This is a genomic window from Rhizobium rhizogenes NBRC 13257 (genome assembly GCF_000696095.1).
Taxonomy (GTDB): Bacteria; Pseudomonadota; Alphaproteobacteria; order Rhizobiales; family Rhizobiaceae; genus Rhizobium; species Rhizobium rhizogenes.
This window is the reverse complement of record NZ_BAYX01000030.1, coordinates 1-45,454: the sequence shown is the minus strand read 5'-3', so window position 1 is coordinate 45,454 and position 45,454 is coordinate 1. Positions and strand designations below refer to the sequence as shown.

Here is a 45,454-nt window from a genome sequence, read left to right as displayed (position 1 = left end):
CCGTCGTTTGCAAGCGCCGCATTTGCGGGTGGGCTTGATCGCGGCGGTTACGATATCGATCTGCTCTTCGACAAGGGTCGTTACGCTTTCGAATCCGGTGTGACTTATGTCATGCCCGGTCGCAAGTTCAAGAATGCCAAGGATACCAATGCGGCTGACGGCAATCTCAACGGGCGCAGTAGTTCCACGGATGTCACCGAGAATTATGCCATCCCGTATATCGGCTTCAAGGTCGGCATCACCGATGACCTCGGTTGCATGGCCGACTATTCCGAACCGTTCGGCGGTCATAGCAATCCGGGCCTGAACTGGGCCGGCGCCAACAATGAAATCGAGACCAAGCTGCGCACGCATAATTATGCGGCGACCTGCTCCTACAAGTTCGATGCGGGTCCGGGCCAATTGCGTTTGATCGGCGGCGGTTTCTATCAGGAGGTCACCGGCTACAAGTCCCGCCTGGTCTCGGCCATTCCCGCTCCGCTTTCCGCCGTCTATGACGGTGTCGGTTCGCTGGACGTCGACGGTCACGGTTGGGGCTGGCGCGCTGGTCTTGCCTACGAGATCGAGGAATACGCTTTCCGCACCAGCCTCGTCTATAACAGCCGCGTTAAGTACGACAACCTCAAGGGCACGGTCGATCTGACGGAGCTGCCGCCGATCCGTGCATTCTTTGGCAAGACCACGTCCGTCTTTGGTTCGGCAGATGCGCCGGACTCGCTGGAATGGAAAGTGCAGACCGGCATCGCTCCGGACTGGCTGGCCTTCGGTTCGGTCAAGTGGACCAACTGGAGCCTCCTGCAGAGCATCGCGCTTTGCCCGACCTCCACGCGCGGCATATCCTGCCGTCCGGGTGGAGCAACCGAGCTCACCTCGCTGGATCTGCTCTATCGAGACGGCTGGACGATCTCTGGCGGTATCGGTCATAAGTTCAATGACAAATGGAGCGGCGCGCTCAGCTTGACCTGGGATCGCGGCACCAGCCAGGGTTATGGCATGAACTCGGATACTTGGACGCTCGGCGCCGGCGTCAACTACAAGGCAACCGAACATGTCGAATTCACCTTCGGCGGTGCGCTTGGCTTGCTGACCAGCGGCAAATCCGGCCAGGCCACTTATAACGGCCTTACGTTCGGCAACGACGCCAGCTACAGCTACGGCAATGATCTCGTAGCTGCCCTGTCGACCTCGATGAAGGTGAGATTCTGAACCTAACCCATTGAATTGAAGTAACTTCCGAAAATCATCGTCGTTACCTCAAGTGATTCCCGCGCCGCGAGCCCCATTCGGTCTCGCGGCGCTTTAGTATCAAGTTCAGGCCAAGATTATTTGCGGATGCAGCGTGCAAAACAGTCATGCATAGCCGCTTTATGGTTAACAAAACCTCAAGATTGGCAATCATCCTTGTGATGAATCGGCAACACTTTATTTCAACCGGTTACAGGTGCGTGTCCGCCGCCCAATTTGTCCATTTCCCGCCACAAATGAGGAGCAGCGATTATACGGGCACAGGGGCAGGCCTAATAGAGAGTGCGTAAACGGTTGATGGTTCAGTTTCCACTTTGGCAGAAAGAGCAATCCGGGATCGGAACGGCGACGTTTCCGATGGGGTCGGAAAGGCTTTATTTCTTGCGGGAATCCAGAAATCTCCCGATCTCAAGTCTCTCCTTTGGGGCAGTTGAATGGTGTGCTGTTTCGGCAGCGACGTGCGAACGCGGCGGCAGGAATGCTCGTTTGGACATAATTTCGAACTATGCTCGGAAATGTGGCAAACGGCCTCTGGCAGGTGCCATGCGAACCTTCTTGACGGGAGGTTTCGCTGGTTCGCGCGCGGGTAGGGAATACATTCGCAAACCTTGCGGCGCAGATGGGGTTGCCGTGACGAATGCGGATGGAGCGAGAGTAGTCGACTGTTATGTTTAAGTCCGAGTTCATATCAGCGAGAGTCATGATACTGAGCCTGTCGCTTGCCACCTTGGTGGTGCTTACAGGCCAGTGCCGGGCATTCGATATCAATGCCGGCGTCACCAAGGAATCCGGTCCTTTCGATCTCTTCAAATTCGGCTTTCGAGCCTATAAGAACGGCCAGAAGGAAGAGGCTGTCGAAGCCTATCGTTACGCAGCCGAAAAGGGCCATACCGGTTCACGCTGGGCGCTGGCCAATATGTATGCCGACGGCGATGGCGTGACGCAGGACGATTTCGAAGCATTCAAGATCTATAGCGAGATCGCCCAGCAGGGTGTGGAGCCCGGCTCGGAAGATACCGGCTTCTTCATCAATGCGCTGCTTGCGCTTGCGAATTATTACAAGAGCGGCATTCAAAACAGCCCGGTCAAGATCGACCTTAATCAGGCACGCCAGCTTTATTTCCAGGTCGCCTCGACCTTCGGCGTTCCCGAGGCCCAGTTCCAGCTCGCGCAGATGATGCTGACGGGCGAGGGCGGTGCACCCAACGTTCAGCAGGCAAAGAAGTGGCTGAACCAGGCCCGCAAGAGCGGCCATCCCGGTGCCATGGCTGTCTTCGGCAATATTCTATTCCAGGAAGGCCAGACCGTCCGTGGCCTCGCCTTCATGACGGCGGCGCTCGACAAGTGTAAGCCGAAGGATTGCGGCTGGATGGAGGACCTGCAGGAGCAGGCCTTCTCGGTCGCCAATGAGAACGACCGCCGCGTCGCGGTCTCCATGTCGCATCAACTGGATGTCGCCGGCGCCGAGTGACGGTCTTTCAACGAGACCGATTCTCTCTGAGTGTGCGATATTGACCGCGCGCTAATTCTGAAAATCGAGATGCGCGATGACTGGAACGTGGTCTGACGGCTTTTCCCAGGCGCGCATATGTTTCTCGATAGCCGTGGAAGTCAGGCGATCGGCCGCCTCCGGTGACAGCATCAAATGGTCGATGCGGATGCCGTTGTTCTTCGGCCAGGCGCCGGCCTGATAATCCCAGAACGAATATAATTTGACCGCGTCCGTCGTGGCGCGCACCGCATCGGTGAAGCCGAGATTTTCGAGCTGACGGAATGCCTGACGGGTCTGCGGCAGGAACAGCGCGTCATTTTCCCAGACCTTCGGATCGAAGCAGTCATGCGGCTCGGGGATGACATTATAGTCGCCGGCAAGAATGATCGGCTCTTCCAGAGCGAGCCTGTCGGCCGCGAATTTCCGCAGGCGCTCCATCCAGGCAAGCTTGTAGGGATATTTTTCAGTGTCGACGGGATTGCCGTTCGGCAGGTAAAGGCAGCAGACACGCAGTGCGCCATGGTCCGGCACGGAGAACACCGCTTCGATGAAGCGGGCCTGTTCGTCGCTGTCGTCGCCGGGAAGGCCGCGTGTCACTTCGTCGGGCTTCGCTTTGGAGAGGATCGCCACGCCGTTGAAACCCTTCTGCCCGTGCGTCTCGACGTGATAGCCGAGCGCCTCGATCTCCAGGCGCGGAAAGCCTTCATCGACCGTCTTGATTTCCTGCAGGCAGGCGATATCGGGATCGGAGTCCTTCAGCCACTGGCAGAGGTTTTCGATACGCGCTTTGACGCCGTTGATGTTCCAGGTGGCGATCTTCATGACGGGGCGGCTCCTCTGCTTCGCCTTCTTTTATCCGCAGCAATCGGCCTTGACCACGCCCAAATGAAAACCGGCCGGGAGCGAGGGCTTCCGGTCGGTGATCAATCTGTGGAAAAACGGGAGCGTCAGATCGAAAAACTTGTTCCGCATCCGCAGCTTGCGACTGCATTCGGATTCTTTATCTGAAAGGACTGGCCGAGCAGATTGTCGACGAAATCGATCTCGGAGCCGGCCATATAGACCAGCGACAATTGATCGATCAACACGGTGGCATTGCCTTTTTCGACAATGATATCATCGTCTTGCGGTCCTTCGGCCAGATCGAATTTATAGGAAAACCCGGAACATCCACCGCCTTCGACCGCAACGCGAAGCGCTCGCTTGCCGGCTTCGGCGCTGACGATCGCGGCGATTCGCTTTGCCGCTGCGTCCGATAGGGTTACACTCGTCTCTGTCATGCTTTCCTCCTGCCGGGGTCAAGATCCGGAGAGAACCAATGGGCCGTCCGACTTTCAAACGGCTGATATCAATAGCCTTTATCATGAAAGCACGGCGGGTGACAGCTATGGTTTCATGGTTGAGCCATGTGCCATTTTGCTGTTTGTATTCGGTATAGGTATGAAGGCCGCGAGGCGGCGTCAATGGGCTGGCGCCTGAATGGATGGATGATGACGATCGATAGGCATGCATTGGGTTTCGGTTATGGTGAGAAGGCCGTCTATGCGAGCGACCCATGGACATCGCGTGGACGGCTCTATGACGAGGGGTCGAGCCCGACGCGCTCCGATTTCCAGCGCGACCGTGACCGCATCGTGCATACGACCGCTTTCCGGCGTCTGAAGCATAAGACGCAGGTTTTCATCGCCCAGGACGGCGATCACTACCGCACACGCCTGACGCATACGATCGAAGTGGCGCAGGTCGCCCGTGCCCTGGCGCGCGCCTTGAAGCTGGACGAGGATCTGGCCGAAGGCGTAGCGCTCGTTCACGATTTCGGCCACACCCCATTCGGTCACACCGGCGAGGACGCGCTGCACGAGATGCTGCAGCCCTATGGCGGCTTCGACCACAATGCGCAGTCCCTGCGCATCGTCACAAAACTCGAGCGGCGCTATGCCGAATTCGATGGCTTGAACCTTACCTGGGAAACATTGGAGGGTCTGGTCAAGCACAATGGCCCGCTGCTGACGCCGGATGGCAAGGACACGCGCGGCCCGGTGCCGCAGCCGATCCTCGATTATTGCGAAATCCACGATCTCGAGATTGCCACCTATGCCAGCCTGGAGGCGCAGGTCGCGGCGATAGCTGACGATATCGCCTACAATACCCATGACATCGATGACGGCCTGCGTTCGGGCTATCTGACCTTCGACATGCTGGAGGAAATACCGTTTCTCTCGGAGTTGATGGCCGAGGTGAGGGCGCGCTATCCGCATCTGGAGGCAAGCCGCTTCACGCACGAGATCATGCGCCGGCAGATTACCCGCATGGTGGAGGACGTGATCTCCGTTGCGCAGCAGGCACTGAGCGAGGTCAAGCCGGGTAGCGTTGCCGACATTCGCGCTGCCGGCCGCGTCATCGCCGCCTTTTCTCCCGAGATGGCGGAAACGGATAAGCGGATCAAGCAGATGCTGTTCAAGCGCATCTACCGTCACCCTGATATCATGCGTATCCGCACCGGCGCGGCACAGATCGTCACCGATCTGTTCCGGGCCTATATGGACAATCCCAAAGAGATGCAGAGCCATTATTGGGTTGACCATATCGCCGGCCTTGCCGTCGCCGCCAAGGCGCGCCATGTGGGGGATTATCTGGCCGGCATGACCGATACCTATGCCATCAGCGCCCATAGGCGTCTGTTTGACCAGACTCCCGATTTGCGGTAGGCAGCGGCGGCGCGGGTCGACAGGGCCCGCACAAGCTATGCGTGGACAATATGATGAACCTTTTCACCGACTTCGAAGTAAGAATTAAGAACGCTCTCGAGCAAATTGATATTGTGCGGGAAAAGCGATCCGAACTCGACTTCGGCCGCATCGGCGTAGAGCCGCCGCGCGACGCCAGCCACGGCGATGTCGCCACCAATGCGGCTATGGTGCTGTCAAAGCCGCTGGGCATGAACCCGCGCGCTCTTGCCGAGATCATCATCGCGAAATTGCAGGAAGATGCCGACGTCGCCGATGTCTCGGCGGCCGGTCCGGGCTTCATCAATATTCGGCTGTCTGTCGGCTACTGGCAGCGCCTGCTGGCGACGATGATCTCCGAAGGCGAGAAATTCGGTCGCTCGACGGTCGGCGCCGGTCAGAAGGTCAATGTCGAATATGTCTCCGCCAATCCGACGGGGCCGATGCATGTCGGCCATTGCCGCGGCGCCGTCGTCGGCGACGCGCTGGCGAACCTGCTCGGCTTTGCCGGTTACGACGTCACCAAGGAATATTATATCAACGACGCCGGCTCGCAGATCGACGTGCTGGCGCGGTCAGTCTTCATTCGCTACCGCGAAGCGCTCGGCGAACAGGTCGGTGAAATCCCGGCCGGCCTCTATCCCGGCGACTATCTGGTTCCGGTCGGAGAGTCGCTGGCCAAGGAATTCGGCACCAAGCTTCGCGGCATGCCGGAAGAGCAGTGGCTGCCGATCATCAGGGAACGCGCCATCGACGCGATGATGGTGATGATCCGCGCCGATCTGGAGGCGCTGAACGTCCATCACGACGTCTTCTTCTCGGAGCGGACCCTGCACGCCAATGGCGCCGCCCTGATCCGCACCGCCATCAACGACCTGACCTTCAAGGGCTATGTCTACAAGGGCGCGTTGCCGCCGCCGAAGGGACAGTTGCCTGAGGACTGGGAGGATCGCGAGCAGACACTCTTCCGTTCAACGGAAGTCGGAGATGATATCGACCGTCCGCTGATCAAGTCGGACGGTTCCTATACCTACTTCGCCGCCGACGTCGCCTACTTCAAGAACAAGTTCGACCGTGGCTTCAACGAGATGATCTATATTCTCGGCGCCGACCATGGCGGCTACGTCAAGCGTCTGGAAGCCGTTGCGCGCGGCGTCTCGGAAGGCAAGGCGAAGCTCACGGTGCTGCTGTGCCAGCTGGTCAAGCTGTTCCGCAATGGCGAACCGGTGAAGATGTCGAAGCGTTCCGGCGACTTCGTCACGCTGCGCGAAGTGGTCGACGAGGTCGGCCGTGATTCCGTCCGGTTCATGATGCTCTATCGTAAGAGCTCCGAGCCGCTTGATTTCGATTTTGCCAAGGTGACGGAGCAGTCCAAGGACAATCCGGTTTTCTACGTGCAGTATGCACATGCGCGCTGCATGTCGATCTTCCGGCAGGCCCAGGAAGCCTTTCCGGATCTCGATATCGCCTCGCTCGATCTGGCGAAGGCGGTGGGCGGCGTGATCTCGGATCCGGCCGAGTTGCAGCTCGTCGCGAAGATTGCGGAATTCCCGCGAATCATTGAAGCTGCGGCGCAGGCTCAGGAGCCTCATCGCATCGCCTTTTATCTTTACGATCTGGCAAGTTCGTTCCACGGACATTGGAACAAAGGTAAAGATTTACCTGAATTACGATTTGTTAACGATAAGAACCGAGAATTGAGCATTGCCAGACTTGGGCTGGTGCACGCTGTCGCGTCGGTTTTGAAGTCGGGTCTTGGTATAACCGGGACCGCCGCACCGGATGAAATGCGATAAACGTCACCGTTTGCCCACATTGCACTGGCATTTAACTGTAGCGTTTGCGAGTGGATTGGGTGATGGCAGAAAAACAGTTGGCGTATCGCGCAAGCGGAAACGACGGGTTCTTTGCGGATGATGATCCGCTCGCCGAACTCGCCCGCATCGTCGGTTTCGAGCCGCGGCCTGCCGCCCAGGCGGCACCTGCGGCTCAACGGCAAGAGCCGGCCTTCGATCTCGAAGACGAGCTCCTGCGGGAATTCGAGCGCTATGATGCGCCTCGTTTGAGTCCTGCGAATGACATTCCGGTCTTGCCGGAAGATCAGCCCTTCGCTGGTGAGGCCGAACTGTCGCGTCCCGCCGAGCCGGCAATCGCTGAACCTCAGCCTGTCGAATTGCAGCAGCAACCTGCGCCGGCGATTAAGCCGACCGTCGGTGCGCGCGATCTGATCGACGAACTTGAGATGTCGATCGCGCCGGCATTGCAGGCCGCCCCGGCTCCACAGCCAACCCCAGTCCCGCAACCTGTTGCTCCGCCGGTCGTCAAGCCGACGCCGCAGCACGCTGCGGCCACTGTACGTTTGCCAATTGCCAATTTCACCGTGGCGCCTCCGTCCACACAGGCAACGCCCGTCGTCCCGGCTCCCGTGGCTGCGCCGGTCGCTCAAGCACAGCCAATCGTCGATGCGCTCGATTTTGAATTGCCGACGATGGGGGATGCTCGGAGCGTCGAGCCCGTCGCGGTTCAGCCGGTCGCCAAGGCGCCGGAACCAGTCAAGCCGGCAAGCTTTGATGCGGCGGCTCTTTCTGCCGAGATCGACGACCTGTTGGCCGATGTCGACCGCTATCCCGTTCCTGCCAGAGGCAATGAGCCGGCGGCAAGGGTCGAGCCGGATTTCGATATTTTTGCCTCGCAGCCCACAACACCGGCAGTTTCTACCGTAGAAGCTTTTGTCGCTCCGGTGGCCTCCGTCGCCCCGCAACGCGAAGAGCCGAAGCCGATCTTGCTGGAGGATGAAGACCCCTTCGCCGGAGAGGACTTCGAATTCGATCTCGCTGATATCGAGATGGAGCTTGCCGAACTTGATTTGGCGGAAGCGAATAAGTCAGTTCCCGTCACGCCGCCGACGCCCGCACCGGCCGTTGCGTCGCAGCCTGCGCCGATCGTTTCGAGAGCCACACCTGTAGTGCCGGCTCCGGTGGCTGCTGTTGCCGCGCCGTTCGTCGCGGAAACCCCGCGGCCGGAGCCGGTCCAGCCTCCCGTTGTTGCAGCCGCGCCAATTGTTGCAAAGGCAGCGCCGACGCTCGATATCGATCAGGCTTTGCCTTTCGACCCGTCGGAGATCTCCGATACGGAAGACCGTGTCGAGACCTTCGAAGGCTCGCATGTTCCGAACCTGCCGCCTGTCGAACCGGAAGCGCCGATCGCGGTTCCCTCGGAATATGATTTCGATATCGATGCCGAGATGGCGAGCCTGTTCGGCACGCCCGCCAAGGAAGCTGCTCCCGAGCCGATCAAGCAGGCTGCAGCCGCTCTCGGCGGTGCAATGGCTGCTGCCTCCTGGTCGAAGAATGCGGCGGCACAGCCTGTTGCCGCAGCCACCAAACAGCCTGTCGAAGAGTTCGACGAGTTCGAGCGGGCGTTGGAAGAAGATTTCCGCCGCAGCTACCGCGAGGCATCCAGTCCAGTCGAGAATGTCGCCCGCATGACGCTGAACCCGGCCGTGCAGGCCATCCGGCGTCCGGCGCGTTCGTTCCGCGGCATGGCAACTGCTGCCGCGCTCATTGCGGTTCTCGGCCTCGGCGCCTATGGCGTTTATGGCTGGGTTCGTCATGGCTCGCCGATTTCGAGCTTCTCCGGTGAGCCGCGTGTGATCACGGCCGATGCCGAACCGATCAAGGTCGCTCCGGAAAATCCGGGCGGAACCGTTGTGCCGAATCAGGACAAGGCCGTGTACGACCGCGTCGCCGGTGATGGTGCCGCCGCGCCGAAGCAGAAGCAGCTTGTGTCCTCCAACGAGCAGCCGGTGGACGTCGTCCAGAAGACGTTGATCCCTGAAGCTGTTTCGCCCGATGATGGCAGTGCCGATCAGGTCACGCCAACGCCGGTTGGTGACACTCAGGATCCGCGGCTGTTGCCGAGCCAGAGCGGCGATAATGCTGACATGGCCGCCAACGATGACGGACAGGTTCCGTCGGTCTCGCCGCGCAAGGTTCGCACGATGATCGTCAAGCCTGACGGCTCGCTGGTTGCTCGCGAAGAGCCGGCCGTCGACAAGACCACGACGGCAGCAGCTCCGGCTTTGGCGCCGAAGGCGGCAGCGGCCAAGCCGGCCACCGACAATCAGGTAGCCTCCGCCGATCTTCGTCCGGCCAGCACGGATACGCAGGTATCGCAACCGGCTGATGCCAATGATGCTGCCAGTGCCGAGAGCACGCCGATCCGCGTCGTCAAGACCACTCCGCTTCCGACCGCGCGCCCGGCACAGCAGCCGGCCAAGACGGCGGCTGTGGCTACCCAGAACGTCGCTCCCCATCCGACACAGGCCCAGCCGAAGCCGCAGCAGGTTGCTTCGGCAAGCCCGGCCGCAACGCAGGCAGCTCCGGTCGCCTCGGCAAGTGCCGGCGGCGCCTATGGCGTGCAGATTGCCTCGCTGCCTTCCGAGGCCGAAGCACAGCGGTCGCAGGCGAACCTGAAGACGAAGTTCGCCAGTGTCATCGGCGGCCACCCGCTTGAAATCCGCAAGGCCGACATTGCCGGCAAGGGCACCTACTATCGCGTCCGTGTCGTCGCCGGTTCCAAGGATGATGCTGCCGACCTCTGCGTACGCTTACGCGCCGCAGGCGGCACCTGCCTGATCTCGAAATAAAAGATCAGAGCACGGGATATCAGCTGAAAACGGCGGGCGAGAGCCCGCCGTTTTCCTTTGAACCGGCTTCTTTTTATGTATCTCGCCTTGACGTGCTTCGCATTTCACGAAGCGGCCGCTATGATTCGGACATGACCGAATCAAAATCCATGATCCTCGGCTGTAGCGGCCATTCCATCACACCCGAAGAGCGTTCCTTCTATCAGGCGGAACAGCCATGGGGCTTCATCCTTTTCGGACGCAATATTTCCGAGCCGGCGCAGATCGCCGATCTCGTCGCGTCCCTGCGCGATAGCGTCGGTCGCGATGCGCCTGTTTTCATCGACCAGGAAGGGGGCAGGGTGCAGCGTATCCGTCCGCCGATCCTGCCGCATTATCCCTCCGGCCAGGCGCTGGGCGATATCTATCGCCAGAACCGCGAGCAGGGCCTGCGCGCTGCCTGGCTGATGTCGCGGCTCCATGCCTTCGACCTTCTGAAATTCGGCATCAATGCCGATTGCCTGCCGGTGCTCGACGTGCCGGTTGAAGGGTCGAGCAATGTTATCGGCAACCGCGCCTATGGTGGTGATCCTGTCACAGTGACCGAGATGGGCCGCGCTGCTGCCGATGGTCTTAAGGCCGGCGGCGTCCTGCCGGTGATGAAGCATATGCCGGGCCACGGTCGCGGCTTTGCCGATTCGCACCATGAATTGCCGGTCGTCACGGTGTCCCGCGCCGAGCTGGAAGCCCATGATTTCCCGCCCTTCGTCGCGCTCAAGGACGAACTGATGGCGATGACCTGCCATGTCGTCTTTACCGACATCGATCCCGCCAATCCGGCGACGACCTCGCGCAAGGTCATCGAGGAGATCATCCGCGGCCATATCGGCTTCAAGGGCTTGCTTCTCTCCGATGATAGCTCGATGAATGCGCTGGCCGGTACGATCGGCGAGCGGGCGGCGAATATTGTTGCCGGCGGATGCGATATCGTGCTGCATTGCAATGGTATCATGGACGAGATGCAGCAGGTGGTGCGCAACGTGCCGGTCCTGAGCGGCGGCGCGCTTGAGCGGGCCAAAGCGGTGGAAGCAGCTTTCGGTTATGATGACGGTGCGGACGAAGCGTCGATTCGCGCTGAATTCGATGCGATGTTTGCGGTGGCTTAGACCGAACTCCGGGGATCTGACGGGTGAACAAGGTGAGCGGCACGGAAAAGAGCCAACAGGCGGCAGCGCCGATGGACAAGCTGTGGCAGGACGGCAATGGCGAGCGCGGCATGCATGAGCCAACCATGCTCGTCGATATCGCCGGCTTTGAAGGCCCGCTCGACCTGTTGCTGCATCTTGCCCGCACCCAGAAGGTCGATCTGTCGCGCATCTCCGTGCTGGCACTGGTCGAGCAATATTTGTTGTTCATCGATACCGCCCGGCGAATCCGCATCGAGCTTGCCGCCGATTATCTCGTCATGGCCGCTTGGCTTGCCTACCTCAAGTCGAAGCTGCTCATTCCGCAGCAGAGCAAGGAAGACGGCCCGAGCGGCGAGGAAATGGCCGCAACGCTCGCCTTCCGCCTGAAGCGCCTTGAAGCCATGCGCGATGCGGCGACGGGTCTCGTCAACCGCAACCGTCTCGGCCGGGACATCTTCGTGCGCGGTGCGCCGGAACACATTCCGGATCGGCGCCGGTCCGCCTATGACGCCAGCCTCTACGATCTTCTGACCGCCTATGCCGGCCTGCGCCAACGCCAGGCCGTCACACAGGTGACGATCGAGCGACGCCAGGTCTGGTCGTTGGGTGATGCCCGTACAATCCTCAACCGGATGATCGGCGAGATCACCGACTGGACGGCTCTGGAGCATTATCTGCTGCGCTATATGACCAGTCCCAGCGAGCGCGTCACCGCCATCGCCAGCGCTTTCGCCGCCTCGCTGGAGCTTGCGCGCGAAGGCAAGCTGGAAATTCGCCAGGAGGGCGCATTCCAACCGCTTTACATGCGGCGCGGGCCGAAGCATGACGTCGATGAACTCGAGGCTGCGGAATAGGTGCGGGTGTGAGCGGTCCTGATAACGATCAGCACATGGATGACGATGCGGTCGCGCCGGCGATCGATGAGCGCGCTCTGCGTGAAGCCGAACGTATCGCCGAGGCGCTGGTCTTTGCCTCCGCCCAGCCGGTTTCGGAAGGTTTTATAGCCGAGCGGGTGGCGCAGGGCGTCAATATCAGCTCCATCATGCAGCGTCTGAAGGCCGATTATGCGATGCGCGGCGTCAATCTGATCCAGGTCGACGGTGCCTGGGCCTTTCGCACGGCCGCCGATCTTTCCTTCGTCATCCGCCGCGATGATAACGAGGCGCGGAAACTGTCGCGCGCCGCGCTCGAAGTCCTGGCGATCATCGCCTATCACCAGCCAGTGACGCGCGCCGAGATCGAGGACATCAGAGGCGTGCAGACCTCCAAGGGTACGCTGGATGTGCTGATGGAGTCCGGCTGGGTTCGTTTTCGCGGTCGTCGGCGCACGCCCGGCCGGCCGGTGACGCTCGGTACAACAAGGGATTTCCTTGATCATTTCGGCCTGGAAGAGTTGCGCGACTTGCCCGGCCTTGAGGAGTTGAAGGGGGCAGGCCTGCTTTCCGGCCGGATCCCCGCCAATTTCAACGTGCCGTCGCCGCTGATGAGCGATGAATTGACCGAGGACGAAGATCCGATCACGCAGATGGATCTGGAGGAGCTCGGCCTCCTGGCGCCGGGCGGTGCTTCGGACGATTGAGCCCAAAATCGGCGCTCTCGAGACGTTTTGGCCCGCTTTCTGGCCCATAAAGCTTTTTTCCAAACAATACCCAGGCCTCTGTTTCGCCATTAGCTCATGCGAATATGGAGTTCATTCTCCGAGTTGGAGACGTTTGGCTATTGCATTGTCGCTCGCTATCCCCATAAGCGTCGATGCAGTACATTTTGGTGTTTGAAAAACATTCACAAACGTCTTACATCGGGAAGACACTGAAATCGGAGTTATCGCAATGGGTTCTCTAAGCATTTGGCACTGGCTGATCGTCCTGGCCATCGCGCTGTTGTTGTTCGGCCGTGGAAAGATCCCGGAGCTGATGGGTGACGTCGCCAAGGGCATCAAGAGCTTCAAAAAAGGCATGAACGACGACGAAGAGACGCCGCCGCCGGCGCAGTCGACAACGTCCCGTACCGTCGAACACAAGGCCGACGAGTCGAAGTAATCATGTCGGGCGCGTCAGGGGCTGAAATGCTCGCTGTCGGCCCAGGAGCCTTTTTATGTTCGATATAGGCTGGTCCGAGCTGCTGATTATCGCCGTGGTTGCGCTTGTGGTCATTGGCCCGAAGGAACTGCCGGCGACGTTACGAACGATTGGCAAGATGACAGCGCGGGCTCGAAAAATGGCGGGCGAATTTCGCTCGCAGTTCGACGAGGCCATGCGTGAGGCCGAGCTGGACGACGTACGCCAGACGATTTCTGATGCCCAGAAACTCAATCCGGTCAATTCATTGCGTGAAGCAATGAACCCGTTGCGGCAGATGGGCAACGATATCAAGGCGGATCTGCAGCGTTCGACGACGTCGGACAGCCCTGCCGCCACATCGACCCCCGCTGAACCGGTTTCCGAACCATCCATGGGACTGCCGGAAACGCCGCCGGCCGCCCCCGCGATAAGCGGAGCGCCTCCGGTGGTCGCGCCTACACCTGTTGCCGCCGCGCAGGAAACGCCTGCAAAGCCGAAGGCCGTGCGCAAGCCGCGGGCAAAGGCACCTGCCAAGACGGAAGAGGTCGCTGTCGCGGTGGTCGATACGCCGATCGTCGCGGAAAAGCCGAAGCGTGCACCGCGCAAGGTCGCCGTGGTTGCCCCTGAGGCTCCCGTTGTCGCGGCTCCAAAAAAGCGTGTAGCGGCCGCCAAGACCACGCCGGTCGCCAAAGCAACGCCTAAAAAGAAGGACAAGGCATGACGGGCGACATTGACGATAAGCCGCAGCCGCTTATCGAACACCTCATGGAGCTGCGCACGCGGCTGATCTGGTCGCTGGTGACGTTTTTCATCGCCTTCATCGCTTGCTTCGCCGTTGCCAAGCATCTCTTCAACTATCTGGTCTATCCCTATAAATGGGCCGTCGTCTGGGCGCATCTCGATGTTTCCAAGGCCGAGTTGATCTACACCGCGCCGCAGGAATTCTTCTTCACGCAGGTGAAGGTCGCCATGTTCGGCGCCTTGGTCATCGCCTTTCCGGTCATCGCCGCGCAGATCTACAAATTTGTGGCGCCGGGCCTCTACAAGAACGAGCGTGGCGCCTTCCTGCCGTTCCTGATAGCATCGCCGATCTTGTTTATCATGGGCGCGGCGCTGGTTTATTTCTTCTTTGCTCCCATGGTCATGTGGTTCTTCCTGAAGATGCAGCAGGTGCCGGCAGACGGTCAGATCGGCATCGCGCTGCTGCCGAAGGTCTCGGAATATCTGAGCCTGATCATGACGCTGGTCTTCTCCTTCGGCCTCGTTTTCCAGTTGCCGGTCATCACCACGCTGCTTGCGCGCGTGGGTCTGCTGACATCAACCTGGCTGGCGGAAAAACGCAAATTCGCGATCGTCTTCGCCTTCATCGTTGCCGCCGTGCTGACGCCGCCGGATCCGATGTCCCAGATCGGCCTTGCAGTGCCGACGATCATTCTCTACGAGATTTCCATCTACGCGGCGCGACTCGTGGAACGCCAGCGTGCCCGGCAGACGGCTGAGGAGAATGACGAGAATTCCGATGTCGCCAAGACGGATAGTGTCTGAGCGGCGGGTCGGAAACGTCCTTCCACAAGGGTTTGCCAATTCGATCTCCGACCGAACTCTAGGTCGGAGCTGTAGTCATGTCTAACGACCTGGAACGACGATGCTTGATATCAAATGGATCCGTGAGAATGCCGAGGTTTTGGATGCAGCGCTTGCCAAGCGCGGTGCCGAGCCTTTGTCGCAAGTCCTCATCGCGCTCGACGAGAAGCGCCGCTCCATTATCCAGTCCGTCCAAGATATGCAGTCTCGCCGCAATGCCGCCTCGAAGGAGATCGGCGCTGCCATGGCGCAGAAAAACACCGAGCTTGCCGAGAAATTGAAGGGCGAAGTCGCCGACATCAAGACGTCGCTTCCGGCTGCGGAAGAGGAAGAGCGCGTGCTGACCGCTGAGCTCAACGACGCCCTGTCGCGCATCCCCAATATTCCGCTCGATGACGTACCGGTCGGCAAGGACGAACACGACAATGTCGTCAAGCACTCCTGGGGCGCCAAGCCGGCCTGGAACCATAAGCCGAAAGAGCATTACGAAATCGGCGAAGAGCTCGGCTACATGGATTTCGAACGAGCTGCCAAGCTCTCCGGTTCGCGCTTCACCGTGTTGACCTCGCAGCTCGCCCGCCTGGAACGGGCACTCGGACAGTTCATGCTCGACCTGCATACCAGCGAGCATGGCTATACCGAAGTCAGCTCGCCGTTGATGGTGCGTGACGAGGCGATGTTCGGCACCGGCCAGTTGCCGAAATTTGCCGAGGATTCGTTCAGGACCACGGGTGGCCACTGGCTGATCCCGACCGCCGAAGTGACGCTCACCAACCTTGTTTCCGGCGATATCCTCGACCAGGAGAAGTTGCCGTTGCGCTTCACCGCGCTGACGCCGTCTTTCCGCTCGGAAGCGGGTTCCGCCGGTCGCGATACGCGCGGCATGCTGCGCCAGCACCAGTTCTGGAAATGCGAGCTCGTATCGATTACCGATGCCGAAAGCTCGATTGCCGAGCATGAACGCATGACCGCCTGCGCCGAGGAAGTATTGAAGCGTCTCGGCCTGCATTATCGCGTCATGACACTCTCGACCGGCGACATGGGTTTTGGCGCTCGCAAGACGTACGACCTCGAAGTCTGGCTGCCGGGGCAGGATACCTATCGCGAAATCTCCTCCTGCTCGGTCTGCGGCGATTTCCAGGCCCGGCGCATGAATGCGCGCTATCGCGGCAAGGACGACAAGGGCACGAAATTCGTGCACACGCTCAATGGTTCCGGCACCGCGGTCGGCCGCTGCCTGATCGCCGTTCTTGAGAATTATCTGAACGACGACGGCTCGGTGACTGTTCCGGACGCACTGCTGCCATATATGGGTGGTCTGAAAAGGATCGAGCGGGCAGCGTAAATAAGCGAGTGGGGCGATGCGGATACTTCTGACCAATGACGACGGCATTCATGCCGAAGGGCTGGCAGCGTTGGAGCGTATCGCCCGCACCATGTCGGACGATGTCTGGATTGTCGCGCCGGAAACGGATCAGAGTGGGCTTGCCCATTCGCTGAGCCTTTCCGAGCCGCTGCGTCTGCGTAAGGTCTCCGACAAGCACTATGCGCTGCGCGGCACGCCGACGGATTGTGTCATCATGGGTATCCGCCAGGTCATGGACATCAAGCCGGACCTGATCCTGTCGGGTGTTAATTCCGGTTCCAACGTTGCCGACGACGTCACCTATTCCGGAACGATCGCCGGCGCGATCGAGGGCACGCTGCAGGGCGTGCGCTCCTTTGCCCTGAGCCAGGCCTATGTGCACGAGAACGGCACACGCGTCGTTCCCTGGGAGGTGGTCCAGGCGCATGCGCCGGCGCTCCTCGGCAAGCTCATCGATATCGACCTGCCGGATGGCACCTTCCTAAATCTGAACTTCCCGAACTGCCGGCCGGACGAAGTCTCCGGCACCGAAGTTACGGCGCAGGGCAATCTCGCCTTCAATCTGCAGGTGGACGAGCGCGCCGATGGCCGTGGCTTTCCCTATTATTGGCTGCGCTTCGGCGAGCGCAGCGGCATCTTTCGCCCCGGCACCGATATCCACGCACTGAAACAAAATCGTATTTCGGTAACTCCTTTGAAACTCGATTTGACGGATTATTCGGTGCAAGACCGCGTGGCGCGGGCGCTTGGGCATGGAGTAGCGGATTGACACCTCGGTTGGTCGAGAAGGAAGGCTTCGCAGCCGTTGTGCTGCGTCTGCGGGCCGAAGGCATACTGGATATCGATCTGATGACGGCCGTCGAGCAGACGCCGCGCCTGCCGTTCGTGCCGCTGCAATTTACCGATGACGCCTATTCTAGCCGGACGATCCCGATCGAGTGCGGGGCCTTCATGGAAGGCATCGATCTCGTGGTTCGCATTCTGCACAGTCTGAAGATCAAGCCGGGCCACCGCGTTCTCGAAATCGGCACCGGCAGCGGCTTCACCGCCGCCGTCATGGCGCGCATTGTCGAGCGGGTGCTGACGGTCGATCGCTACAAGACCCTGACGACGGCCGCGCAGCAGCGCATGGATACGCTCGGCTTGCGCAACGTCATCATCCGTCAAGCGGACGGCAGCGTCGGTCTGCCGGGCGAGGGCACCTTCGATCGCATCGTGGTGACATCGGCCTTTACCGCTATGCCGCGTTTCTACGCCGATCAATTGGTGTCCGGCGGGTCGATGATCGCGCCGCTGATGCTTTCGGACGATGTTTGCCGCATGGTGCGTCTCACCAAGACCGGCAGCCGCTTCGAGCGCGAGGAACTCTTCGACGTTCCGTATCAGCCGATCGTCCCGATGCTCGCCTCTTATCTTTAAGACCAAATTTGGATCGAAATGCCCGGCGCATTCCGCATGCGCGGCGGATTCATTTTCTATGGTTAGCAATTCCTCAAAAAAACACATGTGGTGCCAGTGCTTTAACCGCATGGTAAGATTAACGCGCTTTAATCGACCCATAAACAGTTGCGTCTCAAGTGGGTCGAGTCATGGGTTTCAGTCTTTCGTCAAACTTCGGTAAATCGGCAGGGAAAGTCCTGGTGGCCATTCTCCTGGCGAGCACAGCGACAGCTTGCAGTTCAGACACGACGCGCTTCGGCGGGCTCTTCGCTGGCTCGCCGGATCGGACGACGACAGGTTCCATCAATCGCGGTGGGTCGAGCAACCTGGATGATAGCGCCGTACCGAGGGCAGATGTTGCCCAGGGCGGCGGTCAGCAACAGGATTATTCGCAGCAGAACACGCCAGCCGCGCGGACTTATCCGAATTCTCCGGCCGGCTACAATCCTTCCTACTCCAGCGCCCGCGTATCGACCGCTCCGGTCGCGATCCAGCGTTCCGATCTGGCGGCCCCGACGGCCTCCGCGGCACCGGCCCGTTCGCGCGGAGTGTCCAATTCCGAAGATCAGGCGCTCGCTCAGCCTCTGCCGGCATCCCGTGGCAGGCAGGTGGCGTCCCGTATGGAGCCGGCTTTGGCTTCGGACACGACGTCGGCTGGTACGCTGAAGGCGCCTTCCACTTCGACGACTTCTTCAGGCTGGACGACGGTCAACGCACCAAGTGTTACCCTGCAGCAGGGCGAAAACATCGATCTCCTGTCACGTCGGTACGGTGTGCCGGCAAAGGAAATCCTGCGCGCCAATGGCTTGAGAAACAGCGCCGGCGCCCAGCCCGGTCAGCAGATCATCATTCCGACCATGAACGGCGCAGGGGGGTCGAGCCCGGCGAAGGTTGCTTCGGAGGCGACCGATCTTTCCAGGGGCGGCAAGATGCCTGGTCCAGCCAAGGCTCCCGAACAAGACGCCGCCGTGCTGCCGTCCAACGGCCAGTTACGCGGCAAGTCGCAGGCCGGCCTCGCCGATCCGAACAAGCTCGCCGCCGGCAACGGCAAGGGTCCGCTGCCGAAGGGCGACGGCACCTATGTCGTCAAGCCGGGTGACTCGCTCGCCAGGATTGCCCGCAACACCGGCGTCAGTGTCGATGAGTTGAAGCAGGCAAACCGTATGAAGTCGGGTGAGGGCGTCCGCGTCGGACAGGCTCTGAAACTGCCGCATGCCGGTGCCGACCCGATCAGAACCGCCTCCATCGAGCCGCAGAAGTCTGCCGCCAAGTCGCTCGCTGAACAGAAGGAAGTTGCCGAAGCTTCGGTAACCAAGGCGAACGCCAAGGCCGCCGCCGCTGAAACGGCAGCAAAGGCAGCGCCCAAGGCTGCCGCTGACGCCGCACCGGATGCGGCCAAGCCGCAAGCTGTTGCAAGTGCTGCGCCGACGCAGTCCGTCAGCGACGCCGCGACCAAATCCGACGTCTCGGCTGACGCACCGGAAGCAACCGGTATCGGCAAATATCGCTGGCCGGTTCGTGGTGCGGTCATCGCCGGCTACGGCTCCAACGTCAACGGCAGCCGCAACGACGGTATCGACATCTCCGTTCCTGAGGGCACGCCGATCAAAGCTGCCGAAAACGGTGTCGTCATCTATGCAGGCAACGGCCTGAAAGAGCTTGGCAACACGGTTCTCGTCCGCCACGACGACGGCACGGTTACGGTCTACGGCCACGCCGATGCGCTCAGCGTTGCCCGCGGCCAGAAGGTTCAGCGCGGCCAGACGCTTGCCACCTCCGGCATGAGCGGCGACGTCAAGCAACCCCAGCTTCACTTCGAAGTCCGCAAGAATTCGGCCCCGGTCAACCCAATGACCTTCCTTGAATAGGTAGTGCGTCTCAAGGAGTCTGCAAAAAGCCCGGTCACCGCCGGGCTTTTTGTCGTTTTAGGCCTTTGGAAAACGCGATCAGTCCCGCTCGAGCACGATCCTCTGCCGTCCGGCGAGGTCCTGGATATATTGCCAGGCCACGCGTCCGGAGCGGGCGCCGCGGGTGGTTGCCCATTCCAGCGCTTCATGGTGCATCTGGGCGCGGTCGAGGCTGAGCTTGAAGTGATCGGCATAGGCATCGATCATCTGTAGGTAGTCTTCCTGGCTGCATTTGTGGAAGCCAAGCCAGAGGCCGAAGCGGTCGGAAAGGGAAACCTTTTCCTCGACGGCTTCCGACGGGTTGATGGCCGTGGACTGCTCGTTCTCCATCATGTTGCGCGGCAGCAGGTGGCGGCGGTTGGACGTTGCATAGAACAGCACATTGTCCGGCCGCCCTTCCACACCGCCATCGAGCGCCGCCTTGAGCGACTTGTAGGCGGTATCGTCATGGTCGAAGGAGAGGTCGTCGCAGAAGAGAATGATGCGGTGCGGTGCGGTTTTCAGAATATCGAGCAGCACGGGCAGCGAGGAGATATCCTCGCGGTGGACTTCGATCAGCTTCAGTGAAATCCCGGTGGCGCGGCGCACATCCTCATGCACGGCCTTGACGAGCGAGGACTTGCCCATGCCGCGCGCGCCCCAGAGCAGGACGTTGTTGGCGGCGAAGCCTTCGGCGAAGCGCAGCGTGTTCTCGTGGAGGATATCGCGCACATGATCGACGCCACGAATGAGGGTTAGTGCCACGCGGTTCGGCCGGGAAACCGGTTGTAAATGTAGCCGGGTAGGAGCCCAGACGAAGCAGTCGGCGGCGCTCCAGTCGTTGACGGCGGGCGGCGGGCCCGCCAGGCGTTCGAGCGCATCGGCAAGACGGCGGACTTCCGCAAGGATCAGGGCGTTTTGATTTTCGATCACCATTTTTCCTCCAGAACGTTAGTCAAGAAAGTTGTAAAATGCACCTCGTTCTGTCGGGTATCATGCTCCTCTTGGGGCTGAAAGGCTAAGAGGCCGGGAAAACGGTACGGTTCGCGGCTGTTTTTGTTGCAATCGCTATGATCGCAACTATATTCCGGCAACCTGACGCGGGCCCCGTTCCCGCAAGGAGTTCAAGGGAGTTTTTGATGTTTGTCACCAACGCATATGCGCAGAGCGCAACAGATTCAGCCGCGAGCGTCTTCGGCGGTTCCGGCTTTGAAATGATCATCCTGTTTGTGCCGCTGATGGTCGTTTGGTATTTCCTCCTCATCCGTCCGCAGCGCGCGCAGGCGAAGAAGCGTGACGAGATCCTGAAGAACATTCGCCGCGGCGATCAGGTCGTCACGGGCGGCGGCATCGTCGGCAAGGTCACCAAGGTTGTCGACGACAAGGAGCTGGAAGTGGAAATCGCTGAAGGCGTGAAAATCCGCGTCGTCCGCAGCGCCATTTCGGAAGTGCGCGTCAAGGGCGAGCCCGTCAAGGCAGACGCCGCATAAGAACTTGATGAGAGGGCCAGCCGGCAAGGCTCGCCCTCCTTGTGCATGGCTTCGAAAATCGGAATCGACTTTCGGACGGGATTGTGCGCAAATTCAAAGTGTTACTGCGTCCTTTGCATGCCGTGGCGCATGCGGGACGCAGTAAGAAAAGACCAAACTCGAGAGAGCGATGCTGCACGTCTCCTGGTGGAAGACCGTCCTGATCTGGTTCGCCGTTCTCTTGAGCGTTCTCTTTGCCGTGCCCAATCTGCTTAACGAGCAGCGGCTTGCTTCCTTCCCGAACTGGTTTGCGCAACGAAAGGTCGAGCTTGGTCTCGATCTCAAGGGCGGCTCGCATATCATGCTCAAGATCGAGCGTGACGATGTCGTCAGAAACCGCTTGGAGACTGTCGTCGGCGACATCAGCGCCAGACTGCGTACCGTCAATATTCCCTATTCCGGTTTGACGGGCACCGGTCAGAAGATCCAGTTGCGCATCAACGATCCCGCCCAGGTGCAGGCAGCCGTCAATGCCTTGAAGCCGATTACCGATGCGGCTTCCGGCAAGCCGGAAGCTACCCTATCGCAGGGCGACAATGGTGCGCTTAGCATTGATATCACCGACGCCGGTATCAAAGACGGCCTCTCCGCCGCCGTGACCCGGTCGCTCAAGGTCATCAGCAATCGCATCGTGCAACTCGATGTCGGCGAACCGCTTATCCGCCGGCAGGGCGCCGACCGTATCGTGATACAGGTGCCGGGTCTTGGCGATCCACAGCGCCTGAAGAACCTCCTGAACCAGCCCGCCGAGCTCAGCTTCCGCCTGGTCGATTCATCGATGCCGGTACAGGATGCCATGAATGGCCGTCCGCCGGCCGGTTCGGAAGTGCTGTTTTCCGAGGATGATCCGCCAGCCGGCTATCTTCTGCAAAAGCAGCCCCTTCTTTCGAATATCGACTTTGCCGATGCCGCGGCGGTGTCGAACACTCAGAACAACGACGGCAATGTCACAGTCAAGCTGACGCCGGAGGCGACCGGCCGCTTTGCGCAAGCAACGGCTGCCAATCTCGGCAAAGTCATCGCCGTCGTGCTTGACGGTCAGGTCCTTTCATCAGCGTCGTTAAAAAACGCGATCACCACCGGTGAGATCAATATTCCCGGCGACTTCACGGCCCAGGGCGCGCAGGATCTGTCCGTCATGCTGAAATCCGGGCCGCTGCCGGCGACGCTGACCACTGTCGAGGAACGGACCATCGAGCCCGGTCTCGGTAACGAGACGATGCGCTCCGGCGTCATGGCCTGCGTCATTGCAGCGATCTTCGTCGCGGCACTGATGATCGGCTTTTATGGACTGCTCGGCGTTGCCGCGACGATCGCGCTCATTATCAACATCGTCATGGTTCTGGCGCTGATGGGAGTATTCGGCATCACGCTGACGTTGCCAGGCATCGCTGCAATCGTGCTGATCATCGGTATGGCTCTTGACGCCAATGTGTTGATCTATGAGCGCGTCCGGGAGGAAGAAAAGAAGACCCATCTTCTCGTCGACGCTCTGCGCCACGGTTTCAACAGGGCGGTATCCACAGTTGCCGATGCCAATTTCACTGTGCTCATCATCGCGGCCATCCTGTTTTATGTCAGCAGCGGTGCAGTGCGCGGCTTCGCCGCGACGCTGATCGTCGGCGTCTTCACCACTTTCTTCACTGCTTGTTTCGTCACGCGATCGCTCGTCAGTGCCTGGATTTCGCATCGCAAACCGCGCGTGCTGCTGGCCGGGGTTCGCAGCGGCATCTTCGATGGCGCCAATATCCGCTTCATGGGCATCCGCCGTTACACATTCACGGTTTCGGCGGCATTATCAGTGGCGACCTTGCTTGCATTTGCAGCAGTCGGCATGCATCTCGGCATCGATTTCACTGGCGGATCGATCATCGAGGTTCGCGCCAAGCAGGGCGTTGCCGACACCGCCGATATTCAAGCGCGCTTGCAGGAGACTATTCCGGGTGACGTTCAGGTCGAACGGCTGGATGACCGGCTAGGGGCCGTGATCCGCGTGCATGCGCAGGAGGGCGGCGAGAATGCCGAACAATCCGCCCTGACCCTCGTTCGCGATGAACTGAGCAAGGACTATGATTTTTCCCGCGTTGAAGTGGTCGGCCCCTCCGTTTCCGGCGAAATCACCAAGACGGCTTCGCTCGCCGTTCTGGCGGCGCTGGCTGCGATCCTCATTTACATCTGGCTGCGGTTCGAATGGCAGTTTGCTGTCGGCGCCATCATCGCGACGCTGCATGACGTGATCCTGACGCTCGGCCTTTTCGTGCTGACCGGCATGGAATTCAACATGACCGGCATTGCGGCGCTCCTGACCATCGTCGGCTATTCGCTGAACGACACGGTCGTGGTCTATGACCGTATGCGGGAGAATCTGAGGCGTTATTCGCAGATGCCGTTGCCGATCCTGATCGACGCTTCGATCAATCAGACATTGTCGCGCACGGTTCTGACATCCGCGACGACGTTGTTGGCGCTGCTCGCGCTCTATATATTCGGCGGCGAGGTGATCCGCTCCTTCACCTTCGTTCTGCTCTTCGGCGTCGCGGTCGGCACTTTCTCGTCGATCTATATTGCGGCGCCGGTCCTGATCGTCTTCAAGCTGCGCCCGGATAAATTCCAGGCCGGTGGCGAAAGCAAGGGCCAGGCAGGGAGCGACATGCAATCAGAAAAACCAGCGGTGTGACAGAGTGGCAAAAGGTATAGAAATCCGAAGCGCGCATTTTCCCGGCCGCGCGCCGATCGACGCTTACGGCAATGGCGGTTTCCGCTTTGCTGACATGTCGCATCGCGGCTCGCTGCTTTGCCTGCCCTCCGGCATCTATGGTTGGGACATGACGATGGAGGATGCGCTGACTTCAGCGCATTTCCAGAGGGTGCTCGACGAAGCCGCCCAGATCGAAGTGCTTCTGGTCGGCACCGGCACGGAGCTGCGCCCACTGCCGGCGGAATTGAAGACGGCGCTGCGCGCCAGGCAGATTTCCTCCGATCCGATGAGCACGGGGGCTGCTGTGCGTACATTCAATATCATGCTGTCCGAGTCGCGTGCTGTGGCCGCGGCACTGATTGCCGTTTGACGAAAGATCGGGCCAAGCATGACGACAGACGCTGCGCCCCGTAGCAACCAGGATCTTTGCCTGGCGACGCTTCGCGACACCGACCGTGATCGCTATCTCGCCTGCCTTCTGGCACCGGAGGACAAACGCGGCGCTCTTGCGGCGCTCTATGCCTTCAACGCCGAGCTGGCGCGCATTCGCGATCTTGTGCACGAGCCGCTGCCGGGCGAGGTACGCATGCAATATTGGCGCGATCTGCTCGAAGGGCAGGCGCATGGATCGAGCGCGGCCAATCCGGTCGCCGCTGAACTGCTCACAACGATCGACCAATACCGCCTGCCAACGCAGACGCTGATCGACATGATCGATGCGCGCATTTTCGACCTCTACGACGATCCGATGGAGACGCGCGGCACGCTGGAAGGCTATGCCGGCGAGACCGCCTCGGCGCTGATCCAGCTTGCAAGTCTGGTGTTGTCGGCGGAAGACGCCCGTCGTTCCGCCGATGCCGCCGGCCATGCCGGCCTGGCGCAGGCGATTGCCGGGCTGTTGCTGCTTATGCCGCTGCACCGTCGTCGCGGCCAGCTTTATCTGCCGCTGGAAATCCTGACGGCGACCGGTCTCGATCGCGACACATTCCTCGCCGGTGAGGACAAGCTGCGGATATCGGCGGCCATCGAAGCTTTCGCCGGCCTTGGGCGCGAGCATCTGGCGAAGGCAAGGGCTACCGGCAGTATTTCGCCCGCGGTATTTCCAGCCTTCCTGCCGGTAGTCCTGGCCGAGCCTGTGCTGAAGCGCGCTCAAAAGCTGGGCGCCAGGGTGTTCGATCAAGCCTTCCAGCCGCCGCAGTGGCGCCGGCAGATGCGTATGGCGCTTGCTGCCATGACGAAGAAAATCTGAAATCGACCAAGTTCGCGCAAGTCTCGAGGTTTATGGAGATTGCCGAACTGCCGCCCGTATTCCTGGAGGAGCCGCCATGGGCATTATCGTCTGGTGTACACTCTTTGCGATCGTCGTCTTCTTTGCCTTCTTTATAGCGCGCATGACGTCGCAGAATAAGGAAGACGGTTTGCACGATACCGGTCTTGCCATTCTTGAATTCGGGCGCGCCTTTCCGACGGAAGCGATCCGGCAATTGCAGACGACGGCGAATGGCCAGGCGGTGTTCGTGCGCCTGCATGACGACAAGGCCGGCTTCATGCGCAGCCTGCGCAATCACTACAGCGTTCATCTGATAGAACCGGGCAGGGCGCGCGCGAAGGATTCGGGAAGCGGCCGTGGCTTGACGATCGATTTCCTCGACGCCCCGCATCACAATGGCACGTTCGAATTCGCGACCTCGGCGGAGGCCGCCGAAGTGTCGCTTTGGCTGCTTGGAAATTATGTTGCTGGCGAAGATCTCAACCCGTCGACACTGATGCCGACGGCAAAGGCTTGAGAAAACCTCACGCGCTCTCGGCGACCACAGGCGGCTGGAAGACTGGCGCCTGAACGCCCAGCCATGCGGCACAATCTGCGAGTGCCCGCTTGGCGATCAGTTGCCGCTTCATGATCGTCTTATCCTTGCCGCGGAAGCGCTTGACGCCTTCCGGCTTGACGATCGAACCCGGTTCCAGCTCCGGGAACAGCCCGAAATTGATGTTCATCGGCTGGAAGGAACGCTTGCCGGGCTCTTCGTCGGACACGATATGGCCGCCGGTGATATGACTGAGCAGCGATCCCAGCGCCGTGGTGGCTGGCGGCACGGACGGTGACTCGCCCTTGCGCTCGGCGGCAGCGAAACGGCCGGCGAGCAGGCCGATGCTGGCGCTCTCGACATAGCCCTCGCAGCCGGTGATCTGGCCAGCGAAGCGCAGGCCCGGCCGGGACTTCAGTGTTAGCGAGCGATCGAGCAGGGTTGGTGAATTGATATAGGTGTTGCGGTGCAGGCCGCCGAGGCGCGCGAATTCGGCATTCTCAAGGCCCGGGATCAGCCGGAAGATCTCGGCCTGTGCGCCATATTTCAGCTTCGTCTGGAAGCCGACCATGTTGTAGAGCGTGCCGAGCGCATTGTCCTGGCGCAGCTGCACCACCGCATAGGCCTTGACGGTCGGGTTATGGGCGTTGGTCAGGCCCATCGGCTTCATCGGCCCGTGGCGTAGCGTCTCGCGTCCGCGCTCGGCCATAACCTCGATCGGCAAGCAGCCGTCGAAATAGGGCGTGCCTTCCCACTCCTTGAAGCCGACGGCATCGCCGGCGATCAATGCATCGAGGAAGGCATTGTATTGAGCTTGGTCCATCGGGCAGTTGATATAGTCCTTGCCCGTGCCGCCCGGCCCGACCTTATCGTAGCGGGACTGATACCAGCAAATGTCCATGTTGATGCTGTCGCGATAGACGATCGGCGCAATGGCGTCAAAAAAGGCAAGTGCATCCGCGCCGGTTTCGGCCTGGATGGCGCTGGCGAGCCCAGGTGCCGTCAGCGGACCGGTTGCGATGATCGCCTGATCCCATTCTTGCGGCGGCAAGCCCTCTATCTCCTCGCGCACCACGGTGATCAGCGGATGGCTGTCGATCGCTTGCGTGACTGCTGCGGAAAATCCGTCGCGGTCCACCGCCAACGCGCCGCCGGCCGGAACCTGGTGCTTGTCGGCATAGGCCATGATCAATGAACCCGCCAGGCGCATTTCCGCATGGATGACTCCGACCGCATTGCTGGTCGCATCGTCGGAGCGGAAGGAGTTGGAGCAGACGAGTTCCGCGAGATCGTCGGTCTTGTGCGCTTCGGTGCCGCGCACGCCGCGCATTTCATGCAGGATGACCGGTACGCCGGCGCTGGCGATCTGCCAGGCGGCTTCGGAGCCGGCGAGGCCGCCGCCGATTACATGGATGGGAGAAAAGGAGCTGGTCTTTGTCATGGGCGCGTCATTATCACGGGCAGGCCGATGATCCAATTGGTTTACGCAAGGCCCGGAATCAAAAACGGCGCCGAAAGGCGCCGTCTTGAGGCAGTCCGTTCAGTCCGTTGCGATTAACGGAAAGAACGGGAAGCGATGTTGCGGATTTCGTAACGGCTAACGCCGATGTCCGACAGGGTCTGGCTGGAAAGGTTGCCGAGTTCGTTCAGAGTGCGGCGGTAGCTGATCCAGTTCTTAGCAATGCGAATCGGGTTCATGATCTTGTCCTCAAGTAGTCAGTTGCGAGCGGCGCGATTGCCGCCTCAGCGCTTGAGATACATATATACATAAGGGCGCCGATTTTGCAGTGCGAATAAAAAGCATCTGCTATGCATTTGTGCAATGTGACGCCTAAAAAGCCATCAGCGCCTAAATTTTATCCGACATGCGCGTGGCGAATGGCCTGAGGTCGATCTAGCCGTTGTGCGGCTGCGAACAACGCAAAAAAGAACGCCCGTCGCGGTTGTCCGCAACGGGCGTTGTGAGGCTGTCGCTTTTGGGCGAAGCCAGTCCGGCGATTAGCGGCCGGTGGCTTCGCGAGCTACGCGATGGATGTCAGAACGGTCGATGCCGAGGTCGTGCAGTTCGCGGGTGCTCATGCGGCCGAGTTCGGTAACGGTCTGACGATACTTGCGCCAGTTGTTGAAAGAGCGGGTCAGGTTCATCGTAATTCCCTTTCGAGGGTTTGGAGATCGGCGGTTCCGCGAATGGTTCCGGCCTCGATCTAATGGATTTAAATATATTGTTGCGGCGCGAAAACTAAAAGCGCGAATGCTTCATGCCACCTATGCATAAAGTGCAATCCTCAAGGGCGTTCTGCCTAAGATGATGGCTGCTTTATGTGCATATCACGGCGGCGTGACGGCGGCTCTCGGATCGTTTATTCGGCCAAATATAAGTACTTACGCCCAGTTGTCGGGCAATTGCCCGGATATTGTCCGCGTCCTGCCATGATCCTTGAACTCTTTCGAGCCATATTGTGTCGAAAAGATCGCTGAGGGCGGGTCGACGAAAATTTCGCGCCTTGCGGCTCTCGCGTCGGCTCGCCTTGCGTCGTCACGATGAAAAATGACTCACGGACGAGAATTGATGATCTTCAGGGAGCTAAACGATTTAATCGGGGTAAAAAATAACGCCCACCGCGGGAGGAGGATGCGGTGGGCGTCATTTGTGGTGATTGACGACTGGGAGGAGGAGTGTCGTCAATCTATCGGAGTGCACTGGGAGGAGGAGTGTGCGGCCCCGAATTCCATATGAGGAAATCATTCCTCAGGCTCTTTCCAGCTTGCGCCGAAGCGGCGCGCCACTGCCGTCCTTTGATGGGATATCAATAATATGACTTTTGAATTTTGTGCAACGCAATAATTTCATGGGAGGTATGTTGGTTGCGCATGTCTTTGTCGAGCTTTGCGCACCAGCGAACATAATGGCGAATGGAGTCTTAATGCTGCATTAATATGAGACGGTTCGCCGGCAATTTTCAGGGGGCGGGATGCGGGCATGTGGCCTCGATTGCATTCCATTATGGGATAGGACACGTTGAGGTAAGGGAATCGCAGTCGGGAGCGCGCGATGTATCGGGGTAGGCTTGAGTGTGATCTGAAGATCTGGGTCGACAAGGGGCTGGTCGATGCGCCGGCGGCCTCGGCTATCCTGGGCGAATATGACAGCCGGCCCGCAAGCTTCAGCGCCGGTCGCGTGCTGACTGTGATGGCGGCGCTCTTGGTCGGTGCAGCGATTCTGCTCTTCGTCGCCTCGAATTGGGAAGCGATTCCAAGGATCGTCCGCCTGCTCGGGCTCGTCGCGCTGATCTGGGCGTTTTATCTTGGCGCCGCCTATCTGTTTGCCCGTGGCCGCGCGACTATCGCCTCGGCATTGCTGATTCTGGGGACAATGACCTTCGGCGGCGCCATGTCGCTGGTCGGCCAGATGTACAATATATCCGGCGATGTGCTGACGATGATGATCGTCTGGTTCGCAACCGCCGGTATTGCCGCAGCGCTGTTTCGTTCGTCTGCGCAGGTGGCTCTTGCCGGTTTTCTCGCATGGGGCTTCTGCGGCTTCTATCTCTCGGATCACTCCGATGAGTGGTACGGTGTCATGCCCTGGGTTCCGCCGATCATGGCGGCGATCATCATCGTTCTCGTTCGATATGTCGATGTGCCCCGGGCGCGGCATCTCGCTTATCTCATGCTGGTCGGTTGGTTGACATGGCTTTTCGCGCAGTATGAGGGCCTGCACGCTGCCATCCTGCTGGCCGCTGCGGGCTTGATCGCCTTCCTGGCGGTTAGCCTTCCGGTTTCGCCCTTGGCGCGGATCGCCCGGACGGCAGGCGCGGCACCCGCCTTCTATGCTTTCCTTGTGGGTGCCATCGGACTCCTGGCGATCCACGGAGAGATTTCCGGCGGTTTTTTTGAGAATGACATCTGGGTTCAAAACAAGCTGCCGCTCGTCGTGCTCGCCTTTATAACGTTGGCAAGCGCGATCATCGCGATCATTCTCGGCGGTCGCGACAATGGTGCCCTGCGTTATCTCGCCTATTTCGTCTTTGCCTGCGAGATCCTCTATCTCGCGAATGAAACGGTCGGCTCGATCATCGGCACGTCGGGCTTTTTCCTGATCAGCGGCATGCTGGTTGCGATTGCCGCCTGGCTGGTCATCCGGCTGGAGCGGCGATTTTCCCATGGTGACGGGCAGGGGGACAAGGCATGACGTTGATCGCTGATACGAAAGCCGCCGGAGGCAATTTCGCGCGCCGCATGTGGATCGCCGCCATTATTGTTGCCGCCCTGCAGACCGCTGTGCTCGGCTATATGGTCGGTGAGAGGGCCTGGGGCTTGAGAGGCGGTGTCGAGGTCCTGCTGAAAACTGCACCGGTCGATCCGCGCGATCTTCTGCGTGGCGACTACGTCACCTTGAACTACGATATCTCCCGGGTTCCCATCTCGACGCTGGTGGACGGCCCGCCGAAGAAGGGCCTGAATGCTCCGATCCTGTCCGTTCGCCTGAAGAAGCAGGACGACGGTTACTGGGGCATTGTCGAATCATCATTTGGAGCGCTCGATCCGAAGCCTGACACGGTCGTCCTCAAAAGCTTGCCTTTCGTCGGTTATGTTTTCGATGGCGAGCCGACCGATCCGTCGCAGGCGATGATCGGGGTTACCTATGGCATTGAGCGCTATTACGTGCCCGAAGGCCAGGGGCGCGATATCGAGAGTGCGCGCAACGAACATCGCGTCGCGATTGCTGCCCGCGTCTCGTCCGATGGTGTTGCGCATATCCGAAGCCTGCTTCTCGACGGCAAACCGCTGTATGAAGAGCCGCTTTATTGACCGGCTTGCACTATAAAACCGAACAACCTTCCCGGACGGTCGTGGAACCGTCATTTTTCCTTTGCGTGGTTTAAAACGGGTGTTATAGAGACGCCGCGCTCCGGAAGGCCCCATGAGCAGGCATTGCCATGCGGTTTTGGGAACGCGGGTATGGTGAAATTGGTAGACACGCCAGATTTAGGTTCTGGTGCCGCAAGGCGTGGGAGTTCAAGTCTCTCTACCCGCACCAAGGCTGCCTTGTGGACGGGGGAGGCTTAACGGCCTGTCTCCTGGCCCGCTGTTGGAAGCGCCATTCTGCCTGGAGCATCCCGTTTTCAAATTGAAAGCGGACAAGATGTTCCGGATTCAAAGAGGTAGAGCGGCCTTTGCGCGTTCGTTCGAACGCGCGGCGCTCTAGCAGAATGATAAGGAATTGCATCCAAGCCACGCTCGGGATTTTCCGGCGTCGTGCTCATCGTAACGAACGGCTGTCTGGGCACGGCCGCCATGAATGAAGGTAGGACAATGCAGGTTATCGAAACGCTCGCTGAAGGGCTGAAGCGCGAAATCAAGGTGGTCATCTCCGCCAAGGACATGGAAGGCCGGATGAACGAGCGCCTGGCCGAGGTCAAGGACAAGGTCCGTATCAACGGCTTCCGTCCGGGCAAGGTGCCGGTTTCGCATCTGAAGAAGGTCTACGGCAAGTCGATCATGGCCGATCTCGTCAACGAGATCGTTCGTGACCAGCCGCCGGCAATCCTGACCGAGCGCGGCGAAAAGTCGGCAACGCAGCCGGAAGTCGCCATGACGGAAGACAAGGACGAAGCTGAAAAGATCCTGGCCGCTGAAGCCGATTTCGAATTCACGCTTTCCTATGAAGTCATCCCGGCGATCGAACTGAAGTCGGTCAAGGGCGTCAAGGTTACCCGCGAAGTCGCCGAGATCGGCGAAGACGAAGTGACCGAGCAGATCTTGAAGATCGCTGAAAGCGCTCGCAGCTACGAAGCCAAGAAGGGCAAGGCCGCCGACGGCGACCGCGTTACCATCGATTACCTCGGCAAGGTCGACGGCGTAGCCTTCGACGGCGGCAAGGACGAAGATTCCCAGCTGGTCATCGGCTCCAACCGCTTCATCCCGGGCTTCGAAGAGCAGCTCGTCGGCGTCAAGGCTGGCGACGAGAAGACCATCACCGTGACGTTCCCGGCTGAATACCCGGCCAAGAACCTCGCCGGCAAGGAAGCCACCTTCGACATTACCGTCAAGGAAGTCGCAGCTCCGGGCGAAGTCGAAATCAACGACGAACTCGCCTCCAAGCTCGGCCTCGAATCGGCTGACCGCCTGAAGGAAATCGTTCGCGGCCAGATCGAAAGCCAGTACGGCTCGGTTACCCGCCAGAAGGTCAAGCGTCAGATCCTCGACCAGCTCGACGAGATGTACCAGTTCGACACCCCGCAGAAGCTGGTCGACGCTGAATTCGCCAGCATCTGGCGCCAGATCCAGACCGATCTTGCCGAATCCGGCAAGACCTTCGAAGACGAAGACACGACGGAAGAAAAGGCTCGCGAAGAGTACCGCAAGCTGGCTGAACGCCGCGTCCGCCTCGGCCTCGTTCTCTCCGAAATCGGCGAAAAGGCCGGCGTCGAAGTCAGCGAAGACGAACTGCAGCGCGCTCTCTACGCTCAGCTCCAGCAGTTCCCGGGCCAGGAAAAGGAAATCCTGGACTTCTTCCGCAACACGCCGGGCGCTTCCGCCAACCTGCGCGCGCCGATCTTCGAAGAAAAGGTCATCGATCACCTGCTGACCGAAGTCGACGTTACCGACAAGACCGTTTCCAAGGAAGCGCTGCTGGCTGACGACGAATCCGAAGACAAGCCGGCTGCAGAGAAGGCTGCTCCGAAGAAGAAGGCTGCCAAGGCCGAAGCAACGGAAGCCGCAGCCGAAGGCGAAGAAGCTGCCGTTCCGAAGAAGAAGGCTGCTCCGAAGAAGAAGGCTGCTCCGAAGAAGAAGGCTGCTGAAGACAGCGCCGAGTAATCGGTTCTCTTTCAGGATGAAATCAGGCCCTGCCGTTCGCGGCGGGGCCTTTTTCGTTGGGTTGCAAGGGAAAAGAAAAGCTCCCTCTCCCCGTCAAAACGGGGAGAGGGTCGGGGTGAGGGGCTTCAGACTATCCGCGAACATTGAAGCATAAAATCTGGGCGCGGGCGCGAAGCGCAGATCAGATGTTTCAACCGCATCGACAAGACGGCCATCGCAAACGGCAAGAATTGTCGCCAAAATCGATGGAGTTACCCTCAGCACGTCGGCATTCCTAAACCGGACAACAGACCAGCCTTCGTTATTCATCAAGGCATCACGCCGACGATCCCGGAAATTGTTGATGTGCGATGCGCCATCCACTTCGACCACGAGGAGCCTTTCACGGCAGGCAAAATCGGCAAAGTAGGGTCCTACGGGGTGCTGCCGGACAAACTTCAAGCCATTCAAACGGTGATCGCGCAATTCGGACCATAACTTTGCTTCCGCATCATTATCCGATTGGCGCAGAATCCGGGCTCGTTGTGTTGTTTCTGATTTAGGACCACGCAATTGACTGTCCCCGTGAACGGCCCCTCACCCTAACCCTCTCCCCGTTTTACGGGGAGAGGGGACTATTCCGCAATTGCCGGGATCACCCGCACCCCTCACAGCTCCGACTTGATATCGCCCATACGGTTCCATGCATCCAGGCCGGCGATCTTGTAGGCTTCGGCGAGTGTCGGGTAGTTGAAGGTGTTCTCGACGAAATATTCGACCGTGCCTTTGAGGTTCAGGACCGCCTGGCCGATGTGGACGAGTTCGGTCGCCCCTTCGCCGACGATATGGACGCCGAGCAGGCGGCGGGTCTTCAGCGAGAAGATCATCTTCAGGAGGCCGGTATCGAGACCCATGATATGACCGCGCGATGTCTCACGGAAACGGGCGATACCGCATTCATAGGGGATGTGGCGTTCCTTGACCTCTTCCTCGGAGAGGCCGCAGGTAGAGATTTCCGGCACGGCGTAGATGCCGTAAGGGAAGTATTTCGGCGGTTCCTTGGCGATGGCGCCGACGGCGACGCGGGCGGCGATGCGGCCCTGTTCCATCGAGGTGGACGCAAGGCTCGGGAAGCCGACGACGTCGCCGGCGGCGAAGATATGGGGAACCTTGGTGGCAAAGGTTTCGGGGTTGACGCTGAGACGGCCACGATTGTCGGCCTCGAGCCCGGCAGCGGCAAGGTTCAGCGTGTCGGTGGCGCCCATGCGGCCGGCGGCAAACAGCACCATGTCGGTGACGATGCGGCGGCCATTGTCGAGTGTCAGCTCCACCTTGCCGTCCTGGCGGACGACCTTCTCGGCCTTCTGCCCTAGCAGCAGCTTCATGTTGCGGTCGCGAAGCTGGTAGATGAAATCCTCGACGATTTCCTTGTCGATAAAATCGAGCATGGTCGACTTTGGATCGATCAGCGTCACCTGCGTGTCGAGGGCGCTGAAGATGGTCGCATATTCGATGCCGATGACGCCGGCACCGATGACGACCATCGAGCGGGGCAGCGTCTCGATCTCCAGCAGCTCGTCGCTGTCGAGAACGGTCTTGTTGTCGAAGGGCATGTAGTCCGGCCGGAACGGCTTGGTGCCGACCGCAAGCAGGATGCTGGTGCCGGTGACATAAATGACTTCGCCATCGTCCTTGACCACCTGCATGGTCTGGGGATCGATGAAGCTCGCCTTGCCGCGAATGTGCTGCACGCGATTGCGGGCGAACTGATGCTCCAGCACTTCGACTTCATGATCCAGCGTGATCAGCAGGCGGCGGCGCAGGTCCTCGGCGCTGATCTCCTGCTTGACCCGATAGGCGCGGCCATAGAAGCCGCGCTCACGCCAGCCGGAGAGGTTGAGTGCGGTCTCGCGCAGCGTCTTTGAAGGAATGGTGCCGGTGTGAACGGAAACGCCGCCTACGCGCTTGCCCTGTTCGATCACAAGCACCTTTTTGCCAAGCTTGGCAGCCTGAATGGCGCCTCTGCGGCCAGCAGGGCCGCTACCCACGACGAGGAGATCGAATTGGTCCATCGGGAAGCCTCGGATGTTTGATTACGGAATCAATGTCGCAATGCAACATGCTGTCCGTCAACCGGTAGCTGCTCAATGTTACAGATTATCTAACGGGAAAGGTCCGATATTCAGGAGTTTGAAAGGCCGAGCCACGGCTCTAGCTTTTCAAACGTCCGATCCATCGCATAGGCACGGGTGAAGGAAAACGGCAGGTGCCCGTAAATGATCGACATCTGGCTCTCCGCGGTCGCTTCGCCGGTCTTGGCAATCGCGGCGAGATAGAGGGCCGAAGCCAGTCCGGTGCGGTCTGAACCCGCCTGGCAGTGGATCAATAACGGCTTGGGCGCATCGCGCATGATCTCGACCAGCTGGGCGGCCTGGGCCTGGGTCAGTTCGTGGGCGGAGGACATGCGGAAATCGATATGATCGATATTCAGTTCCTTGGCCTGGGCGACTTCGCTGTCGTACCAGGCGTGGCCGGTATTGTTGCCGCGCAGGTTGATGATGGTCTTGATGCCATATTGCTTCTGCAATTCCGCAATTGTCGATGCTGACGGCTGCGATGAGCGGTAGACCTCGCCCGCGATGACCGGATGAAAGTTCGTCGTCCAGAGCATATGCGCGTAGAAGCCGGTGGCGATCAGCGCGAAGGGGGAGAGTGCGAGAAGCACACCGCGGCCGATACGGCGCAAGCGACGAAAAAGCGGCGATGGGGTCTTCGGCATGTGATCTCCGTGAGCGTCGAGCTAGGAACGACAAGGCGCAATCAAAACAACGGCTTCCTTCGGCAGGCCCGCCGATGTGGAAGCTTCGTCCTTTTGCCAGATCATCCTGACGCCTACCTGAAAAATGCCGATGGAGATCGTGGAGTGGAGATGGAAGGTGCCGCCGGCAGCCGGCGGTGCTATCTACCTGGAAAAAGATCATTAGAAACAAAATGATATGAATATATTCTAATGTAACTTCTTATGCTGATGAAAGCGATTTAGAACAATCTGAGCGCCTTGAAGCTGACATGGCCGTTCTTGCCGATGATAATATGATCGTGAACGGCGATGCCCAAGGGGCGGGCGGTCTCGACAATCGTCTTCGTCATGTCGATGTCGGCGCGCGAGGGCGTGGGGTCTCCCGAGCGATGGTTATGGACGAGAATGACGGCGGTGGCCGAGAGTTCGAGCGCTCGCCAGACCACTTCGCGCGGTTAGACCGGTGTATGGTCGACCGTGCCCAGGCCCTGTATCTCATCGGCGATCAGGGCGTTGCGCTTGTCGAGAAACAGAATGCGGAATTGCTCGCGCGTCTCGTGCGCCATCGCGGTGTGACAATAATCGATCAGCGCCTTCCAGGAGGAGAGTACCGGTTTGCCCGTCAGCTCGCTCTTCAGCATGCGCTGCGCAACGCTTGCCACCAACTTCAGATCAAGCGCTACCGCTTCGCCGACGCCGTTCACCTCTTGCAGCAGATTGGTCGACGCACCGAAGACGCCACCGAGCGTGCCGAAGCGCGCAAGCAGCGCCTTGGCGATCGGCTTGGTATCGCGGCGCGGAATGAGCCTGAAGAGCAGCAGCTCGAGGATCTCGTAATCGGCGAGCGCCGTATCGCCGCTGTCGCGATAGCGATTGCGCAGGCGCTCGCGGTGGCCGTGATAATGGGCCTCGGGCGTTACCGGCGTGCTCGGCGGCTTCGCCGGTTTGTTGCGTTGGGTGGGCTTGGCGGCCTGAGGGGCAAAGAACAGCCGCTCGTCGAAAAGCGACGCATCCTCAAGCCCATCCGTCACCCCGCCGCCATCGAAGGGCATGTCACCATGTCCGGAGGAAGGAGCGAGGCGTTTCGCCATGAATTATGCCTGCAGCGGCGGCAGGCCGGGACGGTCGAGACCGCCGGGCGACAGGGTGAAGATCTCGCAGCCGGTGGCCGTGATGCCGATGGTGTGTTCGTATTGCGCTGAGAGCGAGCGGTCACGGGTGACGGCGGTCCAACCGTCGCCAAGCACCTTCACATGCGGCCGGCCGAGATTGATCATCGGCTCGATGGTGAAGATCATGCCTTCGCGCATTTCCGGGCCTTCGCTGGCGCGGCCGTAATGCAGAATGTTCGGAGAATCGTGGAAGAGGCTGCCGACGCCGTGGCCGCAGAAGTCGCGAACGACGGAGCAGCGCTCCGCTTCGGCAAAGGTCTGGATCGCCTCGCCGATGGCGCCAGTCCGGGCGCCGGGACGTACGGCCGCGATGCCGCGCATCAGCGATTCGTAGGTGACTTCCAGCAGCCGCTCCGCCGAACGCTTGATTTCGCCGACCGGATACATGCGGCTGGAATCGCCATGCCAACCATCGAGCACATAGGTCACGTCGATGTTGACGATATCGCCGTCGCGCAGCGGCTTGTCGTTGGGGATACCGTGGCAAACGACGTGGTTGATCGAGGTGCAGGATGATTTCGTATAACCGCGATAATTCAGCGTCGCCGGATAGGCGCCGTGATCCATGCCGAATTCAAAAACGAAGCGATCGATAACATCGGTCGGCACGCCGGGCGCGACGATCGCGGCGAGTTCGTCGAGGCAGCGGGCGGTGAGCTGGCACGCCTTGCGCATCCCCGCGAAGGCATCCGGGCCGTAGAGGCGGATTGCGCCCGTATTCTTCGCCGGCGCGGTCGCCGCCTCAATGTAGTTCACCATGATCAGCCTTCAGCAGAAATTTTATACTTGGTATTTAATGCAGCTATGCCGGGTTCGTCTATCGGGATCAACCCTGCGGGCGTTATTTCCGTGGGCGAAACCCTGCATTTCAGCGCGTAGACTTCGACACCGCGCTTCAAGGCCCGTTGGAACGCGGTGGCGTAGACCACATCGAGATCGCCACAGACCCGAAAGCGGTCGCAATCGTGCCGTTGGATCACGAACAGCATGACGGCGCGGTGCCCCGCATCCGCCATATCGCCCAGTTCTTCGAGGTGCTTGGCGCCACGCGCCGTGACCGTATCGGGAAACTCGGCAAAACCCGGCTCGCGCATGAAATGCACATTCTTGACTTCGACATAGGTGGTTGTCCTGAGCGGGTCGGTCAAGAGCAGGTCGATGCGGGAGTTGCGGCCGTAATTCTGTTCGCGCCGAACCGTCGTATAGTCGCCGAGATCGGAGATTTGGCCAAGCGCGATGGCTTCCGCCGCCGTTCGGTTCGGCATCGCGGTGTTGACCCCGACCGTGGTACCGTCGGCTTCGATCAATTCGAAGACATGGCGATATTTCCGCTTCGCACCCTCGTGCTCCGACAGCCAGATGCGGGACCCAGGCGTCGTCAGGCCCTGCATCGAGCCGGTATTCGGGCAGGAACCGGTGATGATCTCACCGCTCTCCAGCTCAGCGTCGAAGAGAAAGCGCTTGTAGCGGGCGATCAGCCGCGCGGGAACGAGGGGCGGGTTGAAGAGCATGAGTATTGCCGCTCAGGCGCGCTCCATCACGAAGCTGCCGGGTGCTTCCTCGAGAGCATTGAGGGCAGCACCACCTGGCTTACGGGCCTCGGCCATGCGGCTGTCCTGCTTGAGGATCCAGGCATGCCAGTGCGGCCACCAGGAACCGGGCGTTTCGCTGGCTTCGGTCAGCCATTGATCATATTCGCCCTTGATGGGGCCACCGGTCCAGAACTGATATTTGTGCTTGTCCGGAGGGTTGACGACGCCGGCAATATGGCCGGAGCCCGTCACGACGAATTCCACCGGCCCGCCGAAGAATCCGCTGCCGACGAAGACGGATTTGGCCGGCGCGATATGATCCTCGCGCGTCGCCAGATTATAGACGGGGATCTTGACGTCCTTCAGCGACAGCTTCTTGCCGTCGAGGACCATTTTGCCCTGGCTGAGCGCATTGTCGAGATAGCAATTGCGTAAATAAAACGAATGGTTGGCGGCAGCCATTCGTGTGGAATCCGCGTTCCAGAACAGGAGATCGAAGGGCAGGGGATCCAGGCCCTTCAGATAGCTGTTGACGAAATAGGGCCAGATCAGCTCCGAGGCGCGCAACATGTTGAAGGCGGCGGCCATCTTTGAGCCTTCGAGGTAGCCGATCGCGTTCATCTGCTCTTCCAGCGCCTCGATCTGCTCCTCGTCGACGAAGATCTTAAGGTCGCCGGCAAAGGTGAAATCGACCTGAGTCGTCAGGAAGGTCACCGTGCGGATACGCTTGTTCTTTTCCTTGGCGTGCAAGGCGAGCGTGGCAGCGAGCAGCGTGCCGCCGACGCAATATCCCACAGCATTGACTTCGGTCTCCCCGGTCGCCTTCTCGATCGTCTCCAGCGCGAAATCGATGCCCTCGCGTGCATAGGACGTCCAGTCCTTGGCCGCGTGGCGGCGATCCGGGTTCACCCAGGAGATGACGAAGACGGTGTGCCCCTGTTCGACACACCATTTGATGAAGGATTTCTGCGGGTTGAGATCGAGAATATAGAATTTGTTGATCCAGGGCGGGCAGATCAACAGGGGCCGTTTCAGCACCTTATCCGTTGCCGCATCATATTGGATGACCTGGCAGACATCGCTTTGTGCGATCACCTTGCCCGGCGTCAGCGCCATGTCCCGTCCGACGACGAATTTCGTCATGTCGGTTTGGCGCACGCGCAGTTCGCCTTGCCCGGCGCTGATGTCCTCGGCAAACATCTTCATGCCGCGCACCAGGTTTTCCGCATTGGAGGCGACCGTTTCGCGGTAGAGCTGTGGATTGGTGGCAATGAAATTAGCCGGCGACAGCGCCGCAGTGATCTGCTTGGTGTAGAAAGCAGCCTTGTGACGCGTATGCTCGTCCAGCCCCTCGGCGTCGGTGACCAGCTTCTCCGCCCAGCCCGCAGTCAGCAGATAAGTCTGGCGCAGAAAATCGAAGAAGGGGTTCTTCTGCCAGTCCTCATCGGCAAAACGCTTGTCCTTGATCGGCTCGGCTTCAGCCACGGCGGGCGAATCGCTGCTGAGGCGCTGCATGGTTTTCGTCCACAGGCCGAAATAGCCAGACAGCAGATAGGTTTGCGCCTCCAGCGTCCGGCGCGGATCGGAAAGCCAGTATTCGCCGATCTTGGAGAGCGTCTTGACCATATCGGTGACCGGGTCGGCGACGGTGTCGACCTTTTCGCCGCGTTCTCGCGGCGCAAGCCAAGCGGAAGCGGCCTTGCCGAGGTTTTCAAGCGCGTGGGCAAAGTTCACGGCCATCGCCTCAGGATCCCTGACGATATAGGGTTCGACCGATTTCGGATCGAAACCGGGAAAGGCGCCGTTGCCTTCACTTTTGTCCCGCTTGCTGTCGGTCACGCATCATCCTCCCGGCGGCAAATCTCTTTTGTTTTCCATTTGTACATCTTGCTGGAAAAGGAATACAAGTCGAATGAAACGCAACCCTGCTCTTGCTTTGCCGCTGCGACAAATTTAACAGTCGCATCCCACAGCAAGGGAATAGGGCAGGACGACAATATGGGCGGCGGCATGGTGGCAAGACTAAACCGGTATTCAGTACTTAGCGGTGCTTTGTTCGGCATTCTCGCGCTGGCGCTCGCCGGTTGCTCGACCCCTGAGGAAAAGGCGGCCTTTGCCAAGCGCAAGCAGGCGCCGCAGGCCGTGGTGGTCAGGTCCGTCGATGGCAAGCCCGTCGACGAGGGCAGCACGCAGCAGCATTACAAGGACGGCTATCCCTCCTTCAACGCTCCGCCGACTGCGGCGAATGTCCAGATCAACGACCAGCAGGCATCCGATATCGGCAAGCAGCTGACGTCGCTCGGCGCACAGCGCAAGGCCGGTACGATTTCGGAAGCCGAATACCAGAAGCGCGTTGCCGACATGCGCAAGCTTGCCGCCGAGCACGGCCAGGATACGCTGTCGGAAATTCAGCAAGGGGGCGCACAGCCCGGTCAGACGCAGAATTAGCCTTGCGTTTCAGGCAATTTGGACGCAAAGCGTTCGGATAGGCCGAATTTCGATGTTTCTTCCTGGTTGAGAACGCTTTGCGTCCCCAGCCGCCCAAGATTCACCGTATCCTTCGTGTCAGCTTGAGTGCGGTGCCGCGATTCCGGAGTTCATATCGCGGGTCACCGGGAGATCAACGAACTTCATTGCGGTTGCAAGGGCCGCTGTCCCATGGGGAAATAAATGGAAGAGTTTCATAAAGTCCGGCGTTTGCCGCCTTACGTCTTCGAACAGGTCAACCGTTTGAAGGCCAGCGCGCGAGCGGGCGGGGCCGACATCATCGACCTCGGCATGGGCAATCCGGACCTTCCGACCCCCAAGGCTATCGTCGACAAGCTGTGCGAAGTGGTCCAGGACCCGCGCACGCATCGCTATTCCTCCTCCAAGGGCATTCCCGGTCTGCGCCGCGCGCAGGCCGCCTATTATGCCCGCCGTTTCGGCGTGAAGCTCAATCCGGATACGCAGGTGGTCGCCACCCTTGGCTCCAAGGAAGGCTTCGCCAATATGGCGCAGGCGATCACGGCGCCCGGCGACGTCATCCTCTGCCCGAACCCGACCTATCCGATCCACGCTTTCGGCTTCCTGATGGCAGGCGGCGTCATCCGCTCGATGCAGGTCGAGCCGGACGATAGCTTCTTTCCGCCGCTCGAGCGCGCCGTGCGCCACTCGATTCCGAAGCCGCTGGCGCTGATCATCAACTATCCGTCCAACCCGACGGCCTATGTCGCGACGCTCGATTTCTACAAGGAAGTCGTCGCCTTCGCCAAGAAGCACGACATCATCGTGCTGTCGGATCTCGCCTATTCGGAAATCTATTTCGACGACACCCCGCCGCCGTCGGTTCTTGAAGTGCCGGGCGCCATGGACGTCACCGTCGAGTTCACCTCAATGTCGAAGACTTTCTCTATGCCCGGCTGGCGCATGGGCTTCGCCGTTGGCAACGAGCGCCTGATCGCCGCCTTGACGCGCGTGAAGTCCTACCTCGATTACGGCGCCTTCACGCCGATCCAGGTGGCGGCAACCCATGCGCTGAACGGTGACGGTTCCGACATCGCGGAAGTGCGCAGCATCTACAAGCGTCGTCGCGACGTGCTGGTCGACAGCTTCGGCAAGGCTGGCTTCGAGGTGCCGCCGCCGGCCGCGACTATGTTCGCCTGGGCCAAGATCCCTGAGAAATTCCGCCATCTCGGCTCGCTGGAATTCTCCAAGCTGCTGGTCGAAAAGGCCGATATCGCAGTCGCACCGGGCATCGGCTTCGGCGAAATGGGCGACGATTACGTTCGTATCGCGCTCGTCGAGAACGAGCATCGCATCCGTCAGGCGGGGCGCAATCTGAAGCGCTTCCTCTCGACTGCGGACGAGACCATGCATAATGTGGTTTCGCTGAACGCTCATCGTTCTTAATTTTTTTTCGCGGCAGCCGTTCCCGCGGCTGCCGTGCCCCAAGATATTGATCAGGAACTATCCATGGCAGATGCCCTCAAAATCGGCGTTGCGGGCTTGGGCACCGTTGGTGCCTCGCTCGTTCGTATCATTCAGAGCCGCGCCAACGAGCTTGCCGTCACCTGCGGCCGCCCGATCAAGATCGTCGCCGTCACGGCGCGTGATCGCACCAAGGATCGCGGCATCGACCTCACAGGTATCGAATGGTTCGGCGGTCCTGTCGATCTGGCGCAGAAGGCCGATATCGATGTGTTCGTTGAGCTGATCGGCGGCTCCGAAGGTGCTGCCAACGCTGCCGTGCGCGCGGCACTTGCGCGTGGCCTGCATGTGGTCACCGCCAACAAGGCGCTGCTCGCCTATCATGGCGTCGAGTTGGCCGAAATTGCCGAAGAGAAGGGCGCGCTGCTCAACTTCGAAGCGGCGGTTGCCGGCGGCATTCCCGTCATCAAGGCGCTGCGGGAATCCTTGACCGGCAACACGATTTCGCGCGTCTACGGCATCATGAACGGCACCTGCAACTACATCCTGACCCGGATGGAGAAGGAGGGCCTGTCCTTCGCCGATTGCCTGAAGGAAGCCCAGCGTCTCGGCTACGCCGAAGCCGACCCGGCCTTCGACATCGAGGGCAATGACACCGCCCACAAGCTCGCCATCCTGACGACGCTGGCCTTTGGCAACCGCATCGCGGCCGACGACATCTATCTCGAGGGGATCACCAATATCTCCATCGAGGATATCCGCGCTGCTGCCGACCTCGGCTACCGCATCAAGCTGCTCGGCGTCGCCCAGCGCACCGAAACCGGCATTGAACAGCGCGTCCATCCGACGATGGTGCCGCTCGATTCGGTCATTGCCCAGGTCGATGGCGTCACCAATGCCGTGGCGATCGAATCCGACATCCTCGGCGAATTGCTGATGGTCGGCCCAGGCGCCGGCGGCAATGCGACAGCTTCCTCCGTGCTCGGTGATATCGCCGATATCGCCAAGAGCCAGCCGGGTGCGCAGCGCGTGCCGGTGCTCGGCCACCCGGCCAAGGCGCTGGAGCCCTATCGCAAGGCGCAGATGCAGAGCCATGAGGGCGGCTATTTCATCCGCCTGACTGTTCTCGACCGCACCGGCGTTTTCGCCAGCGTCGCGACCCGCATGGCGGAAAACAACATTTCGCTGGAATCGATCGTGCAGCGCTCGACGCAGCACCTGTCGCCGTCCCATCACCAGACGATCATCCTCGTCACCCATGCGACGATGGAGGATTCGGTGCGCAAGGCGGTCGCCGCGATCAAGAACGAGGGCTATCTCGTCGGCGAGCCGCAGGTCATCCGCATCGAGCGGCCAAAGGAATAATCAGACACGCGGCCAGTTCCGGTAAAGCGGAGCGGGACCGCTCAATTCTGGGAGACATGGTGGAACAACCGGCAGATCCTGTGCAGCGGGCATTTCTGGGCGTCGAACGCTCCGTGTCCGGCAATCGCTGGGTCTCCCGGCTCGACCAGGCCGGCCAGAACCGGGCGCTGGCCATGGCCCAGACCCACGGTCTACCGGATCTGATCGCCCGCGTCCTTGCCGGCCGCGGCGTCGGCGTCGACGAGGCCATGGCGTTTCTCGATCCGACCATCCGCAGCCTGATGCCGGATCCCTATTTGCTGACCGATTGCGAAAAAGCAGCCGGGCGCCTGCTGCGTGCCGTCAAGACTGGAGAGACCGTCGCGATCTTCGGCGACTACGACGTCGACGGTGCCGCGTCTTCCGCGTTGCTCTACCGCTTTCTCACCCATTTCGGCGTGCCGGCCAGCATCTATATTCCCGACCGCATCTTCGAAGGCTACGGCCCCAACCCTGCCGCCATCAATCAGCTCATCGACAACGGCGCGACGCTGATCGTCACCGTCGACTGCGGCTCCACCAGCTTCGAATCGCTGGAGGCGGCAAAGGCCCGAAATATCGACGTCGTCGTCATCGACCACCATCAGGTCGCGCACGAGCTGCCGCACTGCTATGCACTGGTCAATCCGAACCGCGAGGACGATCTGTCAGGGCAGGGGCATCTCTGCGCTGCAGGCGTCGTCTTCCTCGTTCTGGTCGCGGCCTTGCGGCAGCTGCGCGAGGCGGGCGATGTCCGCGTCCGTACCATCGATCTGCTTGCCTGGCTCGATATCGTCGCCTTGGCAACGGTCTGTGATGTCGTGCCGCTGAAGGGGCTCAACCGCGCCTACGTCGTCAAGGGCCTGATCGCCGCCCGCCATCAGGGCAACCCCGGCCTTGCGGCGCTGTTCCGCAAGGCGGGCCTCGGTGGCCCGGTATCGCCCTATCATTTCGGCTTCCTGATCGGCCCGCGCATCAATGCCGGCGGCCGAATCGGCGATGCAGCACTCGGCGCGCGCCTGCTGACACTCGAGGATACCAGCGAAGCCGAGATCATCGCCGAGAAGCTGGACGAGCTGAACCGCGAGCGCCAGGCCATGGAAGCCGCCATGCTGCAGGAGGCGGAAGCTGAGGCGCTGGCGGAATACGGCAATGGTGACGGCGCTTCCGTCATCGTCACCGCACGGGAAAATTGGCATCCGGGCATTGTCGGCCTGATCGCCTCGCGGCTGAAGGACAAGTTCCGCCGCCCGGCCTTCGCGATCGCCTTCGATCCCATGGGCAAGGGTACCGGTTCGGGCCGCTCGATCAACGGCTTCGACATGGGCCGCATGGTGCGCGCCGCCGTCGATGCTGGTCTGCTGGTCAAAGGTGGTGGCCACGCCATGGCGGCGGGCCTGACGGTGGAGCGCGGCAATCTCGGGAAACTGCGCGCCTTCTTCACCGAAAAGGCGGAGAGGCAAGTACCAGGCCTCGTCGCCAACGAAACGCTGAAGATCGACGGCGCGCTCGGCGCCAGCGGCGCGACCGTGGATCTGATCGACCAGCTCGAAACTGCCGGCCCCTATGGCTCCGGCCATCCGCAGCCGATCTTCGCCCTGCCGAGCCACCGCCTGCGCGATTCACGCCTGGTCGGCCAGTCCCACATCAAGATCACGCTGGAAGCCCAGGACGGCGGCCGCCTCGACGGCATCGCCTTCCGCGCCGCCGAGACGCCGCTCGGCGAACTTCTGATGTCGTCCCGCGGATCGCAGGTCCACGTCGCCGGCACGCTCGGCGCCGACCACTGGCAGGGCAACCGCCGCGTTCAGCTGCGTGTCACGGATGCGGCAAAGGCGCCTTGAGCGCAAAGCGGTATCGCCACGATAGCGATGCGAATTCAATGATTTCAGGGGAAAGACAGTGGCACGCCCTAGGGGAGTCGAACCCCTCTTTACAGAATGAAAATCTGTCGTCCTAACCGATAGACGAAGGGCGCGTGCTGTGGCGCCCTTATAGTCAGCACCTTTTGATCTCGCAAGCAGAAAATCGAGAAAAATCCACGGCTAGAGGCAGATTTTTCGATGCGATTGTGGAAAAGTTCGAGGCAATTCCGTTTGGTACGCCCTAAGGGAAGTCGAACCCCTCTTTACAGAATGAGAATCTGTTGTCCTAGCCGATAGACGAAGGGCGCGTGATGCGCTCATGGCTTGAGCGAAGAGGCGGAACAATG

At 60.3% G+C, this 45,454-nt stretch carries 39 protein-coding genes, 3 tRNA genes and 1 pseudogene; 28 read left to right on the top strand and 15 right to left on the bottom strand.

The genetic code is table 11. The annotated features are described in order from the left end of the window. On the top strand, positions 1 to 1,206 hold a 1,206-nt coding region (locus RRH01S_RS32580; protein WP_042477585.1), incomplete at its 5' end, for an OmpP1/FadL family transporter. 706 nt (positions 1,207 to 1,912) lie between these two features. Further along, positions 1,913 to 2,716, top strand: a complete 804-nt coding sequence (exoR, locus tag RRH01S_RS32575) for an exopolysaccharide production regulator ExoR (protein ID WP_007690934.1) — start codon at positions 1,913 to 1,915, stop codon at positions 2,714 to 2,716. A 51-nt stretch (positions 2,717 to 2,767) separates the two neighbouring features. Here the strand turns inward: exoR and xth are convergent, their stop codons facing one another. Continuing rightward, the gene (gene xth, locus RRH01S_RS32570) at positions 2,768 to 3,559 is read right to left on the bottom strand and encodes an exodeoxyribonuclease III (RefSeq protein ID WP_042477582.1); all 792 of its coding nucleotides are present in this window, start codon (positions 3,557 to 3,559) and stop codon (positions 2,768 to 2,770) included. A 125-nt stretch (positions 3,560 to 3,684) separates the two neighbouring features. After that, positions 3,685 to 4,017, bottom strand: a complete 333-nt coding sequence (gene erpA, locus RRH01S_RS32565) for an iron-sulfur cluster insertion protein ErpA (protein ID WP_007690938.1) — start codon at positions 4,015 to 4,017, stop codon at positions 3,685 to 3,687. A 210-nt stretch (positions 4,018 to 4,227) separates the two neighbouring features. Between erpA and RRH01S_RS32560 the strand changes: the two genes are divergently transcribed. From RRH01S_RS32560 to RRH01S_RS32500, 13 genes are all read left to right on the top strand, one after another. Then, a complete protein-coding gene (locus RRH01S_RS32560; RefSeq protein ID WP_012651305.1) occupies positions 4,228 to 5,445 on the top strand; it encodes a deoxyguanosinetriphosphate triphosphohydrolase in 1,218 nt (405 codons plus the stop codon). A gap of 53 nt (positions 5,446 to 5,498) precedes the next feature. Beyond that, on the top strand, positions 5,499 to 7,259 hold the full coding sequence (gene argS, locus RRH01S_RS32555; RefSeq protein ID WP_012651306.1) for an arginine--tRNA ligase: 1,761 nt from the start codon (positions 5,499 to 5,501) through the stop codon (positions 7,257 to 7,259). Positions 7,260 to 7,321: 62 nt separating this feature from the next. Beyond that, complete coding sequence (locus RRH01S_RS32550; RefSeq protein WP_012651307.1) at positions 7,322 to 10,111, top strand: SPOR domain-containing protein; 2,790 nt, start codon at positions 7,322 to 7,324, stop codon at positions 10,109 to 10,111. A gap of 131 nt (positions 10,112 to 10,242) precedes the next feature. After that, positions 10,243 to 11,256, top strand: a complete 1,014-nt coding sequence (nagZ, locus tag RRH01S_RS32545) for a beta-N-acetylhexosaminidase (RefSeq protein WP_012651308.1) — start codon at positions 10,243 to 10,245, stop codon at positions 11,254 to 11,256. A gap of 23 nt (positions 11,257 to 11,279) precedes the next feature. Then, positions 11,280 to 12,131, top strand: a complete 852-nt coding sequence (locus RRH01S_RS32540; protein ID WP_007690950.1) for a segregation and condensation protein A — start codon at positions 11,280 to 11,282, stop codon at positions 12,129 to 12,131. A gap of 35 nt (positions 12,132 to 12,166) precedes the next feature. Then, positions 12,167 to 12,856, top strand: coding sequence for an SMC-Scp complex subunit ScpB (gene scpB, locus RRH01S_RS32535; protein WP_012651309.1), 690 nt, complete (start codon positions 12,167 to 12,169; stop codon positions 12,854 to 12,856). Between the two features lie 250 nt (positions 12,857 to 13,106). Further along, complete coding sequence (locus tag RRH01S_RS32530; RefSeq protein WP_007690954.1) at positions 13,107 to 13,316, top strand: twin-arginine translocase TatA/TatE family subunit; 210 nt, start codon at positions 13,107 to 13,109, stop codon at positions 13,314 to 13,316. A 55-nt stretch (positions 13,317 to 13,371) separates the two neighbouring features. Continuing rightward, a complete protein-coding gene (tatB, locus tag RRH01S_RS32525; protein WP_012651310.1) occupies positions 13,372 to 14,058 on the top strand; it encodes a Sec-independent protein translocase protein TatB in 687 nt (228 codons plus the stop codon). Further along, positions 14,055 to 14,882 carry a twin-arginine translocase subunit TatC gene (tatC, locus tag RRH01S_RS32520; protein ID WP_007690958.1) on the top strand — a complete coding sequence of 276 codons (828 nt, stop codon included), beginning with the start codon at positions 14,055 to 14,057 and terminating at the stop codon, positions 14,880 to 14,882. The genes tatB and tatC overlap by 4 nt, the downstream gene beginning before the upstream one ends. Positions 14,883 to 14,982: 100 nt before the next feature. Next, the gene (serS, locus tag RRH01S_RS32515) at positions 14,983 to 16,266 is read left to right on the top strand and encodes a serine--tRNA ligase (RefSeq protein ID WP_042477578.1); all 1,284 of its coding nucleotides are present in this window, start codon (positions 14,983 to 14,985) and stop codon (positions 16,264 to 16,266) included. A gap of 16 nt (positions 16,267 to 16,282) precedes the next feature. Continuing rightward, complete coding sequence (gene surE / locus RRH01S_RS32510) at positions 16,283 to 17,056, top strand: 5'/3'-nucleotidase SurE (protein ID WP_012651312.1); 774 nt, start codon at positions 16,283 to 16,285, stop codon at positions 17,054 to 17,056. Beyond that, a complete protein-coding gene (locus tag RRH01S_RS32505; RefSeq protein ID WP_007690964.1) occupies positions 17,053 to 17,706 on the top strand; it encodes a protein-L-isoaspartate(D-aspartate) O-methyltransferase in 654 nt (217 codons plus the stop codon). The genes surE and RRH01S_RS32505 overlap by 4 nt, the downstream gene beginning before the upstream one ends. 170 nt (positions 17,707 to 17,876) lie before the next feature. Continuing rightward, positions 17,877 to 19,595, top strand: a complete 1,719-nt coding sequence (locus tag RRH01S_RS32500) for a peptidoglycan DD-metalloendopeptidase family protein (protein WP_012651313.1) — start codon at positions 17,877 to 17,879, stop codon at positions 19,593 to 19,595. A 78-nt stretch (positions 19,596 to 19,673) separates the two neighbouring features. On the opposite strand, the gene RRH01S_RS32495 is transcribed toward RRH01S_RS32500, so the two are convergent. Continuing rightward, positions 19,674 to 20,549 carry an ATP-binding protein gene (locus RRH01S_RS32495; RefSeq protein ID WP_012651314.1) on the bottom strand — a complete coding sequence of 292 codons (876 nt, stop codon included), beginning with the start codon at positions 20,547 to 20,549 and terminating at the stop codon, positions 19,674 to 19,676. Between the two features lie 203 nt (positions 20,550 to 20,752). Here RRH01S_RS32495 and yajC point away from each other — a divergent pair, with 203 nt between their 5' ends. The 5 genes from yajC (at position 20,753) to RRH01S_RS32470 (ending at position 25,627) form a co-directional block, all read left to right on the top strand. Then, entirely contained in the window at positions 20,753 to 21,103 is a 351-nt protein-coding gene (yajC, locus tag RRH01S_RS32490) for a preprotein translocase subunit YajC (protein ID WP_007690971.1), read from the top strand. A gap of 169 nt (positions 21,104 to 21,272) precedes the next feature. Beyond that, complete coding sequence (gene secDF, locus RRH01S_RS32485; RefSeq protein ID WP_042477574.1) at positions 21,273 to 23,819, top strand: protein translocase subunit SecDF; 2,547 nt, start codon at positions 21,273 to 21,275, stop codon at positions 23,817 to 23,819. Positions 23,820 to 23,823: 4 nt separating this feature from the next. Continuing rightward, positions 23,824 to 24,210 (top strand): Mth938-like domain-containing protein, encoded by a 387-nt coding sequence (locus tag RRH01S_RS32480; protein WP_012651316.1) that lies wholly within the window; start codon positions 23,824 to 23,826, stop codon positions 24,208 to 24,210. An 18-nt stretch (positions 24,211 to 24,228) separates the two neighbouring features. Further along, positions 24,229 to 25,089: a phytoene/squalene synthase family protein gene (locus RRH01S_RS32475; RefSeq protein WP_012651317.1), complete on the top strand. Its 861-nt coding sequence runs from the start codon at positions 24,229 to 24,231 to the stop codon at positions 25,087 to 25,089. A gap of 76 nt (positions 25,090 to 25,165) precedes the next feature. Then, the gene (locus tag RRH01S_RS32470) at positions 25,166 to 25,627 is read left to right on the top strand and encodes a hypothetical protein (RefSeq protein WP_042477570.1); all 462 of its coding nucleotides are present in this window, start codon (positions 25,166 to 25,168) and stop codon (positions 25,625 to 25,627) included. A 7-nt stretch (positions 25,628 to 25,634) separates the two neighbouring features. On the opposite strand, the gene trmFO is transcribed toward RRH01S_RS32470, so the two are convergent. From trmFO to RRH01S_RS33860, 3 genes are all read right to left on the bottom strand, one after another. Further along, positions 25,635 to 27,086 (bottom strand): methylenetetrahydrofolate--tRNA-(uracil(54)-C(5))-methyltransferase (FADH(2)-oxidizing) TrmFO, encoded by a 1,452-nt coding sequence (gene trmFO, locus RRH01S_RS32465; protein ID WP_042477567.1) that lies wholly within the window; start codon positions 27,084 to 27,086, stop codon positions 25,635 to 25,637. 113 nt (positions 27,087 to 27,199) lie between these two features. Next, complete coding sequence (locus RRH01S_RS33865) at positions 27,200 to 27,343, bottom strand: DUF1127 domain-containing protein (protein ID WP_007690982.1); 144 nt, start codon at positions 27,341 to 27,343, stop codon at positions 27,200 to 27,202. Positions 27,344 to 27,643: 300 nt separating this feature from the next. Beyond that, positions 27,644 to 27,790 carry a DUF1127 domain-containing protein gene (locus RRH01S_RS33860; RefSeq protein WP_007690983.1) on the bottom strand — a complete coding sequence of 49 codons (147 nt, stop codon included), beginning with the start codon at positions 27,788 to 27,790 and terminating at the stop codon, positions 27,644 to 27,646. Between the two features lie 907 nt (positions 27,791 to 28,697). Between RRH01S_RS33860 and RRH01S_RS32460 the strand changes: the two genes are divergently transcribed. The 4 genes from RRH01S_RS32460 to tig all read left to right on the top strand — a co-directional run bounded on the left by RRH01S_RS32460 (position 28,698) and on the right by tig (position 32,467). Further along, a complete protein-coding gene (locus RRH01S_RS32460; RefSeq protein ID WP_042477564.1) occupies positions 28,698 to 29,837 on the top strand; it encodes a DUF2157 domain-containing protein in 1,140 nt (379 codons plus the stop codon). Continuing rightward, positions 29,834 to 30,457, top strand: a complete 624-nt coding sequence (locus tag RRH01S_RS32455) for a GDYXXLXY domain-containing protein (protein WP_012651320.1) — start codon at positions 29,834 to 29,836, stop codon at positions 30,455 to 30,457. Before RRH01S_RS32460 ends, RRH01S_RS32455 begins: the two co-directional genes overlap by 4 nt. A gap of 144 nt (positions 30,458 to 30,601) precedes the next feature. Beyond that, positions 30,602 to 30,686 (top strand) — tRNA-Leu (locus tag RRH01S_RS32450). 275 nt (positions 30,687 to 30,961) lie between these two features. Further along, a complete protein-coding gene (gene tig, locus RRH01S_RS32445) occupies positions 30,962 to 32,467 on the top strand; it encodes a trigger factor (RefSeq protein ID WP_042477561.1) in 1,506 nt (501 codons plus the stop codon). A gap of 93 nt (positions 32,468 to 32,560) precedes the next feature. On the opposite strand, the gene RRH01S_RS33855 is transcribed toward tig, so the two are convergent. From RRH01S_RS33855 to phaC, 7 genes and pseudogenes are all read right to left on the bottom strand, one after another. Continuing rightward, entirely contained in the window at positions 32,561 to 33,019 is a 459-nt protein-coding gene (locus tag RRH01S_RS33855; protein ID WP_080705531.1) for an endonuclease domain-containing protein, read from the bottom strand. Between the two features lie 95 nt (positions 33,020 to 33,114). Further along, positions 33,115 to 34,518 (bottom strand): Si-specific NAD(P)(+) transhydrogenase, encoded by a 1,404-nt coding sequence (gene sthA, locus RRH01S_RS32440; RefSeq protein ID WP_042477558.1) that lies wholly within the window; start codon positions 34,516 to 34,518, stop codon positions 33,115 to 33,117. Positions 34,519 to 34,628: 110 nt separating this feature from the next. After that, the gene (locus RRH01S_RS32435) at positions 34,629 to 35,225 is read right to left on the bottom strand and encodes a dual specificity protein phosphatase family protein (RefSeq protein WP_007690991.1); all 597 of its coding nucleotides are present in this window, start codon (positions 35,223 to 35,225) and stop codon (positions 34,629 to 34,631) included. A gap of 260 nt (positions 35,226 to 35,485) precedes the next feature. Further along, positions 35,486 to 36,337, bottom strand: a pseudogene (radC, locus tag RRH01S_RS32430) (RadC family protein). A gap of 3 nt (positions 36,338 to 36,340) precedes the next feature. Next, positions 36,341 to 37,177, bottom strand: a complete 837-nt coding sequence (gene map, locus RRH01S_RS32425) for a type I methionyl aminopeptidase (RefSeq protein WP_007690993.1) — start codon at positions 37,175 to 37,177, stop codon at positions 36,341 to 36,343. 2 nt (positions 37,178 to 37,179) lie between these two features. Next, positions 37,180 to 37,929: a DNA/RNA nuclease SfsA gene (sfsA, locus tag RRH01S_RS32420; RefSeq protein ID WP_042477554.1), complete on the bottom strand. Its 750-nt coding sequence runs from the start codon at positions 37,927 to 37,929 to the stop codon at positions 37,180 to 37,182. Positions 37,930 to 37,941: 12 nt separating this feature from the next. Further along, positions 37,942 to 39,789, bottom strand: coding sequence for a class I poly(R)-hydroxyalkanoic acid synthase (gene phaC / locus RRH01S_RS32415; RefSeq protein WP_042477551.1), 1,848 nt, complete (start codon positions 39,787 to 39,789; stop codon positions 37,942 to 37,944). A 159-nt stretch (positions 39,790 to 39,948) separates the two neighbouring features. Here phaC and RRH01S_RS32410 point away from each other — a divergent pair, with 159 nt between their 5' ends. The 4 genes from RRH01S_RS32410 to recJ all read left to right on the top strand — a co-directional run bounded on the left by RRH01S_RS32410 (position 39,949) and on the right by recJ (position 45,086). After that, positions 39,949 to 40,398 carry a hypothetical protein gene (locus RRH01S_RS32410; protein WP_042477548.1) on the top strand — a complete coding sequence of 150 codons (450 nt, stop codon included), beginning with the start codon at positions 39,949 to 39,951 and terminating at the stop codon, positions 40,396 to 40,398. 222 nt (positions 40,399 to 40,620) lie between these two features. Further along, positions 40,621 to 41,841, top strand: coding sequence for an LL-diaminopimelate aminotransferase (locus tag RRH01S_RS32405; RefSeq protein WP_012651323.1), 1,221 nt, complete (start codon positions 40,621 to 40,623; stop codon positions 41,839 to 41,841). A 63-nt stretch (positions 41,842 to 41,904) separates the two neighbouring features. Next, positions 41,905 to 43,224: a homoserine dehydrogenase gene (locus tag RRH01S_RS32400; protein WP_042477545.1), complete on the top strand. Its 1,320-nt coding sequence runs from the start codon at positions 41,905 to 41,907 to the stop codon at positions 43,222 to 43,224. A 56-nt stretch (positions 43,225 to 43,280) separates the two neighbouring features. Next, entirely contained in the window at positions 43,281 to 45,086 is a 1,806-nt protein-coding gene (gene recJ, locus RRH01S_RS32395; protein WP_110924693.1) for a single-stranded-DNA-specific exonuclease RecJ, read from the top strand. Positions 45,087 to 45,145: 59 nt separating this feature from the next. On the opposite strand, the gene RRH01S_RS32390 is transcribed toward recJ, so the two are convergent. After that, positions 45,146 to 45,220: transfer RNA gene (locus RRH01S_RS32390), tRNA-Glu, on the bottom strand. Positions 45,221 to 45,339: 119 nt separating this feature from the next. Continuing rightward, positions 45,340 to 45,415, bottom strand: a tRNA-Glu gene (locus RRH01S_RS32385). Positions 45,416 to 45,454 lie beyond the last annotated feature (39 nt).

Bases quoted from the DNA above. Each gene is read 5' to 3' on its own strand.
- exoR (WP_007690934.1), top strand. From the start codon at position 1,913: ATGTTTAAGTCCGAGTTCATATCAGCGAGAGTCATGATACTGAGCCTG.
- xth (WP_042477582.1), bottom strand. From the start codon at position 3,559: ATGAAGATCGCCACCTGGAACATCAACGGCGTCAAAGCGCGTATCGAA.
- erpA (WP_007690938.1), bottom strand. From the start codon at position 4,017: ATGACAGAGACGAGTGTAACCCTATCGGACGCAGCGGCAAAGCGAATC.
- RRH01S_RS32560 (WP_012651305.1), top strand. From the start codon at position 4,228: ATGACGATCGATAGGCATGCATTGGGTTTCGGTTATGGTGAGAAGGCC.
- argS (WP_012651306.1), top strand. From the start codon at position 5,499: ATGAACCTTTTCACCGACTTCGAAGTAAGAATTAAGAACGCTCTCGAG.
- RRH01S_RS32550 (WP_012651307.1), top strand. From the start codon at position 7,322: ATGGCAGAAAAACAGTTGGCGTATCGCGCAAGCGGAAACGACGGGTTC.
- nagZ (WP_012651308.1), top strand. From the start codon at position 10,243: ATGACCGAATCAAAATCCATGATCCTCGGCTGTAGCGGCCATTCCATC.
- scpB (WP_012651309.1), top strand. From the start codon at position 12,167: ATGGATGACGATGCGGTCGCGCCGGCGATCGATGAGCGCGCTCTGCGT.
- RRH01S_RS32530 (WP_007690954.1), top strand. From the start codon at position 13,107: ATGGGTTCTCTAAGCATTTGGCACTGGCTGATCGTCCTGGCCATCGCG.
- tatB (WP_012651310.1), top strand. From the start codon at position 13,372: ATGTTCGATATAGGCTGGTCCGAGCTGCTGATTATCGCCGTGGTTGCG.
- tatC (WP_007690958.1), top strand. From the start codon at position 14,055: ATGACGGGCGACATTGACGATAAGCCGCAGCCGCTTATCGAACACCTC.
- serS (WP_042477578.1), top strand. From the start codon at position 14,983: ATGCTTGATATCAAATGGATCCGTGAGAATGCCGAGGTTTTGGATGCA.
- surE (WP_012651312.1), top strand. From the start codon at position 16,283: ATGCGGATACTTCTGACCAATGACGACGGCATTCATGCCGAAGGGCTG.
- RRH01S_RS32500 (WP_012651313.1), top strand. From the start codon at position 17,877: ATGGGTTTCAGTCTTTCGTCAAACTTCGGTAAATCGGCAGGGAAAGTC.
- RRH01S_RS32495 (WP_012651314.1), bottom strand. From the start codon at position 20,549: ATGGTGATCGAAAATCAAAACGCCCTGATCCTTGCGGAAGTCCGCCGT.
- yajC (WP_007690971.1), top strand. From the start codon at position 20,753: ATGTTTGTCACCAACGCATATGCGCAGAGCGCAACAGATTCAGCCGCG.
- secDF (WP_042477574.1), top strand. From the start codon at position 21,273: ATGCTGCACGTCTCCTGGTGGAAGACCGTCCTGATCTGGTTCGCCGTT.
- RRH01S_RS32475 (WP_012651317.1), top strand. From the start codon at position 24,229: ATGACGACAGACGCTGCGCCCCGTAGCAACCAGGATCTTTGCCTGGCG.
- RRH01S_RS32470 (WP_042477570.1), top strand. From the start codon at position 25,166: ATGGGCATTATCGTCTGGTGTACACTCTTTGCGATCGTCGTCTTCTTT.
- trmFO (WP_042477567.1), bottom strand. From the start codon at position 27,086: ATGACAAAGACCAGCTCCTTTTCTCCCATCCATGTAATCGGCGGCGGC.
- RRH01S_RS33865 (WP_007690982.1), bottom strand. From the start codon at position 27,343: ATGAACCCGATTCGCATTGCTAAGAACTGGATCAGCTACCGCCGCACT.
- RRH01S_RS33860 (WP_007690983.1), bottom strand. From the start codon at position 27,790: ATGAACCTGACCCGCTCTTTCAACAACTGGCGCAAGTATCGTCAGACC.
- RRH01S_RS32460 (WP_042477564.1), top strand. From the start codon at position 28,698: ATGTATCGGGGTAGGCTTGAGTGTGATCTGAAGATCTGGGTCGACAAG.
- RRH01S_RS32455 (WP_012651320.1), top strand. From the start codon at position 29,834: ATGACGTTGATCGCTGATACGAAAGCCGCCGGAGGCAATTTCGCGCGC.
- tig (WP_042477561.1), top strand. From the start codon at position 30,962: ATGCAGGTTATCGAAACGCTCGCTGAAGGGCTGAAGCGCGAAATCAAG.
- sthA (WP_042477558.1), bottom strand. From the start codon at position 34,518: ATGGACCAATTCGATCTCCTCGTCGTGGGTAGCGGCCCTGCTGGCCGC.
- RRH01S_RS32435 (WP_007690991.1), bottom strand. From the start codon at position 35,225: ATGCCGAAGACCCCATCGCCGCTTTTTCGTCGCTTGCGCCGTATCGGC.
- map (WP_007690993.1), bottom strand. From the start codon at position 37,177: ATGGTGAACTACATTGAGGCGGCGACCGCGCCGGCGAAGAATACGGGC.
- sfsA (WP_042477554.1), bottom strand. From the start codon at position 37,929: ATGCTCTTCAACCCGCCCCTCGTTCCCGCGCGGCTGATCGCCCGCTAC.
- RRH01S_RS32410 (WP_042477548.1), top strand. From the start codon at position 39,949: ATGGGCGGCGGCATGGTGGCAAGACTAAACCGGTATTCAGTACTTAGC.
- RRH01S_RS32405 (WP_012651323.1), top strand. From the start codon at position 40,621: ATGGAAGAGTTTCATAAAGTCCGGCGTTTGCCGCCTTACGTCTTCGAA.
- RRH01S_RS32400 (WP_042477545.1), top strand. From the start codon at position 41,905: ATGGCAGATGCCCTCAAAATCGGCGTTGCGGGCTTGGGCACCGTTGGT.
- recJ (WP_110924693.1), top strand. From the start codon at position 43,281: ATGGTGGAACAACCGGCAGATCCTGTGCAGCGGGCATTTCTGGGCGTC.